Origin of the sequence: Paraburkholderia sediminicola (assembly GCF_046027825.1) — a bacterium.
Lineage (GTDB): Bacteria > Pseudomonadota > Gammaproteobacteria > Burkholderiales > Burkholderiaceae > Paraburkholderia > Paraburkholderia sediminicola_D.
Genome location: NZ_JAQQDU010000002.1, coordinates 113,514 through 170,750, shown reverse-complemented (window position 1 = coordinate 170,750; position 57,237 = coordinate 113,514). Strand labels below are relative to the sequence as shown.

The following is a 57,237-nucleotide window of genomic DNA, read 5'->3' as shown; positions in this document are numbered from 1 at the left end:
CGCGCCATGTTGTAGAGACCGGCGGCGTCGCCAGAATCTTCGCGCGACACGGCCGCCATCGAGGCCTGATTGAGCGGCATCATCGCGAGCATCTGTGCGGTGCCGCGTATCAGTTGCGACCAGACGAAATCGTGCCCGACGCTCTGCGCCGTCAGGCTGATATCGATCATGCAACTGATGGTGTACAGCACCAGCCCGGTGATCACCAGCACGCGGAAGTCGACTTTGCCAAGCAGCCTCGGCAGGATCGGCATGATCATGAAAGCGGGCAACCCGGAAAGCAGCATGATTGCGCCGGACTGTTCCGCGTTATAGCCCGCGACCACCCCGAGAAACTGCGGCACCAGATACGACACGCCGTAAAGCGCCGCGCCGACCGCGGACACAATCACGATCACACTCGCGTAATTCGGATTGCGCATCAGACTCAGACGCATGATCGGCTTCTTGGCGGTCAATTGCGAGGCGGCGATCATGAGCATGCCGAGGAGCGACACGCAGGTGAGCGTCACGATCATCGACGATTCGAACCAGCGCTCGCGCTGACCTTCCTCGAGCACTATCGTGAGCGAACTGAGACCAATCGCGAGTCCTACGATGCCGAGCCAGTCCGCCTTGAGAAACGCCTCCCAGTGCGGCCGGTCTGACGGCAGGCCGACGATCAGCAGGGTCATCAGCGCAAGGCAGATCGGCAGATTCATGAAGAAGCACCAACTCCAACTGATGTTCTCCGCGAGCCAGCCACCGACCACCGGTCCAAGCAGCGGCCCGAGTAACACGATCAGGCCGAACATGGTCATGCCGACCGGCAGTTGCGAGAGCGGCAGGCGCGTGCGGATGATGGTCTGCGCCGTCGGGATCAGCGCGCCGCCCGTGAAGCCCTGCCCGATGCGGCCGGCGATCATCATGGGTAAGGTGTGCGACCAGCCGCACATCATCGAGAACGCGATGAACAGCGCAGAATTCGCCAGCAGGAAATTGCGCAGGCCGAACACGCGCGTGAGCCATGCCGCGAGCGGAATCATCACGATTTCCGACATCAGATAGCCGGTCGAAATCCAGGTGCCTTCGGTACCGGTGGCGCCGATTTCGCCCTGGATCTGCGGCAACGCGGAGTTCGTGATGGAGATGTCGAGTGTCGCCATCAAGGCGCCGAGCGCGCCTGCGGCGACCGCGATCCAGTCGCCGACGCTGGCACGCTCCTCAGCGTGCGGTGCGGCTGGCGTCGCAGCGGGAGTCGTGGTTCCCGGTTCAGCCACGATGGTTCTCGGCATCGATGCGCGCGTCGCGATCGCGGGCGGAACGCGTGTCGACATCCACGGTCACCGACAGCCCCGGCAAGAGCACGCTACGCGTCTCCGCGCCCGTGTCGATACGAATCCGCACGGGCACCCGCTGCACGATCTTGGTGAAGTTGCCGGTGGCGTTTTCCGGCGGCAGCAGCGCGAATTGCGAGCCCGTACCGGGCGAGAAACTGTCGATCACGCCGTGCAGCATATGACCGGGCAACGCGTCGACGTGCATTTCCACCGGCTGACCGACGCGCATCCGGCCCACCTGCGTTTCCTTGAAATTGGCCAGCAGATAGGTGCTTTGCACGGGCACGACCGTCAGCATCCGCGTGCCCGGTTGCACGTACTGACCAACACGCACGGTGCGATCGCCGACCTGGCCGCCGAGGACGCTGCGCACCACGGTGTTGTCGAGATCGAGTTGCGATTGCTGTGCGCTGGCCTGAGCCGCTTCGAGTTGTGCACGCGCCTGCGCGAGCTGCGCGGTGGCTGAACCGATCTGCGAGCGTGCTGCGTCGACTGCCGCGGCGTTCGCGGTGAGCGTGGCATTTGCCTGATCACGGCTGCTGGTCAGCTCCGCCAGCCGTTCGCTGGTTTCGGCGCCGGTTGCGACGAGCGGCGCGTAGCGCCGCACTTCGTCGCTCGCATGGTGCGCGTTCACTTGCGCGACCTGCTGCTGCGCCTGGGCCTGCGCGATATTGGACTGCTGTTGTTTGATGTCGGCCTGCGCCCGTTCGATGTCGGCCTTGCGCGCATCGATCGTGGCCAGCGCCTGGTTGAGCGCGACCTGATACTGGCGAGCGTCGAGATGCACAAGCGGGTCGCCAGGCTTCACGACCTGATTGTCTGCCACGTAAACCTCCGTGACGTAACCGGCGATCTTGGGCGCGACCGTGACGCTGTCAGCCTGCAGATAGGCGTCGTCGGTGCTTTCGATGAAGCGCCCAACCGTCCACCAGCGGGCGAGCCAGACCGCGCCGACAATCAGCGCGACTATGCCGAGCGCGATCAGGACCGTTCGCCGGCTCGGACGCCGGGTGCTCGATGCAGGCGCGTCTTCGGCGGGTATCGGGTGGGAGGGAGAGCCTGCGGTCGTTGACATCTCAGTGGTCCAATTATTTCCGGTTGGCATAATTATTCCAGTCGCTACAATTGTGTCAAGTGATATATTTCGGAAGATGTTTGCTACGGGGAATTCCGGCGGGGCGCCCCCAGCAGGACTTCCTTCGGGGTGTATTAAAGAGAAACGCGGAGAGCAATGCATGAACACCGCAAAGAAGCTGCGCCGTTCACCGGAAGGCGGCTATGCTCGCGGCGACGAAACGCGTCACCGGATCATCGAGGCGGCGGTCGAACTATTCGGCGAACACGGTTTTGAGGGCGCGTCGACGCGCGATATCGCGGCTCGCGCCGGCGTGAACGCGCCCGCGCTGCAGTACTACTTCGAGAATAAGGAAGGGGTGTATCGCGCGTGCGTCGAAGCACTTGCCGACGATGCATGGAAGACCTTCGGGCCAGTCGTCGAGCATGCGCAGAAGGTGCTGCGTGACAACGCCGGCACCGCAGCGTTGATCGATGCCTTCATCCGTATTCAGGAAGCGATTGCGGACAGCGCCTTCGCGAAAACGAACAATTCCGGCCGGCGGCTTTTCTTCGCGCGCGAGCAGGCTGGGCACGAACCCGAAAGTGCGACACAGATTCTTTCCGCCAGACTCCGCGAGCCGCTAAACGATGCGAGCGCGGCGCTCGTGGCGCGAATTTCCGGGCGTGCCGCCGATGATCCGGTCACACTGATCCGCACCTTTAGCCTGCTTGGGCAGTTGGTGATTTTTCACGTCGCACATCGCTCGACGCTGACGGCGCTCGGCTGGAAAAGCATCGATGCAGAGAAAGCCGAACAGCTCAAATCGACCATACGCGAACAGACGCACATACTCCTTGAACAATGGAGCCGGGAACGTGACGAGGGGGGCACACCCGCCGTGAAAACGACGGGCAGGGGAAAGTCACGCAAGCAGCCGTGATCTTGTCAGGGCACGTACGCGTGGCGTACTACTCGTCATTGCCTGCGACTGCCGCACCGGCGATGTGATGGCGCTCCAGCGACGCCTTAACGAAGCCCGATGCCTTCATATCCTCAACGAAACTCGACAGATACGCGGCCGCTTCATCGCCCCTGGCCTTCGGCACGCCCATCGCCTGACGGATCACCATGAAGCGCTGGTCCAGTATCCGCAATCCGCCCACTTTAGCGGCGTCCTTTTCGAGCTGTTGCTTGACGCCTGCAGCCACGTCCAGGTGCTGATCCAGAAAGGCCTGCACAACCGCCGGCGAAGTTGGAATGCGGACGATAGTTGCGTGATGCAGTTCGCGCGTCAGAAATAGATCGTAGGCGCTGCCCTTGCCGACCGCGATTGTCACGCCGGGTTGATCGACATTCTCGTTGGTGGCGATCGGCGACGTATCGCGCACGAGATAAAAACCTTCTATCAGCACATACGGCCTGGTAAAAGCGATGTCCTGCCCGCGCTTCGGATCGACGGCGAAGAAACCGATGTCCGCCTTGTCCTGATTGACGTTTTCAACCGAGGCACCCGCCGACTTGACCGCGACCAGTTGCAGCGGCACGCCAAGTCGTCTGGCGAATTCGGTGGCGAGATCGACAGACACGCCAACCGGTTTGCCCGTCGCCGGATCAAGACTGGCCAGGACCGGATTGCCGAGATTGATCGATGCACGCAGCGTGCCGCTCGGCGCGAACACCCTCGCCATCGACGCGCTCGTCCCGTCCGTTTGCGCGAACGCGGGCGTCGAAACGGACCCGGACAAGACCGCACTTGACGCCAGTAGGGCGGCCAATGTTCTGAACACACGGCCATGGCGTTTCGCGACTGAAGGTTTCTTCATCTTGAGTTGCCCTTGATTGGCGTGCCGGAGCGATATTATCCGGGCATTCGTCGAACGGCGTGCGCGCACATCCTGGGGCATGGCCAAGCCTTATCGCCAACGCCAACAATTGTGCCGTCACCCCTACAATTTACTAAAAACCGGCCGATAACCCGTTGAGCAGTCATTCCTTGGTGTTTCAATTTTACATGCACAGCACATATAGCTTTTGGCTAGTTGCCCTCTCTCTTGTCGTTGCAACCCTGGCTTCGTATACGGCACTCGACCTTGCCGGACGCATTTCCCGGTTGACGCAATCGAGCGCCCGACACGCATGGCTCGCCGGCGGGGCCGCTGCGATGGGCGTGGGCATCTGGTCAATGCACTTTATCGGCATGCTGGCCGTCTCGTTGCCGATCCCGCTTGGCTACGATCTGGCCATTACCAGCTACTCGTTGGCCATTGCCATACTGGTCTCCTGGTTCGCGCTCTATATCGTCACACGCGCGAAGCTAAGTCTGCTTCGCCTCATCACGGGCGGCGTTCTAATGGGCTTCGGTATTGCCGGCATGCATTACACCGGCATGGCCGCCATGCAGATGGAACCGGGTATTCACTACGACCCAACGCTTTTCGCCGCATCGATTCTTATCGCCATTGCCGCGTCCAACGCGGCACTATGGATCGCCCGCACGCTCAGCGACACCGGTCAGGGTTACGTTATTCAAAAGCGCATTGGCGCCGCTTTCGTCATGGGGCTCGCGATCACCGGCATGCACTACACGGGCATGGCCGCCGCCGACTTTCCGCCCGGATCGATTTGTGGCGCAGCGAGGGGCGTCAATTCGCAATGGCTTGCCACGTCAGTCACCCTGTTTACGTTCGCCATTCTGATTGTGGTGCTCATGATGTCGCGCTTCGATGCGAGGACAACGTTTCTTGTCGGCTCCGTATCGCAACTCAACGGTCAGATCGTTCGCATGGCGACCTTCGATACCTTGACCGATCTGCCGAATCGAAGAACGCTGACAGAACGGATCGAAGGCGCTATTCAAGCATCCGGGCGCAGTGGGAATGCGTTTGCCATCCTGTTCATGGATCTGGACGGTTTCAAGACGATCAACGATTCGCTCGGACACTCGGTCGGCGATGAAGTCTTGAAAGCATTCGCGCAGCGCTTGCTCCATTGCGTGCGCGGCGGCGACACGGTCGCCCGGTTGGGGGGCGACGAGTTTGTCGTGCTGCTGGAGAACCTCGCGTCGCCCGCCGAGGCGGAAAAAATGGCGGAAAGCGTGCTCGATCGGATGCGCAAAGGCGCATGGACCGATGGTCAGCCTTTGCAGGTGACGCCCAGTATCGGCATTTCCCTCTTTCCGCAGGATGGCGACAGCGTCGACACACTGCTGAAACACGCTGACGCAGCGATGTACGAGGCAAAGCGGGGCGGCCGCGGGACCTATCGGTTTTTTGAAGCCGGCATGAATGAGGCGGCGACCCGCACGTTGCAGATACAGAATGCGCTTCACGAAGCCATGGACGCCGGCTATTTCGCACTGCATTTCCAGCCGAAATTCCGTGGTGACGATGGCGAACTGGCGGGTGCCGAGGCACTGCTCCGCCTCAATCATCCTGAACTGGGGATGCTTCCCCCACTGGAATTCATCCCGATCGCGGAACGCTCCGGTCAGATCGTCCAGATCGGTCACTGGGTCGTGCGTGAAACATGCCGACAGATCCGCCGTTGGGAGACAGCAGGCCTGCCGTCGATGAAAGTGGCCATCAACCTGTCGCCGCGCCAATTGGTGCAGCAGGACCTCGTCGCGACGATACTCGAGATCGTGCGTGCCGAGCAGGTTTCCAGCGAACAGATCATGTTCGAAATTACCGAGACTGTGGCGATGCAGGATGCGCCCAAAACCATCGAGATGATCCACGAGTTCCAGCGGAATGGCTTTGAGATCGCCATCGACGATTTTGGCACCGGTTATTCGAGTCTTGCCTATCTGCAACGCTTTCGTGTCAAGCAGTTGAAGATCGACCGCTTCTTCACCAACGGTCTGGATGAACACGGTCATGAAGGGGGCGCCATCGTCTCGGCGATTATCGCCCTTGCGCACTCCCTCGAAATGGACGTGGTGGCCGAAGGCGTCGAAACCGCTTCGCAACTCGCAAAACTGAAGTCGATGATGTGTGACGAGATGCAGGGCTTCCTGCTCGGGAAACCACTCACCGCCGAGGCGTTTGGTGCGCTGCTAACGGAACGGACTGTCAACTCGTGAGCGTGTGCGGCGAGTTTGTGCCGTCGTCAGACGGCACGGTTGCTTGCCAGCGGCGGTAACGTTGAACATCAGTAACTTCTTGCGTCTCGTACGGCGCGGAACACGGGCTAGCGTACTGGAGTGCAGATGAAATTCGATGTCCCGACGTTCAATTCGATCTCCTTGATGGTCTTTGCCTGTGGGGCCATCGTCACGATCACGCTGTCCCGCATATTTCCACACGTCAAGCCACTTCGATTTTGGACTGCCGGGTTTATCCTGATGTGTGGTTCGGTGATGAGCTACGCGACGCATGCCGAGTTGCATAGGGACTGGCTCCTCGTCGTTGCCGCTACGCTCAATTTGCAATATCGGATACTGACGTGGTCCGGGGTGCGAGTCTTGTTTGGCGCATCGGCGCGACTTCGTACCGGATTCGCCGTCTGCGTTGGGTTCTGCCTGCTTTATTCCATAGCGTTTGCACTCAGGTTGCCGAAAATCTACCTGGCTGGGCTCGTGGCGCTGTTCTTTGTTCCCTTCCGTGCCTTGACGGTCTATGAGGTATGTAAAAGGCAACGGCAGCATCTTGGGCTTGGACGCGCACTGGTTGCACCTGGGAGTTTTATCCTGGCACTCAACGCGGTGGCACCACTCGTGCTCGTTCTGCTAGATGGTGGCGCTTCGCCGATGCTGATCGGCACTCCACCGATTGCCACGGGGTTCTATTTCGTCGTGTTCGCGGGTGACCTGCTAGTCGTAGTCGGCCTGATCGTGCTCGCTATGCAGCAGATCATCACCGAGAAAAATATCTTCGCCAGACTGGACAATGCCACCCTGCGAATCAGTAAGAGCATGCTCGCGGTCCCTGGTGGAGAGGTTAAACGCGGGGAGACGGAAACGCTTGATCCGGCCTGATAGGGGGAACGGTCTTTTTCCTGTGAGGCGATCGAGAGCCGTCATTCCCAGGTGCATAGTTTTTGGGGGGAGTGAAATCCTCATTTAACATCCGTCATGCACGGTGTTTTTTGGCCATCCATTTCACAAGCCGGCAAGTGGAAATGCGCCGCGAAGTCTCCGTGACGATGTTACCCAAGGTGCAAAAAATGACCCGAATGCAAAGCGTTGTCGACGTGAATGTGCTGTTCCTTAACGACAAGGGCGAATGCCTTTTCCTCCAGAGAGCTAACACCGGATTCAGGGACGGTCAGTACGCGTTGGTTGCCGGCCATCTTGAGCCTCATGAATCGATAGAGGAGTGCGCGATTCGCGAGTCGAAGGAGGAGGCCGGCGTGACGATTGCACCAGGGGCGCTGGACTTCAGGCTCGTCATGCGTCGCGATTCGGACCAGAACCGCGTCAGTTTTTTTCTGTCATGCCGTTCATGGGAAGGCGTCCTGACCAACATGGAGCCACATAAATGCTCCGGTTTTGTATGGGCGCAACCGGACAATCCGCCCACGCCCATCGTCGACTATGTGGTAGACGCCCTCGCGCGTATTCGCGAGGGCGTAATGCTTGCCGATTTCAAGGCATAGGCGTTTCGTTTCTCAGGGTCGTTTGTCTGCATTCTCCGTCAGCCGCCTTTTGCACTGCCTTGCGCATTGGGCGAGAATTGGCATTTCGGATCGTTCTTCCCTTGCTCGGAACAACAGGTCAGCAGATTTCTGACCGATTCCACGCTCGCTGCGTCCCACTCCGGCTTGCTTTTGTTGTTGTCGACGGGCATCCAATGGTTCAGCGGATAGCTGCTGGCGAGTTTGTCGCTGCCCTTCGGCGGCGGCAGCATGCCCGCCGCGAGCGGGACGTAAATGTCGCAGCTATGTTGATTGCCGATGCGATGGCAGCCGATACAGGTGTTGCCGGGTGTGCTGATCGCAAGCGACGTCCACGATGCGAAGGCGTCGCCGATATTGATGTATCTGCCCCACGGGTCGGTCGGCACCTTGTCCCATACCTGGCCGAGCCACGGGCTGTACATCACCGGGCTCGCATCGTGGCACGACACGCACTTCTTGGTCGCGGTCGCGGCGGGCGGCCACCAGAAAGTCTCGGCGGACACGTGACCTGGTGGCGGGGTTTTTTCGTTGGGCGGCGGCACGCGCGACGCGTTGAACCCTGCGGCACTGCCCGGATGCTCCGCATGAAACCAGCACGTTTTGCCATTGGCCGTGTTGTGCAACACGATGTCGACTTCGTCGTAGTAAGGGCTTTGGTCCGCGCGAATCATCTTGCGGCGGCAGAACGCGGAGACCTCCGTCGTGCCGCGCGACAGGTTGACGATCTTCGAGTAGGGCGTGCAGGGGCCGGAAGTGGGCGATTCATAGGGCAGCAACGCGGGGCGGTCGCAGGTCATGTTCGCGAAGTAACGCTCGGGCACGTGGTTGTTCACCGTGATCGGTACCGTGGTGCCGGCGTTGCAGTCGAAGGCGGGAATCTCTCCGACTTCATCAGCGCACTGCTGGCCATATTGAAGGAGCGTCTGATCCGCCGCGCTGGCGGCGAAGGTGGAGCGTGCTGCGAACATCAACAGCAACACCAGTACGCGCAAACAGGTTGTCATTGTCATGCTCCGTTGCGTGTATAAGGCGCCGCGATTTTGCGGATCGCTTCGATGTATTTGACGTAGCCCGTGCAGCGGCACAGGTTGCCGCCAACCCAGGTCTCGATCGTTTCGTCGAGTTGCGTGGCATCGACGGGATTCGTCTGCAGGTGATCGAGCATCGCGGTGGCTGCCATCAGAAAACCCGGCGCGCAGTAACCGCACTGGAATGCGAACGATTCGAGGAAGCTCTGCTGAAGCGGTGAGAGCTTGCCGTCCTGCATGAGCCCTTCAACGGTATAAACATGCATGCCCTGCATGGCGCTCACCGGCGTCGAGCAGGCGAGTGTCTTTTCCATCGGCGCGTCAGGCAGATTGCGTGTTCCGACGGTGCACGCACGGCACACGCCGATTCCACAGCACAGCTTGGTGCCGGTGAGATCGCGCCGCTCATGCAGAAAGTCGATCAGGTTCATGTCGCTGTCGGCGGGTTGCGCTTCGACAGCGTGTCCGTTGATGACCATGCGAATAGTGGCGCTCATTGCAAAACCCCTCGAATCTGTTCCGGCGTCACCGGTGTTTCCCTGAAGCGATGGCCTGTCGCCATCGCGAGCGCATTGAGCAGTGCCGGCGCGATGGGGCACATCACGGCCTCGGCTATGCCGCGGGCGTTGCCGGGATCGTCGTTGGGCGGCGGCAGGGCGATCAGGGTCTGCACGGGAATATCGGTCAACCGTGAGACCTGATAGCGGTCCAGGTTCCACCGGCCGCCCCCCGGACCCTCATTGCCGAGCGGGCAGGTTTCGGTCAGCACGTTGCCGATACCCATGGCAACGGCGCCCTGCGACTGTCCTTCCACCAGTGCCGGACACAACTGCCGCCCGACGCTTACCGACGACACGACATGCTCGACCTTGACACGGCCGTTCGCCGGATCGATCGCCAGCGCGATGAGCGCAGCCGACGGAGCGTACGTGGTGCGCTGGAATTTTGCGCCGTCGATCACGGGCGGATGCAGGTCTCGGTGCAATGGCGTCAGACTGTTGGGATTCATGCCCACGGCGACGTAGTCGTACTCGATATCCGCCGAACCGGACGTGAAGGGATAGGTACCCGTCCAGAAGGAACCCGCGTAACTGGCATGCACGGCCGCGACGGTGGGCAGATTCATGCTGCGCATGCGCTCGACCAGATCGCCCCAGAGAAGCGGCTTGCTGATGCCGCGTGCGGTTAGCGCGCCATCCACCCATTTGACGTCAGCCGGTTTCACGTTCGCATGCCAGAGCGTCCATGCCGCGGGCAGCACGCTTTGCAACAGCAACGCCTGCGCCGCGCCCTTCACCGCGTGGTATTGATGAAACGCGCCGAGGCAGGCGCTCGACGAGCCCGACGTGTAACGCACGTCAGCTGGTTTCTGCGGATTCGACGTGCCATTCAAGCCCAATGCCTGGAAAGGCTCGAAGACGCTCATTGCAATAGTCTGTGCGTTCTGTCCCAGGTATTCGGAAGGGGCGAGGCCGAGCGTCGTGGCTGCGCCGTTGCCCATATCGGTGTAAGTCGTGATCACGCTAAGACTGCCGCCCGGCAGGATTTGCACCATGCCGTACATGCCGTCGCCCGACGTGCCGAACGCTTCGTTCGCCATCGCGAGGCCAATACCGTACTTCAAGCCCTGCGCCTCACGTTGCGCGCGCGTTTTGTCCCGCTCCTGCCACAGCGGATGTGCTTCGAGACGATCGAGCACATTGCTCAATTGCAGGTCGAACAGGATCGGCGCACCGGTAATGGCACGGCCTCTGCCAACCGAGGGGGCATTGCCAAGCAGATTGGTTCGGCGAATCGCGAATGGCGACATGCCGAGTTCGACGGCCGCCTCATCCATCAGCGTTTCGATCGCGATGAAAGCCTGCGGGCCGCCAAAGCCCCGCTGTGAGCCCCCGAATACTTCGGGCGTATAGAGCGATTCAGCCGTTGCATTCGCACGCGTGATCTCGTAGCAACTCATCGCGCTGAGCGCCGCAAGCTGCGCGACATAGGGCGAGAGATTTTTCTTGCCACCACCGTTCATCGTGAAATCGCATTTGAGCGCCTGGATCTTGCCCTGGCGGTCGAACCACAACGATTCGGTGAACTGTGTCTCGCAGCGCTTGAGGCCGACCTGAAACTGCTCGTAGCGCGATTGCTGCCAGCGCAGCGCGCCTTTCGCGAACGGCGCGGCGAGTGCGAGATAAAGCGGAAAGTACGAGCGATCGCGGCCACCAAAGCCACCGCCCGGGTAGCACGCGACGATGTGCACACCGTTGATGGTCACCTTGCTGTTCGCGAACAGGGACGCCGCGCTGCCTGCGTCCTCGCTGGCGGATTGCGTGCCCAGCACAAGACGCAGTTCGCCCGAGGCGGCGTCGTACCACGCGAGTCCGGCTTCCGGTTCCATGAACATCGGATCAATAGCCGGCGTCAGGAAGTCCCGGCTGTTCGATGCGCCTGCCTTGAACCATGTGCCTTGTTCTGCGTTGTGCTCGATGGTGGCGTCGATATTCACGCTGGCTTTTTCGAGCGCCTCCAGATATTCGGGCGTGGGTTTGCCGTTGCTGCCGGTCTGGTAGTCCTTGACGTAGTTGAAGTTCGTGTCGTCGTCGCGCACATACGTCGTTGTTGGCGTAAAAGCGACGGGCTTGGAGCGGCTGCTCGGATCCGTGATCGCACCATAGCGGATCGTGCGGTCATTGAATTCGAGCAGTTTGCGCGCACGACGGTACACGTCGAAATTCGCAAAGATCAGCATCGCCGCGGGCTGGCCGAAACAGTCCGGGGGATAGCCTTTGCGGGCAAGCCAGTAGATGTCCTGACTCGCGACCGGGTCGGACTCCGGCGCGAGCGCGATTTGGCGCGAGAGCAGGGCGTCGTTATCGACAATGGCGACAGGCTGTAAATCGGGTGGCAGCATGCTCAGGTCGTAGCCTTCATACACCCGGTCGACACGATTGCAGCGCAGCGCATACAGCCAGTTTTCCTGCTGCGGCCAGCCGATAAAATCGCGCGCCTTGAAGTCACGTGCGTAGATTTTCTGGCCCGTTACCTTGGGGATCCCGTCTATTCGCCAGCGTGCCTTGCCCGGCTCCGGTGCCCAGGCGGGCCCATTGTCCGGATCCGTCTGCATCGACGAATTGAGGACCGCCGCGGGCAGATTGCTGATTGAAATTGCGACGACCGCGCCGCTCCCCATGACTTTCAGGAAAGTGCGGCGTGTAACAGGTATATCGAAAGCCATTGAGGGCTCCCCGGATTGATGGTTATTCCATTCCTTATGCGAAATAGCTACGCATTCGCCTTATGGGCTAGCTATGCCTGTGCACACAGGTCGTCGTGTACCTGCCTCAGGGTTGAGTGGCTCGTAGTTGATTGGCGCATGTGTCCGCCGATGCGGCTTTTGCCGTATCGGCACACAGTCGGGCTATCAGCCCGCTCTTGCGTCGGGGCCGGCAGGACCGGTCATTTCACCGGCAGCAGACTGCTTCTGGCAACCCCGGATTGGATGTCTCTGTCTCTCATCATGGTCTGTTTCCACGTTTTCATTATTTGAGATCTGGATCGACTTTTCGTAATCCTATGCGTAGAAAACTGTGACTGCAAGAAAGTGATTGAATCTATCCACATTGAATAAATTGCCGATCTTGTTGTGGCTATTTATGACGATTCCCAGGAAGGAGCGGGATTCAGAAGAGCCGCGTGAAATGGCGAGGCGGAGGGCGCCGGGGGGCGTTGAGTGAGACCAGATTGCGCTTAAACCTTTCACTCCTGTCAGCTTTTCATGGTGGCTCTGATGTGCTCCTCCTTTTCTCGCTCTGGTCGTCTTCCATTGAGATACGGATACCTAAGTTGTGAACCGGGGGAATACTGATTGTGTCATCGGGTTACCGTCGGGAATCGCTCGCTTCGACGCCCAAATCAAGCTGGACCAACATGCCGCAGGGTAGGCTGCGGCACTGGCCGCTGCTTGCATCGCAATCGGTGTCGCCCTATGGCTTCGGAAGCGCTTCAAGGGCTCCGTTGCCTGACCTCAATCTCGCCACGTTCGAAGCCCGATGGCGAAAAATCGGTCAGTTTCTTCATTTCGAGTCAAGCGTGTGGCTGCCGACGTTGAATTGCGGTTCCCGTGATGCGTGTTCGAAGGCACCGTGTGTGTGGTTTGCCACGCTGTTATTGATTGCAGCGACCCGCCGCGTGAGCCGCGGGTGGGTCCGGAAGATTTCAGTGAGGAAACCGAAGATGGGTGGCACCATCTTTTCCTGAGCCATAAACGCGTTGGGATCCAAGGATGCATTCAGGCGTCGGCAGCCGCAACCCAGCATCTGCAATGCACCGCGTGATGCGTGGGCGTCCTTGGATAGATAGGCGCCAATGCTGTCGCATGTGTATTCCCGCGAACGCGAGTAAGCCTTGCCGAGAAATGGGACGACGTGCGCCGGCAGCTTGAGCCCGTTGATCCACGGATTCAAGTGCCCCGCCGCATGATGGCCCAGCTCGTGACCAATCACGAAGCGCACTTGGGCATCGCTACTCGCTTCGACGAGTGCGCCGGTCAGGAAGACATAGCGGCCGCCGAGCAGGCGCCGCGCAAAGGCGTTAAAAATGCCGTTTGAGTTGTAGATGAAGGTCTTCGGCGGTTCGGACAGGCCGATCTCCTGCGACGCTTCGACGACCATCGCGTGGAACTCCGGGAACTGGTCGCGGCTCACCAGCACCATGTTGCCGAATGCGGACGCGCGATAGGCCGCGGACGCCAGCCAGTAGAAGATCGCGACCGCGACGCCATATCCCACGTAGAGGTGGATGAAGTGGCCCGCCTTGGGATCATTCCAATGTTTGTAGATTGCCTGCGCAATGGCGATCCACAGAAGGACGCCAATCACGATCATGATCCATTGATAGCACTTCTCCCGTTTGTTTCTAAGTAAATCGAATGTATTCGTCATCGTGATTTCCCCCGCCCAAAGTTGTTAATTAGTTTTCTTCCGGAGCGATATATCGGGCCGCAGTACGTATATAAAGTGTTTTGAGATTGTGCGCAAGCCGTTGCAGGTCGAGCGAGCGGCGTCCGGCACCGCTACGTTTTTCAGTGGCGATCAACGGCGATCTTTGTGACCATTGATCTGCGCGGCGCAATCAGGCGGCAACCGCTAGAATTGCGGTTTTAGCCCGGAATACGCCGATGTCTTTTGCCTCGCTTGGCCTGATCGATCCCTTGCTGCGTAATTTGCAGGACCTCAATTACCAGACACCTACGCCGGTGCAGGCCAAGGCGATTCCTGCTGTGCTCAGCGGCAAGGACGTCATGGCTGCGGCACAGACCGGTACTGGCAAAACGGCCGGTTTTGCGCTGCCGCTGTTGCAACGGCTAGTGCAACACGGCCCGGCGGTGTCCAGCAACCGCGCGCGTGTCCTGGTGCTGGTGCCCACGCGTGAACTGGCCGAACAGGTGCTGCAAAGCTTTATCGATTACGGCAAAGGCCTCGACTTACGATTTCTGGCAGCCTACGGCGGGGTGAGTATCAACCCGCAGATGATGAAGTTGCGCAAAGGCGTGGATGTGCTCGTTGCCACGCCGGGCCGTTTGCTGGATCTCCATCGCCAGAACGCAGTGCAGTTTGATCAAGTGCAAACGCTGGTGCTGGATGAAGCTGACCGCATGCTGGATCTGGGCTTTGCGCGCGAACTCAACGCCGTTTTTGCTGCCTTGCCAGTTCAGCGCCAGACCCTGCTGTTCTCTGCCACGTTTACCGATGATATCCGCGCCATGGCGGCGGGCATTCTGCGCGGCCCGGTCAATATCAGCGTCAGCCCGCCCAATGCCACGGCCAGCAAGATCAAGCAGTGGGTGGTGCCGGTGGATAAAAAGAACAAGCCTGACCTCTTCATGCACCTTGTGGCTGAGAACAACTGGGAGCACGCGCTGGTGTTCGTCAAAACCCGCATTGGCGTGGATTACCTGGCGGCCATGCTGGATGAAGCGGGCTATGCGGTCGACACCATCCACGGCGACAAACCGCAACCCGCGCGCATGCGTGCGCTGGAGCGCTTCAAGACGGGCGAAGTACAAATGCTGGTCGCCACCGATGTGGCTGCGCGCGGGCTGGATATCGACGACCTGCCGCTGGTGATCAACGTTGATCTGCCGATCGTGGCGCAAGACTATGTGCACCGTATTGGCCGTACCGGCCGCGCGGGCGCCAGCGGCGTGGCGGTGTCCCTTGTGTGTGCCGATGAAGCACCGCAACTGGCCGCGATTGAAGCGCTGATCCGGCAAACGCTGCCCCGTGAAGAGGAGCCGGGTTTTGAAGCCGAACACCGCGTGCCGCAAACTAGCGCGACAGGCGAGATCATCAAGAAACCCAAAAAGCCCAAGAAGCCGAAAGTGCCGCAAGCTGCGCCGCGCGCCACGCAGGTGCTCGGCAATAAACCGCGCCCGCAAAGTGGCGAAAACAAACGCAAGCCTGCGGCGCAGCGCACTGTGGCTGAGGGCAAAGGCACAAGCTTCTCCAGCGGTAGCCCATTCAGCGTGCAAAAGCCACGCAGCAAACCCGCCAGCAAGCCGGCTGCGAGTTCACGTAAGCCGGCTGACAAACCCGCTGGTGGCCGCGGCAAACGCCAACCCTGATTCGTGGGGACGAGTAACGCCGGCTCATCCGCTCAGTTCGGCGGCAAGGCGGACGAGACGGGCAATGCGGTAGCGGTACATCGTTGCTTGCGGAGAACTTTTCAGCTGTTCGACGCGATCGCGCCAATATGTCGGCGGAAAGGGTTTTTGCGGTGTGCATGCGATGACGCGTTCAAGATGAACGAGTTCGCTTTCGAAAATGTGGTGATGCATTGTTCGAATCCCCCGGGGATGGCCAGTGTGGTCCGCTTGCGACGTCACTCACACTCTGAACGCCTGGCTGAGGATCGGTGGGTTTGTCGCGGTTGGCGCAAGCTGGTTAAAAAAGGACAAGCCGCCGCTGCCGGTTCCCCTGAGGGAGAGCAACGACGGCTGAGCCCCGCAGCGGCCCGCCTGGTGCATAGCCAGGCGGATTCCGCCATTCCGGCGTCACGCATTGCAACGATCTTCTCTACGGAAGCATTCAGTCGCTACGCGTGGACACACGACAGTCACATCTACAACAACAGCACAGCCCTCTCAATCTATCGCCAGCGACTCAATATCGTTGGCGTCGATCAGCGCGTCGTACACATGGCAGCGCGCGATCTTTTTTGGTCTCCCGGATTCCCCAGCTTGTCAGGCAGATTCGTTGGACGTTCTGGGCACGGCTACCGCCTGTGAGGGTTATTTTTCAGGCAGTGGCGAACATCCAATTTGTATAGGCAATAAATGTGCCGAACCGTGAAGCCGCATAACTGCGGAAATATCTGAACATTTCAGTTGCGACATTGGACGGTCTCGTCCATGCATTTCCATGAAATTGGACGATTTCGTCCAATTGGCCATTTCCGGCGCGTTGACGGACCATTTCGTCCACATAGGGATGAAAGCGGGTGGCAGCGGTTCCTGATCTTCCCTACGCAATTCACATGCCGTTTGCGATTCCTTTGCCGTAAAGGTCGAGAGAAACTTCGCGCTGAAGCTCGGCGAGCAAACGCATGGCGCTGGTGACGCGAGGGGTCGGGTCTGTCGATAGCGAGCGCAAACCGCGTTCAAGTATGTCGATGCCTTCGGCGATGCGGCCGGTGGCGCGCAGCAGGTCGGCGAGGTAACGCGCGGCATCCACGCGCGCAGGCACCGAACCGAACGCGAGTGCCGTGGACAGCGCGGTACGCAGACCCAGTTCCGCGGCGTTCACCTCACCGAATGCCCACTGGGCACGTGCCCGGGTGACCAGGAGTTCGCCCAGGTAGACACGTTCCTGACGCGCGAGGGTTTCGTCGATCGCGGCGGCGAGCATCGCCTCGCACGTCTTCGCGCGGCCGGCGCGCAGCAGCAGCTCGCCCTGCTGCCACGCCTTGAAGGAATAGAACAGTGCACCGCCATTGCAGACGACGTGGTTGTCGTAGCCGTCGAGCATGACGGTTTCCGCTTCGTCGGAATGACCGAGCGAACTGAGGTGGCACGCGCGGAGTATCTGACCGATGCCCCGATAGAACGCGAAGCCGTTCGCGATCGACACCGATTCGAGTTCACTCGCGAGATGCCCCAGCCGGTCCATGTCATCGAACAGGCTGGCGAGCCAGGCGGCGCCCTGCAGGTTGACGGCATGAGCGAACGCGTGCGAGCCTGGCTCGGACGCGCGCAGGATCAACATCTCCATGGCGCGCCGTGCCTGTCCGAATGCGCCGATCTGGTAGGCCGCGAGTCCTTCGAAAGTCAACGCGAGACTGGCGAGATCGATCCCTTGAGAGCCCGTACGGGAGTCGTCGCGCCCCACGCCAAGCAGGTTGCCGCGCGCGAGACAGGCAACGGCCTCCTCGCTGTCGCCAAGCCAGAAGAGGGTATTGGTCATCGCGACGTGGGCTTCGTCGAGTGACACCCGGTCGCCGCTATTCTGCGCGCGCTCCAGCATGTTCTGCGCGGTCGCGCGCGCCTGCTTGAGTTGAAGCGTCGTCAGTTGCGTGGTCCAGACGCCGAACTGAATCGCGGCGATTTCAGCGGGGGTACAGACGCCTTCGCCGATGGCCAGCGCGGCGGCGTAGCAGGCGGTGGCCTCCGCGTACAGCCAGCCGTGCACGCTGCGCAAGCTCATGCCGAGCAAGCGGTAGGCGTCGAACTGAAGGCGGCGCGCGGCTTCCTGTTCGTGAGACATTTGCAGCAGGTCAAGGCAGCGGCGCAACGGCGGAATGGCTTCGGCGAACTTCGATTCCTCGATTAGCGCGCTCGCATGCTCGAGACACTTGCGCGCTTCCCGGTGATGTTCTTCGCGCGACTTCAGACGCCGCTCGATGGTCTTGCGGCCCACCCCCAGTAATGTGGAGGCCGCACTCTTGTTGCCCGCGGTTCGTTCGAGTGCGCGGTCGATCAGGAGGTCCTCGGCGGCGGCGAGTTTGTCGCGTCCTTCGAGTTGCAACAGCATGTCTGCGAGGTTGGCGCGCGACACCGGTCCGCCGCTCTCGTTGGCGAGAAACGGTTCGAGCGAATCGACGTCGATAAGCGTGTTTTCGGCGAGCACGCTCAACTGGCTGATCAGGTTGCGCAATTGGCGGATGTGGCCGGGCCACGCGTGCTGCCCAAGCCGGCGGATGGCGGCCGGCGAAAACTCAAGACGACGCACGTGCTGCGATGCGAAATGGGTAACGAGGGCGGGAATGTCCTCGATGCGCTGCTCAAGTCCGGGCACGGCCAGCACGAAGACCGCGAGCCGGTAGAAGAGGTCCTCGCGGAATAACCCTTCGCGCGCGAGTTCGCGCAGGTCGCGGTGGGTCGAGGCGACCACGCGCCCGGCGAACTGCAGACTGGTTGACGAACCAATCGGACGGAAGGTTCGCGTTTCGAGTACGCGCAGCAGTTTCGGTTGCAGCGCGAGCGGCAGTTCGCCGATTTCATCGAGCAGCAGCGTGCCCTTGCCGACCTGCTGCAAAAGTCCCTGGCGGTTTTCGCCCGCGCCGGTGAACGCGCCTTTAACGTGCCCAAACAGTTCGGCTTCCACGAGGTTCTCTGGGATCGCGCCGCAGTTGACGTCGACGAACGGTTGATCCTGGCGCAGGCTGTGCGCGTGCACGCGGCGAGCGACCAGTTCCTTGCCCGAACCGGTCGGCCCGAAAATGAGCAACGGATGATCGGTGGGGGCGACCCGATCGATCATGCGGACCAGTTGGCGAAATGCGGGTGCGCCGCCCACGAAGGCACCGGAATCAGCCTTGTCGTGGGCGAATGGAGCGACAGGGGTGTAACTCATTACGAAATACGCTCCACATGAACCGCGCGTGGCGCTACGCGGAAATTGCCGTCAAAAACACGGGACGAACGGTCACGCATCGCTCTGGTACCTGGCCAGGTTTTCCGATTGCGTCGCCGGACCGTCCACCGCAAGAACAGACAGAGTATGACGGCTTGTCGCCGATCTTGTCGTTTCGACAATAACGCTCGCGCCAGTGCATCCGTGGATGACGTTTCAGGAACGGAAAATAACGTGCGCAAAGCAGGTGCCAGGACTCGCCATATGGGTTGTACGGCTCGTGCTCGTTCTGCAATACCGAATTGCACGTCGTTCTCTTTCTGCAGGAAGCGGAACCTGCGATAGTCCGGCCATCTCCCGAGCACCCGGTTCAGGAGACGCGGAGACCTCGGCATTTTTTGCGGACATTAATGTGAGAGTACAACTGATGACAATTGAACACGATGGCGCGACGAGACGCAGTCTCCAATACAAAATAGTGGCAAGCCTGGTGTTATTCGGTTCGGGTGTTGTGTTATCGATGTCCGCGAGCGGACAAATTCCATTGACTGCGGGTGCGCTGCCACTGTCGTTGGCAATGGATGCAGCGACAGAAACGATCCGCGTTTGTGAGGCTAAGGGGTTTAGGGTAGCTGTCGCTATCGTGGACCCGGACGGTGTGATCAAGTTGCAGGCGCGCGGTGATGGAAGCCCCATTCATTCGCAGGGATTTTCGTTTCGCAAGGCTTACACCATCATGAGCATGGGGCCCATGATCGGCGCGGACACGAATAGCGCGCTGATCAAAACGATATCCGGCTTTTCTTCCGGACTGCCGGCAACCGCAAGTAGTGGAACGTCGAATCTTCTTTTCCTGCCCGGCTCCGTTCTGGTGAAGCAGAACGGGCAAGCTATTGCCTCTATCGGAGTGAGTGGCGCGCCGAAAAGTGCCGATGATGAGGTTTGCGCGCAGGCCGGCGTCGATAAGATAAAGAGTCGTCTGGTAGACAGCACTCAGAACTAAAGCTGCTCGACTCGGCGAATACCAGATGCAATTTAGCCTACGTGTCCTCTCTGAATTTTCGGAAGCATTCAGATAGAAAGTCCAGGCAGACCGAGATTTTTGGAACGCGATTTCTTGGCGCGAGCGTCACGGCCGAAATGTCGAACTCGTTCGTGTCTTCGTATTCTTCAAGCACTTGCGTCAACATCCCGAGCGCCACGAGTTCCTTGCCGATGACCTTATTGATGCGGCCAATTCCCAGATTCGCTTGCGTGAGCGATACGATCGCGGACGTATTGTCTGCAAGAATCCTCCCCGCAACGGGCAACGTGGATAATTCGTTGTCGCCGTCAAAGGGCCATTGGTTGTGGGCGGTAACCGCCGCATTGGCGATCAGATCATGATGCACAAGGTCGCGTGGCGATCGGGGAATTCCGCGTGCGGCCAAGTATGCGGGCGAAGCATACAAGGCCCTTCGATGTGATCCAAGCTTACGCGCCACATGCGTGTCTCGTGGCGGGATGCCTGCTCTGATCGCGATGTCGATGCCTTCGGTCGACATATCCACCTGTCTGTCGGAGATATGTAAGCTCACATTGAGGTCAGCGTGGCGATCAACCAGGTCGCGCAGATTTGGAATCAGAACGTATTCCGCAAGAATGCAAGGAACGCTAATCCTGACCAATCCGGAGACCCGATTGCTGCGCGATGCCAGATCGTCGGCGAGGATGCTCGCGTTTTGCGAAATCCTTTGGGCGTGTTCAAGAAAGATGCATCCGTCATCCGTGAGTGACAAGCCATGGGTGCTGCGGTGAAACAATCGCAGACTGCATTCTGTCTCCATTCTCGACAACGCGCGTGATACCTGACTGGGATGTTCGTTGCGTTCCCTCGCCACTGCGGCGACGGACAGAGACTCGGCCAGTCGTACAAAGAGATAAAAATCCTGGAGGGAGAACTCTGTCACGGGATCGCGCCTTCTGAAAGTTTCGCATGAACTTCGCGCTGGAAGAGGGCGAGTCAACTCGCGCCTTCGACCATGCCCTCACCAGTTGTCCCGCATTGGAATCGACTCAACTGATCCAGTCGCCAAGGCAAGCGCCGCGGCGGCCGACAGTGCGCTGCTGTAACTATCCGCGTCCGCATTCTTCGCCGCCAACAATTGATTCTGCGCTAGCAGCGCGTCGGTGACCGAGCCGACACCTTGCCGATACGCGTCGAACGCGGCGTCGTACGTCGTCTGCGCCGCGGCAAGCAAGTCTTTGGCAGCAGCCTGCGCGGCAAGACTCGTCTGCAGCGTATTCTGCGCAGTAACGATTTGCCGAACCGCTTCTTCACGGCTTCGAGTAAGACGGGTCGACGCGCTGTCGGCATCGTTGCGCGCCTGCGCGAGCACCGCCGAGCGCAAGCCGCCGTCATACAGCGGAATCGTCACGCCGACAATCACGCTGCCGCCGTAACGGCCGCCGCTCAGGTTCACCGTCGGCAATTGCTGACCGATGGCCGGCACCGCCGAAATCGACGAGCTGCCGGTGTTGTACGCCCCCGTCGCCGAGACGAATACCTTCGGCATGAAGTCCGACTCGGCCGCCTTCACTTTAGCCAGATTGACCCGCTCGGCTGCATAGGCGCTCAACACGTCCGGGCGGCGGGCGATCGCGGACGAGACGATCCGGTCGATCGAGTCGCTCGTCGGCGCCGGCAGTGTGTGCGCCGGCATCTCCGCGATTCTGGGTTTCGACAGCGGAGAAATCCCCATCGCGGAGATCAGCGCGAGATAGCTGTTGCTTTCGGCACCCTGCGCCTGGACAAGCGCGAGCCTGGCCTGCGCGCGATTCTGGTTGGCTTGCGCCACTTCGATGACGGTGCCGATGCCATGCTTGTAGCGCGACTGCGCCGCGGTCAGGATCGCATCGGCGTTGCCGAGGCCTTGTTGCGTTGTGACGATGCGGGCGCGCGCGGCCTGGTACGCGTAGAACGCGACGCTGACGTCGAAAATGACCTGCTGGTGGACCGCGGTGAAGGCGATGTTCGCCATCACCGATGCCTGCGACGCGGCCTCGACGCGCGCGGCACGTCCGCCGAAATCGAACAGCAGCCATTGCAGCGCAACCACCTCAGTCGTGCCATGTCCCGTTACGCTGGCCGACGAATCGCCGAGCACGGACGTGCTCGAATCGTGGAGGCCGAGGTACTGCCCCATCGCCGCGACAGACAGTTGCGGAAGATAGGCGCTCTTCGCGACGCCGGCTGCGAGCGCCACATTGCGCGCGTCGTTCCAGGCGATACGGGTCAGCGGGTTCGCCGATTCCGCCAGATCGATCAGTTCGGGCAGGTCGTATGCATGCGCCTGTTCCAGCGCGGGCGGAGGCGGTACGGCGGCGAGCGCGGGGTTTGCGGGTAATTGGTAACTGCGTGCGGAGGCGGACGGGTTAGCCGATGCAGCGGGGTGAGCCGCCGCAACGGAGTTAGCCGTTGTAGCCGGGTTGGCCGCAGCAGCCGAAGCTGCTGGGTTAGCCAGGCTCGCTGAATTCGCTGACCCAGCCAACGCCGCCGGCCCAGGCACGATGGCGCCGGCCGCGTCCGTCTGCGGATTCCACGGACGGTCGGGGCTGTCCGGGGCCATGTCCAGGGACGACGTGGCGCATCCGGCCAAACCCGCCGCAGCCAGGATCGCCATGGCGAATGAAGGGTTAAGCCGGCGCATGAGTCGCGAGTTCCTTCGCTGCGTCGTTCGACGCAGCGTGTTCGAGTTGAGTGAGGCGTGCATCGCCAAGACGCAGCAAGGCGGTGCGTGTGTCGTCGTTGGCTGCTGCATCCGGTACTGCCGCATTGGGTGCGAGCGGTAAGGCCGTGTCCTGCGCGAGCGGCAAAGCTGGGTCTGGACCAGCTGGCAAAGCCGGATCCTGCGTGGCGGGCAAAGCCGCAGCCGCTGCGCCACCTGCGCTCTTTATGTCCACGGCACTCACAGTACTCGTAGCGCTCACCGCACTTGCAGAACCCGCAGAACCGCCTCCGCCCGCCGATAACCCCAGCCCACCCATGGCCCGCTTAAGCCAGCCGTCGATCGCAGCATCGCGCGGCCGTCGTTCGGCGAGCAGGAACATCGGTCCTTCCAGGGCGTCGAGCCTGGCCAGCGCGCTGCGGCGTTCTGCGATCCACTGCGCGTCGGGGCGAACCCACGACGGCTCGTAATGCATCAGCGCGATATCCTGCTCCAGCGCACCGCACTGAGCCATGGCGCTCGCAGCCTGCGCGCGACGCGTGACGGCATCGGGCAGCGCCGCCAGCCGCTCCCACTGCTGCCGCAACGCGGCGAGCCCGGCGTCGACGCGCGCCGCGACGGTGACCGGCCACACGCGCGTGAACACCAGATAGACGACCGCATTGCCGATCAGGATCCCGATGGTGCGATCCCGCGCGAGCGTCAGATCGTAGCCCGGCGCCGCGCCCTGCAACACGCACATGAAAAACACCAGGGCGATCTGGAAGCCGGCATAAGCAATCCGCGGCGAACCGAAAGCGACCCACGCCGACAGCCATGCGCCGATCAGCACGAGCACCATCAGCCCGACGACGGACGACAGTACCGGCACCACGAACATGATTGCGGCGGTGCCGAGGAGTGCGCCCACCAGACACCCGGTGATCCGCAGCGTCATCTTCTCGACGGTCTCGGCCGTGGTGCCGAGCGACACCATATAGACCGTGATGAAGCAGGTATGGATACCGGGCCAGTTGATCTGCGAATAAAGCAGATAACAGAACATCGCCGCCACGGTGGTTTTCAGTGCGTAGCGGACGTGCTCGGGATTCGTGAATGCATCCGGCAGGAAGAATCCACCGCGCTTGCTCGCGGGCGGCGGCGCGGCTTGGGTTTCGACTTGAGCCTGGGCGCGTGCTTCGGCTTGCGCGTCGGTTTCGACCTGGCTTTCGCCTTTGATATCGGTTTGCGCCTCGACTACGGCGAAGCGCGTGATCACATCATGCAGATTCTCGACGACGACTCGTGCGAGCGGTGTCAGTTCGGCCACGTTGGGCAGCTTGAGTTCGATGTCGACCGGATAGCCGCCTGCCTCGAACATTCGGGCCATGTTCTCCAGCGTGTCGGCAATCGGCGCGGCGAACGATGCGGGCAGTCGCCCCGATGGTTCGCTGGCCGCCAGGTCTACGGCGACCAGAATCGCCAGCGTCGACGACACGGCTTGCCGCAGCGGCCCGATATCGTCACGCACCGACGACCCGTCGACCACCGAGAGCTTGAGCCACGTGCCGAGTTCCGCGTCGCCTTCGTGCAGACATGCGCTGAGCGCCTCAGCCGTTGCCTCGGGCGCGACCAGGCTGCGGGCCGCGAGCCGCAGGCGCTTCGCCAGTTCGCGGCCGGCGAGCTTTCGTGGCGACGGCGCCATCAACAGGTTGACGCCGATCGAGATACCGACTGGAATCGCGACCATCAGCCATACGTAGAGCAGGGCGCGTGTCGCCACTTCGCCGAATGGCACCATGCCGAGTTCGTCGAGCGCAAAGCCGACGATCATCGCGATGATCGCGCCCACCGGCCGCAGCTTGCTCGCCGACGTCACGAACAGCAAGCCGAACGACAGCCCCGCGATGCACGCCACCCGCCACATGGGATCGTCGAGCGCGAACATGGCCACTACCGTGACGACCCCGATGAGCAGGGTGACCAGCACCATCAATGCCGAACCCAGCACGACGCTCAACACCCGGTCGGGCCGGTTCAGGAAGAACACGACATAGGCGGAGATCGCGGCTTCCGGCGTGCCGTACGCGCTTGTCACGAACGCCGTCAGCGCGCAGATCAGCGCGATGCGGGTCGCCATCGCCGCGCGCCCGGGATAGGGCGCAAGCAGCTTCAGGATGTCGGCGGGGCCCGGTCGGGCAAGATCACCGGCAGGCTGCGCCATGCCGGACCTCGACTATCGCACTCGCACCGATCCGCACCAGCCGGGCAGCCGGCTCGTCGAGCCGCACGCGCACGGGGAAGCGCTGGGCGACCCGCACCCAGTTCACGGACTGCTGGACGATCGGCAGGGTACGCGGCAGATTGATGCGATCGGAATCGGCCACGCCCGCGCCGATGCCGACCACTTTGCCGTGAATCGCCTGGCTGCGGTCGATCATGGAATAGACGGTAGCACAATCACCCGGCTGGATCCGCGCGAGCGCCCCTTCCCGGAAGTTGGCGACGGCGAACCATTCATCCTCATGGACGAGCGTGAAGATCGATTGATGCGGCGCGACCGTCTCGCCCGCCAGTACCGACAGCCCCGTGACGAAGCCATTCTGCGACGCGCGCACGACGGTGTCGTCGAGGCTGTGCTGCGCGAGCGCGAGCGCCGCCTCGCGCGCATGCACGACGGCGATGGCGTCCGCGTCGTCGCCGATGGTCTGCGCGGTCGCCTGTTTCTGCTCCTGTGCCTGCTTCAGCGACAACGCGGCGTCGTGCTGCGCGACTTGCGCCTGATCCAGTTGCTGGACCGGCACGTAGCCCTTCGCCACGAGCGGCGTGAGTCGCTGCACCGTGCGCGACGCCAGTTCGTAGTTGTGTGCGGCTTTGCCCGTCTGGTCACCGGCGATAGTCGCATTGGCGCGCTCGCCGACAATCGTCCGGCGCCGCGTTTCGAGTGCCGCGCGGGCCAGTTCGAGGTCGGCCTGGGTCTGCGCGACCGCGAGCCGATAAGGCACAGGATCGATCTCGAAGAGCACGTCGCCTTTTGCGACCCGCTGGTTCTCTTCCACGGGCAGCCGGATGATCCGGCCGCCGACCTGCGATGCGACGTGCACGACGTCGGCATCGATCGTTGCGTCGTCCGTTGACGGAAACCGGGTTGTCCGGTCATAGCCGTACCAGGCTGCCGCGACGCCAAGTATGACGATCACGCCCGCGATCACGCGGCCTTTGGCAGAGCCTTTGCGCATGCCGGCGATTTTCATAAGAGCTGTCCTGTTCCCGAAAGCCAGAAGAGCACGCCGACCGTCAGGCCGATAGCCACGCAGACGGAGAGCTGAAACGGGACGATCTGCGCCCACCCCGTGGAAACGAAGATCCGATGGGCAATGAGCGCGCCGACGAAGCCGACGATCGCGCTCAACAGCCAGAGCGGAAAGTAGGCGCCGAAGATTTCATACGACGGCGCACCGCGCAGCGTACATCCCTGTAAGGACAGGCTCAGGGCAAGCGCGACCGGAAGAGTCGGCGTGCGGTGCACGATCGGGGCGCAGGCACTTCCATGATTGGGCTTGAGCGGCATTGCGGCGTGGCGAGGTGGATGAATACGTTATGGGAGCAACGGAATCACGGGCACTTTACCAGTGCGGCAGTTTCGTTTCGACGTTTTCCGCTTGGCGCCTGCTTATCTATTCCAGTTCATTGATATCAATACGGATATGGGTATTTGAAAGAGGCGCGTGCTATGCGTTGTGAATATTAAGCATCGTACCTGCGCTCCTTTACATAGTCAAAAATGCCGTCTGTCAAGACTGCATGACAGAAAAATGATTCTTCAGTAAACGTTAAAGACTTTTCTGTTACTGCCGTTTACAGGGTTGCGCGATTTTGCGCGGGGTATATCGAGATCCAATCAATCACTTTGCGGCATTGAGAGTCCGCACCCAGAACTAATAAAATGAAAATGAAAACAAAATCAACTCTACTCGTTTCAATGTTGGGTTCATTGGCCCTCGCCGCGTGCGGCGGAGGCGGAGGTGGCGATAACAGCACGCCGACCGCCCAATCGGCCAGCGCACCAGCAACCGCGAGCGCACCGGCCACGGCCAGTGCACCCGCGGCTGCGTCGGCGCCAGCGCCCGCTTTGACCGGTGAACCACTGCCGAGCCTGTCGGCCCCGCAGACGGGTTCGACCGCTCTCGCGGGCAACGGCTCTGAAGGCATGTGGACGCAATCGGGTACGTCCAACATGACGGCTTTCGTGGACCCGGTCGGCAATCTCTCTTACGTGAGTGGTTTGTTCACCGTCGTCACGTCGACATTCTTCGGGACGATCTCTACCGCTCTGCCGAACTGGGCCTTGACCACCGGTTTCGAGACTTTTGGTGGCATTCGCTTCACGGCAACAGCGGGAACCGGGACGTACACCGCGAACCAGACCTTGACTGGCAGCTACCTGGCCAACGGCAGCACCGTGAACCTCACGCTGAAGTATGACCCGGCGAATGCGCTCGCAGTCACTCAGTCGAGCGTGGCAGGCACGTGGGCACAAACTTCGACGACGCTGACGGTCGACAATGCGGGCGGCGTCACCGGCGCGATACTCGGCTGCGGTGTCGCGGGCACGCTGGCGTTGACCACGCCGGGTTCGAACAAGAACCTTTATACGTTGACCTTGAGCGGTACGACAAGCACCTGCTCGTTGCGTTCAGGCGTGACCTACAGCGGCAGCGCAGCGATCAAGTTCCTGCCCGTTTCCGGCAGCACCACCTTGTACCAGCGGACGATCGTCTATCTGATCAAGGCCGCCGATAACTCGGAAATCGCCTACGGTCAACTGTCGAAGCAGTAAGCCGGTTCAGGGCCACGGCGCGCACTTGCTCGCCGTGGCCGTGTCGGACACGCTCGGTGAATTACTTTTGCAACACGGGTCGTCGAGCCTGGCGTCGCAAATAGATATTGTTGAAGATCAGCGCGGCGCCTGTCGTGCACGCCCCTGCGATTTGCCAGCGTTCCGGAACCACGCCGGTCAACGAAGATACGACGAACGTCGTGACGGGTAACACGTCCATGAACAGCACGCCGTTGAGCGGAGTGAGAATCTTGTTACCCATGTTCCAGAACAGGATCGCGATGAAGCCGGCGACCGGGCCCATATAAAGAAGGTGGGGGACGATGGCGCGCAACGCACTCGCCGACGGCACCGGTACAACGTGAAGCGCGAACAGCAACAGGTTGAGGCCGATGATCGTGGTGAGTCCGAGCCAGGTGGTCATCGTCGTGTATTTGAGCGCGGACCAGTTCTTGAAGTGGGACGCGCTAAAGGTGTATATCACCCAGCACAGTGCGCCGAGGACGATTAAGGCGTTCGCCGAATAGTGCTGCGGTTCGCGCAGAACGCCAGCGATATCCCCTTTTGTCACCACGAGCGAGACGCCGGCGAATGACATCAGGATGAACAGAAACGAATAGAGCGGCGGGCGGCGTTTGCGAACAATCGAGTTCACGAGCAGGCCCATCATGGGCTGCGTTGCCATCATGATCGATGCAGTCAGCGCGCCCTCGCGTCCCGCCAGTTGTTGCCCCAGAAAGACGAACGATCCGAATCCGCAAAAGCCAATCGACCCGAGCAGCCACGCCAAGGCAAACGATTCCCCATTCGGCTTCAGCGCGCCCTTGCCTTCCTTGATCAGCAGTAAGGCAAGAAACGCCGTGCCGGCGATCAGGTACCTCAGCGACGTAAAGGTGAACGGGTCGACATGCACGAGGGCGCTCGTCATCACCGGAAACATGATGCCCATCAATATCGTTGCCATCACGCAAAGGACAACGCCCTTCCCGTAGCTACCGCGGAGCGACTGCGCAACCAGACCGATAGACGGGTTGCCACGACCGGACCCTGGCGTGGCAGAAAATTCGATGAGCTTATTCATGAATGATCGTTCCAGAAATAGGCAAAAATTTTTAGACCAGCGCTCGCATCGTCATGTCGACGATCGACACCAGTTCGTTCTTGCTGACATTCACTTTTCCTAGCACGCGCAGGCCCTGAATCATGCAGAGCAGGAAGGTGCCGACAGACTGTTCGTCGAGCTCAGCGTTGAATTCCCCCGCTTGCTGGCCGCGGACCACGGCGGCGACGAGATGCGAGGCAATCCGTCGCAAGGTGGTCTCGATGTGAGGGCGTAAAGCCTCGTCAGTCGGCAACATCTCGATGGCTGCGTTCGTGATGAGGCATCCGTGTCGTCCCGACAGATTGCTGGCGACCTGGGTGTAATGCAGCAGAGCCTCACGAAGTGCCTCGCGCGGCGGCAGATCGACGGCGAGCCGCTCTTTCAGGCGAGCAATCGCCCCCTCTGCGTAACGGTCGAATGCGGCGACAAGCAACCCATGTTTGTCGCCAAACGTGCTGTAGAGGCTGGCACGGAAAAGGCCGGTCGACTGACATAACGATTCAATCGACGTTGCATGGTAGCCCTGCTCCCAGAAGACTTTGCCGGCAATCCCGGTGACTTCGTCAAGATCGAATTCACGCGGGCGCCCGCGCTCGGGCGGCGGGGGGGAAGGACGGGTAGAGGGCGAGCGTTGTTTCATGATGAAACAATATTAAGACTGATCGTTCTTGAATTCAAGTCTGTTCGACAACATCGTTACGGGGTGCCTACCGGCGTCAAGTCCTGGCTGCTACCCAACGACTGGAACAGTGCCGCTGTATCACTCAAACGGGCGGCCTGGGCGCGCGTCTGGTCCAGTGCGGTCTGCAGCGCCTGACGTTGCGTGTCGAGCAGGCTCGACTGGCTGACGCCCCCTGCTGCATATTGCGCATGCGCGATAGCGAGGTTGGCCTGTGCCTGCTGGGCGGCGTCGTCGCGGGCACGAAGTTCGTGGGCGTCGTTGCGCAGCGCCGTGAGTGCATCGGCGACCTGTTGCAACGCCTGCAGGACGGTTTGCTGATAGCTTGCGAACGCTGCGTCATAAGCGGCTTGCGCTGCACGCTTTTTCGCGTGTAGTTCGCCGCCGTGGAAAATCGGCTGCGTCAGATTCAGGGCGACATTCCAGATGTTCAGGCCGCTCACAATGTCCTGAATACTGGTCCGCTCCGAACCGATGCCCGCCGACAACGAAAACTGCGGATAGAGATTCGCGGTCGCGACGCCCACATTCGCGCTTGCCTGATGCAGTAACGCTTCAGAGGCGCGAATGTCAGGACGCTGGCGCGCGAGCGTGGATGGAAGCGTGATCGGGATGTCGTCGGGCAGATGAAGGGAGTCGAGCGTGAGTTCGCTGAAATCTACTTTTGACGGCGCGACGCCAACCAGAATCGCGAGTTGATGATCCGCCTGGGCGAGCTGGGTCGCGAGAGGCGGCAGTGAAGCGAGGGTTTGCGCGACCAGCGTGCGCTGGCTGTTCACGTCGAATCGGGAGACGCCACCGGCGGCAAACCTGGCTTCGAGAATCGATAGCTGCTGCGCCTGCGCATCGGCGAGACGCTGCGTCAGCAGGATCTGTTGCTGCAACGAGGCGCGCAGCACAGCCGTCGACACCACGTTGCCGGCGATCGAAAGGCGCGCCGCGTCGAGTTGGAATGCCTCGTAGTCGACCTGTGCCAGGGTGGCCTCGAGCGCGCGACGATTGCCGCCAAAAATATCGAACGCGTAGGACACGCTTACCGATGCGTTGAATAACGAAAACGGCCCCGGGTTCGCGGCAATCGGAATGCCGAAAGAGGCAAGATCGACTTGCTGCCGTGTCGCGGAAATGCTGGCGTCGACACTCGGAAACCGTGTCGCGCCGGCTTGAGCGTTGTAGTTCTCGCGCGCTTCGATCAACTTTGCACGCGCTTGCGCCAGTGTCGGGCTCCGGGTCAGCGCCTGCTCGACAAGTCGATCGAGCTGCGCCGAGCGGAACTGTTGCCACCACATCGCCATGGCGGTATTCGCGGGGGTGAAGGTCTGCACCGATCCGTCTGTGGCATCGCCTGACACGGTGCCCGACGGTTCGGCGTTGCGCGTATAGGTTTGCGTGTCAGGCGGCGCGGGCGCCTGGAAGTCCGGTCCCACCGCGCAGCCGCACAGCGCGAGCGAACACAGAAAAGCGAGCTGTTTCATGGTCGTGTTCTCCTAGTCCAGCGTGCGGCGATAGAAACGCAGCGCGATGGCCATGACGATGACCGTGAAGAGCGCCATGGGCCACACAGACGGCCAGAGATCCGCCCAGCCATTGCCCTTGAGCAAAATGCCGCGAATCAGGCGGTTGAAGTAGGTGAGTGGCAACAGGTCGCCGATAAACTGCGCCCAGCGCGGCATGCCTGCGAAAGGGAACATGAAGCCGGACAGGAGAATGTTCGGCAAAAAGTAGAAGACGGAGAGTTGCATCGCCTGCAACTGGTTTTGCGCAAGCGAGGACAGCGTGATGCCCACCGTCAGATTCGCTGCAATGAAGAGTAAAGCAGACAGATAAATGGCCACTACGCTGCCAAAAAACGGAACGTGAAAGACGAAGCGTGTGGCGACAAGAATGATCGTCGCCTGAATCAGTCCGATGGCGACGTAGGGCACGATCTTGCCGGTCATGACTTCGATCGGCAGCGCGGGCGTGGCGAGCAGGTTTTCCATCGTGCCGCGCTCGCGTTCGCGTGTCACCGCGAGACCCGTCATCATGACGAGCGTCATGGTGAGGATCACGCCCATCAGTCCCGGTACCACGTTGTACTGCGTAATGCCTTCAGGGTTGTACAGGTTATGAACCTGCACGCCGAAAGCGTTTTGCGTTCCGTTCAGATACGCGAGCGGACCCTTGAGGTCTTTGTCCGCGACTGGTTGAACGAGGCCTGGCAGCGCGCCGACGGCGGTACTCGTTGCGGTCGGATCGGTGGCGTCGGCCTCGAGCAGCAGCGACGGATGTTCGCCGCGCAGCAGTTTGCGCGAGAAATCGACCGGTACGTTGAGCACGAATTGCACCCGGCCCTGGGCGAGTGCGCGGCGGCCCGCTTCCTCGTCAGGCAACGTTTCGGTGATGTCGAAGTAGGCCGAGTTCGTCATTGCCGCGACAAAACTGCGGGAGAACTCGCTCTGGTCGTGAATGATGACGGCTGTCGGCAGATGTTTCGGATCGGTGTTGATCGCGAAACCGAACAGCGAAAGCTGGATAATCGGCACCCCGATAATCATGCCGAACGTGATGCGGTCGCGCCGCAACTGGAGAAACTCCTTGAGGACGATCGCCCACCAACGCGTCACGGAAAATGCGCTGCGCTTCTTCACGATGGTGCTCCGAAGTTGTCTTTCGAACGGCTCATCAGGTAGATGAACACGTCTTCAAGGCCGGTGCTGACCGGTTCGATGCGCAGTGCGGTGCCCGCGGTTGCGTGTCTGATCGCCGCTTCGAGCGCGGCGTGATCGTGCCCGCTTGCGTGCAGCGAAGAACCGAATACGACAGTCTGGTCGACGCCGGGCGTAGCGCGGAGTTGTTCGGACAACTTGCTTAGGTGCTCGCCGTGGATCGACCATGTCGCGAGGCCCTGCGATTCGATGATCTCACTCGACGTGCCATTGGCGAGCAACTTCCCGTAGGCGATATACGCAAGCTTGTGGCAGCGCTCCGCTTCGTCCATGTAGTGGGTGCTGACGAGTACTGAAACGCCGCGTGCGGCGAGCCGGTGCAATTCTTCCCAGAAGTCTCGCCGCGCGGTGGGGTCGACGCCGGCCGTGGGTTCATCCAGCAATAACAGTTTCGGTTCGTGCAACATGCACGCGGCGAGCGCCAGCCGCTGCTTCCAGCCGCCCGATAACGAGCCCGTCAACTGGTTCGCGCGCGTTTGCAGTCCGAGCGATTCCAGCGAGCGGTCCACGGCCTCGCGCCGGTTGCGCATCTGATAGACCCGCGCGACGAAGTCGAGATTCTCGCGAATGCTCAGGTCGTCCCAATAGGAAAAACGCTGCGTCATGTAGCCGACATTGCGCTTGATCTGTTCGCTCTCGCGCAGGATGTCGTAACCGAGGCAGGTGCCGCTGCCTGAATCGGGTGTGAGCAAACCGCACATGAGCCGGATCGACGTGGTTTTGCCACTGCCGTTCGGTCCCAGGAAGCCGAAAATTTCGCCGTGTCCGACCTGCAACGTAACGTTGTTGACGACATGCTTATCGCCGAAGTGCTTGTTCAGATCATGTACGTCGATGACGTATTGCTGTGTTTCGGTGCTCATTGCAGCACCACTGAGACGGGTTGGCCGGGATGAAGCTTCGTTGCGTCCGCACTGGACGGGTGGGCCTCGACCATGAAAACGAGCTTGGCGCGGCTTTCATTGCTGTAGATGACGGGCGGCGTGTATTCGGCCTCGCTCGACACGTAGGTGATTCTGGCGGGCACGTCGGCCGCGCAGCCGTCGCAGTGTATGGACACGCGGCGATCCGGCGTCAACTGGCCGACGATCGTTTCTGGAACGAAGAAGCGAACCTTGACGTTCTGCGGCGGCAGAAGCTGCACGATCGGGCTACCCGCCGGCACCCACTCGCCTTGGCGATAGAGCGTGTCATAGACAAGACCTTCTGCCGGAGCGCTGACGCGTTTCTGATCCAGCTTCCATTGCGTCTGCGCGACGGCCGCCTGGGCGGCTGCCACCTGGGCCTGCTGTTGGACAATCTGTTGCGAACGGGCGGGCAGGCGAGCCACGTCGACCTGATTGCTCAGTTCACGCACCTGTGCCGCGGTGGAGTCGGCGTTGGCGCGCGAATCGTCGAGTTGTGCCTTTGCAATGCCGCCCGCGCTGTACTGTGCTTCATCCCGCGTGAGTTGCAGCGATGCTTTGCGGGCGTTGGCTATGGCTTCGGCGAGTTGGGCGCGATTGACGTTGACCTCGGGTACGCGCTTGCCGGTCTGAATATCCGCGAGTTGTGCGCGGGCTGCTGTGAGTTGCTGCTCGGCCTGCACGAGCGCATGGGTTTCGTCGTCCGATTCGAGCGAAAAGAGTGGGGCGTTCGCGCTGATCGTTTGTCCGCGTGCGACTGACAATTGGCTCAGCTTGCCGGATTGCGATGAACCGAGATAGACGAACTCGCCCTCGACATAACCCTGGTAGGTGCCGGTGTCCTGGTGCGAGCAGGCCGGTAACAGGGCGGCCAGCAGCACAAGGAGCGCGGCGCTGGGAAATCGGATCATGACTGGCTCCGCAACGAATGGCGACGATCGGACCGTCCTTGCAACTGCACTGGCGCGGGGCTGGACAGAATCTGTGCTCTCCGCGAGCGTGATTCAGAGGCTTCCGCAGCGTGGTTGTTCGCCGCGGAGTCCGTTCGCGGCCCGCACCCAGATGAAGTAGAATTAATAGTATGTGAATTTGAATTCAAATTCAAACTGTTTTCGCGAGCCCACTTCTCGACCATGCCGACCCCCATGAAAAGGACAGCCGCCGCGCGCCCCAAAAGGGCCTCACGTCCCGACGGAGCGGCAACACGTCAGCATTTGCTCGACACGGCGGGCCAGTTGTTCGCCGAACGGGGTTTCGCGGATGCCACCAGCAAGGAAATTTGCGAACGCGCCGGAACGCCGATGGCGTCGGTCAACTATCACTTCGGCAGCAGGGAAGCGCTTTATGAAGCTGCGTTGATCGAGGCGCACCGGCAGGTCGTGGGCCTCGACGAACTGGCTGCGCTCGCCGCCGGCCTGAGCGATCCCAGGGAGCAGCTTCGCGCGGTGCTCTGCCGTTTCGTTGGACTTTCATCGAACGCAGGCGCGCCTTGGGGCTTCATGCTGATGCTGCGCGAAGTGCTCTCTCCATCGACCGCTATTCCAGCGCTCATCGAGAAAGCCGTGCGGCCCAAAGCTGCACTTCTGTTGAAGATCGTCGGCGACGTGCTGGGACTGAGCCCGGCAACGCCGGTGGTGCAACGGGCTTTGATGTTTAGTGTGCTGCCCTGCATCGCCATGATGATCGCGCCAAAGCAGATGCTGGGCGAACTTCTACCTGCGGTTGCGAAAGACAGGGAGGCATTGGCGGAAGACTTTGTGCGCTTCGTGCTGGCCGGCCTCGATGCGATTGCACTTGCTCATCGCTCCGACACGCAATCGAACACTTGAAGCGTCTGTTCATAATCGACAGCAAACCTGGATTGAGCGGGCTGCGCGCGTTGAAGAGTGATTTAAAAAGTCTGAAACGCTCTGCGCTGTTTTATATTCAACGCGAACGCGAAATCTGTTGATCTCCGGCGTATCCAATTGACATATAGCTGTTTTCGATTTGCTTTATGCGGTCGATGCGCCCTATTAACATTCGCGGGTTCAATGTAAACTTTCCCGACCAATTTAAAATAGGGGTTGACTGGATGACGCACACCACAAAAGCGCTGAAATGGGCTTCTCGCTGGATCGCGGCGGGTTTGATCGGAGCAAGCCTCGTTGCCTGTAGTTCGTCTGGCACAAACCCGGCGAATAACGCGGCAGCAAACGCGACGGTCCCCTCGGACGACACGATCGTGACAGCCTGGACGTACCTTTACGGACGCTATCTGGTGTTGCAACAGGAGAACTACGACATCAATGTCGAGAAGGTCGGCTACAACAAGATCAAATACAATCCGCTGGGATCGGCCCAGTTTGTCAATCCGAACCTCGACGTCGCCTATCTTGAGGCATGGCTTGCCGCAGACAATGATCATGCCGTCATTCTGAACGTGCCTCGCGTCAAGGGTCGTTACTACACGGCTCAATTGCTCGACGGGTGGGGCGAAGTCATCACCAATATCAACGAGCGAACGTACCCTGACCACCCGTACGGAAAGTTCGCGCTGGTGATCAAAGGAACCAATCCGCCGGTGCCTGCTGATGCCGTCAAGATCGAGCTGCCTTCTGCCAAGGTGAAGTTGCTGGCGCGGGTGGAACTGAAGGGATCCCCGAAAACAGCAGTGCGATTGCAACACCAGTTCACGGTGCAAGCTTCTCCTGACATCGCAATTGATCCGCCCTTTGCCGTGCCGGCCTTTACACCTGCAGCGCCAATCCGCGCCGAGATTTTCGATCACGTAGCCGAAGTACTGGCAACCTATCCGGACGCCATGCCGAAGGCACCGGAGTACCAGGCGGCGGCAATCAACGTTGCTAACTACATGAAGAGCAACGACAGTGCTCGCCAGCGGGTCGACGATGTGATCAGGACCAAGGCGATTCCTGGTTTCCTGGCAGGCGCCAAGGGCTTCGGCACACAGAAGGGCGGTTGGTCCGTCTCTTATGTGGCGGGCAAGTTTGGCAATGACCTGATGGCGCGTGACATCATCAATTACGGCGGCCTGTGGGCAAATTCCATTAGCGAGGCTATCTATTTTGTAGGTCTGACCGACAGCGACAAGCAGCCGCTCGATGGCAGCAAGACCTATGAGATCCGGTTTGCTAAAGGCGAAAAGCCGGACGCGCATGTAAACGGATTCTGGTCAGTCACGCTGTACAGCGTGCCAGACTACCGCGTGGTTCCCAACGCGATACACCGCTATAACCTGAATAACGTGTCCCATCTCAAGGCCAACGCGGACGGCAGCACCAGTATCTGGCTGGCGCCGGTACGGCCGAAGAACGTGCCCCAAAGCAATTGGCTGCCTACGCCTGAGGGCAAGGGATTCTCGCTGACTTTCCGCGCGTATGTGTCGAAGCAGGAAGTCCAGCAAGGCGAATGGTTCCCCGCGCCGATCATGGCAGTGCAATAAGCTGCCAGGCAGTCAACGTAATCGACGTTCAGCGTGGCCGGGCACTGTCCGGACAGGCTGAACGTCGTCTGCCGCCATTGACCGTTCTCAATGAGCGCTGCGGGGCGGAATACAAACGCCCCGCGCTTGCTGCCACTTGCTTTGTTGCCAAGTGCTACAGCATGCCATCTGTTTTATTTATCGGTTCCGAACGACCTGTCCCGCTTTCAGGACGTGGCCTTCTCGCCGACACCCCTCGTTGATCCGCCGGGCTCCACACCTGGATTCAATAAAATAACCATAACTATCAACGGCTTATAGTTCGTTCGGTTTCGTGTCGTGTCACGGCAGGAACGTCGAATCCGTGAAAACCCTCCCATAGAAAAACGCTGTTCAGCGCTCTCTTTTTGCCTTGTTCTGTCCGGACCGACCTGTTTCGAAAGAGGGGTAAGCCGACTATATTGACCTGGCGTAACTGCTCCACGTCGCAACTGGGCCGAGATCCGGTGCTGCCAGGGGCGACCAGACTTCGACGAGCCCGGCTTCCCGCCTGAACCTGCGGAATGCGGTCGAGCCTGCTTCATCGCGTCGAAGTGAATGTCTGGATCCATGCCTCGGATACGAAATAGCCGATAGCAACTGAGATTAGTAAAACTAACTAAAGTGTAAGGAGACTGTGTGAAGAAGAGCAAAAAAATCTCGCTGGCATTGTTAAGCGCCACATTCGCGGCAACAGGCGCTCATGCCCAGAGCAGCATGACGCTGTTTGGGTTGATAGACATGGGCATTACCTACGTAAGCAATCAGGCCGGCAATCACAACATCAAGATGGACGATGGGGTCAACGGGCCGAATCTATGGGGTTTCAGAGGCGTTGAAGATCTGGGCGGCGGCACCAAGGCTATCTTTGAGCTGGTCGACCAGTTTCAGGTGGACAACGGACAGTTCATGCCGAACTCGAGTCTTTTCAGCCGAACCTCCCTCGTTGGATTGGTGAACGACAGGGCTGGGAAGATCACCCTCGGTAACCAGTACGACTTCATGACCGATTCGCTCTACTTCGCGGGCGACGATCCGGCTGAAATCTCGGGGCATTTCTATGATTTCCGCGCGGGTCCGTTCCAGAAGCTGGCGTTGCCGCAGAATCCCACCGGCGCTTTTGACTGGGATCGCATGGCGGGTGAGCGCATCGCGAATTCGGTTAAATATCTGTCGCCTGTTTTCGGGGGCTTCAGTGCGGGGGCCATGTACGCGTTTGGGGGCGTAGCCGGATCCGTCGGCGCAGCTAACGCCCAGAGCTTCGCGCTGAACTACGCCGCCGGAACGTTCGGCGCCAATGCTGCGTACACGAATATCAAGTACTACACGGCTGGCTCGCCGCAAGTCAGCGTGTGCAACTGGGGCGTCGGCACGCACTATCGTTTCGGCGCTTGGATCACGAATGCGCTTTTCACCACGGTGCATAACTCGGCAAACGGTGCGTCGGTGTACGAAGGATCCGTAGGCGCGCATTACAACTTCACGCCGGCACTCAGCGCCGGTGCGTCCTACATGTATATGAAAGGCAACGCGACGGTCGACAACAACCACGCACACCAGATCGGGGCCAACGTCGACTACGCCTTGTCCAAGCTCACGAGCGTCTACGTACTCGGACTTTATCAGCGGGCCAATTCCGGCGCTCAGGCGCAGATCAACGGGTTGAACAGTTCGGACGGCGCGTCCAGCAGCGCCACCCAGGCGATTGCTCGCGTGGGCATCCACACCCGCTTCTAAATCAACGCGGTGGCAGACCCGCACACGATCGCCGCGTGACGCAAGACGTGCAGCGAGGAGACAGGAGAGCAGCAATGACAAGCGGAAAGGCAATTGATATCAAGGCATTTATCGACGAGCGACCCATCTCGCCTTACCAGTGGCTGCTGGTGGCGCTGTGTTTTCTCGTTGTGACTGCCGATGGGATGGACGTGGCGATCATGGGTTTCATAGCGCCCGCCGTCATCCACGACTGGGGGATATCGCGTCCCGCGTTCGGTCTGGTGATGAGTGCAGCGCCGCTCGGTCTCGTCATCGGTGCACTGGCGGCAGGGCCTGCTTCGGACCGCGTCGGCCGCAAGTGGGTGTTGATCACCTCCGTCTTCCTGTTTGGCATTTTCACTATCGCGACGGCCTTTACTCACTCGCCGGTGGCGATGGCCACCCTGCGACTGTTAACAGGTATTGGTCTGGGCGCCGCGATGCCCAACTCGACGACCTTGCTGTCGGAGTACGCGCCTCAGCGCAAGCGCTCGCTGATGATCACGATCATGTTCACCGGCTTCAACCTGGGATCGGCCCTGATCGGCTTTGCTGCAGGTTGGCTGATTCCGGCGCACGGCTGGCGTTCGGTATTGATTTTCGGTGGCGCGTTGCCGTTGGTGTTGATCCCGCTTCAAATGTGGCTGCTGCCTGAGTCGGCCCGTCTGCTGGCGGTGCGCGGCGCACCGTCGGCGCGTATCGGTGCAGTCCTCGGCCGGGTATGCGGTGCGCGCTTCTCTGGTGACGAGGTCTTCGTTTCCAACGAACCGCCGTTGCCGACGCGCAAACCGATTGGCGTGCTCTTCTCGCAGGGCTATGGCTTCATGACCGCAGCGCTTTGGGTCACCTATTTCATGGGCTTGCTCGTGATCTACCTGCTGACCGGCTGGCTGCCCACGCTGATGCGGGACGCTGGGCTGACAGTGACGTCGGCCGCCAACGTGACCGCCATGTTCCAGATCGGTGGAACCATCGGCGCGATTCTCGTCGGCTGGGTGATGGACAAGGTCCGTCCGGCACCGGTTATCAGCGCGGCCTACCTGGGAGGTGGCCTGTGTGTGCTCGCGCTGGCATGGATCGGTGCCTTGTCCTCCTCGCTGGCGTTGCTGGTGTTCGCTGCGGGTTTCTGCATGAGTGGTGCCCAAACGGGATTGAATGCGTTTGCCCCGGGCCGTTACCCGACCGTTGCGCGCGCAACCGGGGTTAGCTGGATGCTTGGCATGGGCCGGTTCGGCAGCATCTTTGGGGCCGCGATAGGTGGCGCGCTGCTCGGGCTCGGATGGGAGTTTGGCGCGATTCTCGCGATGCTGGCGGTTCCCGCTGTGCTGGCAGCACTTGCCGTCCTGGTGGCCCAGCGCGCGAGGACTGGCGAGCTTACCGCGCAACCGAACACCGCACACTAGGAAAGCCGGCGCGCGTTAGCTGTGGTATCGCGCCGGCAATTGAATTAGCTGTTTGGAGCAACGATGATCATCGACATTCACGGCCACTACACCACCGCGCCCAAGGCGCTGGAGACGTGGCGAAACCGGCAGATTGCGGGCATCAACGATCCGTCCCAGAGGCCTCATGTCTCTGAACTGCGGATCGGCGACGACGAGTTACGCGAGTCGATCGAAAGCAATCAACTGCGGCTCATGCGCGAGCGCGGCCTCGATCTCACGATTTTCAGCCCGCGCGCCAGCTTCATGGCCCATCACATTGGAGACTTGCAGGTCTCCAGCACGTGGGCGGCGATCTGCAACGAGCTGTGTTATCGCGTGAGTCAGCTCTTTCCCGATCATTTCATTCCGGCAGCGATGTTGCCGCAAAGCCCGGGTGTCGACACGGCCACGTGCATCGCCGAACTCGTCAAGTGTGTGGAGCAGTACGGCAACGTGGCGATCAATCTCAATCCGGATCCGTCGGGCGGCCACTGGGCCAGCGCGCCGTTGTCGGATCGCTACTGGTATCCGATCTACGAGAAGATGGTCGAGTACGACATTCCCGCGATGATCCATGTGAGTACGAGCTGCAACGCGTGCTTCCACACCACTGGCGCGCATTATCTGAATGCGGACACGTCCGCTTTCATGCAGTGCCTGACGTCGGATCTGTTTCGCGACTTCCCAACCCTGCGCTTTGTGATTCCGCATGGCGGCGGCGCGGTGCCGTACCACTGGGGCCGCTTTCGCGGGCTTGCCCAGGAGCTGAAAAAGCCGGTACTGACGGAACATCTGCTCAATAACGTCTTCTTCGACACCTGCGTCTATCACCAGCCGGGCATCGACCTGCTCACGCGTGTGATTCCCGTGGACAACATTCTCTTTGCGAGCGAGATGATCGGGGCTGTGCGCGGCATCGATCCGGAGACGGGCCACTTTTTCGATGACACGAAGCGCTACATCGAGGCCGCGCACATTGAGGCAGATGAACGGTACAAGATCTACGAGGGTAACGCGCGACGTGTCTATCCGCGCCTCGACGCAGCACTGAAAATGAAGGGGCATTGATCATGGTGGAACTTGGCGTTGTATATCGCAACATTCAGCGGGCAGACGGTGACGTCGCGGCAAAGCTCGGTGTTCTTGGGACGGCCACGGCGCATGAGGCAATGGGACGTACCGGGCTGATGAAGCCCTACATGCGGCCGATTCAGGTCGGCGCACAGGCGTGCGGTACGGCAGTCACGGTCCTGCTGCAACCGGGCGACAACTGGATGCTGCATGTTGCGGCGGAGCAGATCCGGCCAGGCGATATTGTCATTGCCGGAGTCACGACGGATTGCACTGACGGTTTTTTCGGCGACCTGCTGGCGACGAGCTTTCAGGCTCGCGGTGCGCGGGGGCTTGTCATCGATGGTGGCGTGCGCGACGTGCGCGTGCTGGCCGAGATGAAGTTTCCGGTGTGGAGCAAAGCGATCTCGGCCAAAGGGACGGTCAAGGCGACGCTCGGTTCCGTGAACATACCGGTGATATGCGCGGGTGCGCTGGTGAATCCCGGCGATGTTGTCGTGGCCGACGACGATGGCGTGGTCGTGGTGCCGGCAGCGTCGGCGCTCGAGGTGCTTGAAAGAGCGACTGCGCGCGAAGCCAACGAAGCGGGAAAGCGCGCGAAGCTGGCCTCCGGCGTGCTCGGCCTGGACATGTACAACATGCGCGAGCCTTTGCGACAGGCCGGGCTGCGCTACATCGACTGAAGGGGCAGTCAACATGGTCACCGATCAAACCATGAGCCAGGCGATCAACGGTATCTCCTCGATGGCGACCCGCAATGTGCTGGCCGATCTTGTCAAGCGGTACGCGCGGCATTCGCAGCAGCGGGTGTTGATCGAATCGGTCGGCGGAGTCGAGGCGGCTCGGCGTGTTGAGGATGGCGAACTATTCGATATGGTAGTGCTTGCGGCCGACGCGATCGATCGGCTGGCGGTGGCCGGTCGGATCGTTCCGGGCAGTCGCGCTGACGTGGCTCGCTCGGGCGTGGCGATTGCCGTGGCAGCCGGGGCGACGCAACCGTGGATCGGGAATGAAGCGGCTGTTCGCGACGCCGTGCTGGCCGCGCGCAGCATTGGCTACTCCACGGGGCCCAGCGGTTCGCATCTGTCGCGCCTGTTTGAGCGCTGGGGCATTGCCGGGACTGTCGCGCCGCGCATCGTGCAGGCTCCGCCCGGCGTTCCAGTGGGCTCGCTTATCGCTAACGGGGATGTCGAGCTCGGTTTCCAGCAATTGAGCGAGCTGATCCACTTGCCGGGCATTGACGTCATCGGGCCGCTGCCGGCTGATATCCAGGTTTCTACTGTTTTCTCGGCTGCGGTCTGCACGACGTCTGAGCGCGTGGGCGACGCACAGGCACTGATCGCGTTTCTGGCCTCGCCCGAGGCGTCTGCGGTCAAGCTTGCGCACGGCATGGAGCCGATCGAACGATACACGTTTTGAACTGGACCTTACCAAACAGGAGGCGTAAATCGGTCGTATAAATAAGGAATTCTAACAAATTACACCGTCATCGCGAGTGCATCGTGTGCTCACGGCGTACCGGGACGGTTCTGATATCCGACAGAAGAGACAGGTTAAGGAGGCAAGTATGAAAACTCGGCATCCCCTCGGGCTGCTTGCGCTCGCACGTGCGCACACCGGCTCGCTGCTGGCAGTGTTCGCCATCTGCGTGACCGCGGCCGTTGTTGCCGCTTGCGACGGCAGTGTCGGTTCCGCCGCCACTACCGCTACGACTGCCGCGCTAGCCGTCGTTGCCCCCGTTGTCGATTGTTCCAAACTGGCCTCGGTGGACATCACCGACATCGGCGGTGCGGGCAGTTCGATTACTTCGGCTACCGTCACCAGCGCCACCATCAATGGTGCGGCCGTCAGCTTCTGCACGGTGAAGGGCACGCTCGCTCCCTCGAACACCTTCGAGGTGGCCCTACCAGTCAGCACGTATACGCAACGTTTCGCGGCACTCGGCTGCGGTGGCCTGTGCGGGAACTTGAGCGATCCGACGCAGCAAAGCTCCTTCAGTTTCAGCTATACCTGCCCGCTCGTGCAAAAAGGCGGCTTCGTGACGGCAGCGACCGACATGGGCCACTCAGGGCAGGACGCCACCTGGACCACGGATCCGCAAAAGCAGGCTGACTTTGCCTACCGCGGCCAGCACATCACGACGCTCGCGGCGAAAAAGCTGATTCAGGCCTATTACGGGCAGGCGCAGAAGTATTCGTACTTCGTGGGGTGTTCTGACGGTGGCCGCGAAGCCCTGATGGCCGCGCAGCGCTATCCGGCCGACTACAACGGCATCGTCGCAGGCGCTCCGGCCGCACACTTCCAGATCCAGAACTCGCTGTACCACGGCTGGAGCGTGGAATCGAACAGCACCACCGGTACGAGCACGGGCAATGCCGTGCTCTATGCCGACAAGGTTGCCGTGCTGCACAAGGCTGTTGTTGCTGCCTGTGGTGGCCAGCCCAGCGTGCCTGACGGCTTGCTGACCGATCCGCGTATGTGCAATTTCGATCCGGCATCGATCCAGTGCCCTAACGGTGCGACGAACACCAGCAGTTGCCTGACTGCGGCCGAAGTCGCCACCGCCAGCAAGATCTACGGCGGCCCGCTGGATGCCACTACTGGTGAACGCATGCTGGCCGGTTCGCCGCAACTGGGTTCCGAAATCAACTGGATCGGCGTCGAAGTGCCGACCACGAACTCGACGGCCGCACCCGTGCCTGTTACGGGACTGTTCAGCTACTCGATCGTGACCGGTGCCTATAACCTGATCTTCACGGGTTCGCCGAGCATGCCGAACATCGACACCTTCGGCTATCAGGCCGCAAGCTTCTATCCGAACTTCCTGCAGGCCAACCACCCACTCATGGATGCGACTAACCCCGACCTGAGCGCTTTCCAGAAAGCGGGCGGCAAGCTGATCCTGTGGCACGGCTGGGCTGACCAGCACATCTCGCCGCTCTTCACGATCAATTACTACGAGGCGATGCAAAACACGATGGGCGCGTCGAACGTGGACGCATTCGCGCGCCTGTATCTTGTGCTTGGCGTCGGCCATTGCGGTGGCGGCGAGGGCTTCCCCAACATCGACCTCGTGACGCAGATCACCGGTTGGGTCGAGCAGGGCAGCGCGCCGAATGCCGTCATGACGTACCAGACCGATGCGTCGAACGTCGTGACCGCCTCGCGCCCGGTGTACCCGTATCCAGCGGTGCCCCAGTACACCGGTACTGGCGACTGGCACGACGGCGCCAACTATACCCAGGGCGCACCGCTGTATAACGCACCGACGCCGACCTGGGCCGGCATTAGCTTCTACTCGCCGTACACGGCGACGACGCAGGGTGTCGCGGCCCCGTAAGCGGGAGTGCCGCTACCGGGATCATTGGCCGGCCCTTCGGGGCCGGCCTGGCCCTCACGCGCAATCACCGTGAGTCTGCGGAAGCCATGAGTCTGCAGAAAGCAGCATGGAGGCGCAGCACCCTAAGCGCTCCCGTTGGGCTGCGCTAACTTGTTGTGCAACTCCACCGTCAACGCTTCGATACGTTCGCTCATCTGCTTTGTCATGGCGGTGAGCTGCGTGTTCTGTTCCAGCAGTGCAACAAGCTGCTCGGTTTGCCTCGCCGCTAGCGCCTGCCTCTGTTCGCTCGCCATCGCGAGGTCCTCGCGATGGCGAGCGTCAGCATCGGAATGAACCTTGTCGCGATCCGCCTGGCGTGTTTGCGCGAGCAGAATGAGTGGCGCTGCGTACGCCGCCTGAAGGCTGAAGGCGAGATTCAGGAGGATGAAAGGATAGACGTCGAATTTCGTGAAACCGAGCATGTTCACGGCAATCCAGACTGCAACAATCACCGTCTGCGCGATCAGGAAGGTGGGTGTTCCGAAGAAACGCGCAAAGCTTTCGGCCTTGAGCGCGAACCAGTCGTCGCCGAACACCGAATTAAGATGGACGTGCGGCACATGAAACCGATAATGATGTTCGCTGTTCGCCGTAGGTTCAGAGAGGGAGTCATGTTTGTGATTCGCGTCGCTCATGATGGTGACCTTAGCTGAAGTGGGTTCGGCGCCTTTCCTTGCCGGCGTTCTGGTCGGGACGATGCGGTGTACGCTGTGTCAGGCGGTTATTGCGGTGTCGTGGCATCGGGCAGGTCGTCTGACGCCCGCAGCGCCGCATTGGCCGTGACCAGCAACTTCGCATCGTGTTCGTGCAGCGCTGCATCGACTGCGTCGAAAGCCTTCTTCAACTCTTTCCAGTCCGACTTGGTCGCATGGCCGGTTTCTGAAATTGCCTCGGCCTCTTTCTTCAGGCGCTTGACGAGTTTCGCGGCGAACCGGCTGTCGAGCGTCCCTTCGTGTACAAACGCGTTAATCTGCGTTGCCAGCGCGGTCAGCGCTGCTGCGGTCGTGTCGTTCGACTCGCCGGCCGGGTTGGAGGCGGACTTCTTGCTCATTATGGTTCTCCAGGTGAATCCACGTGTACTGATCAGGAATGGGCCGTGCAAAGCACCGCCATTTGAAATAGCGACAAGGGCTTTGTATGACGCTGCGATGTAATGCGGCTTTCGGGAAGATATCGCGCCGCTGTGTGTGGGCGCGAGGCAGGTGCAGCTAAGCTTAGCACGGCCGGGTAACGGCTGAATGACAGCCGCTCGCACGCGAGATTGACCACTGAAATGCTGCGATGATTTGCATGGCATGCATGCCAGCACGAGACAGGCCTGATGCCCTCGACCAGGCCGAGAAAAAAGCGGGAGCAAGCTCGCCGCCTAGCGACGCCCGCTGCGGCCCCACACGTAGCGTACCCAACGTTGCCACCTGCTTCGCTGCGGAGCGATAGCGTTGCGCGATGCCTGCTCTTCGCGGTCGCGCTCGACGCTCTTCTGCACCTGTTCGTGGATCTGGCGCAGCGTCAAGCCACCGGGGCCTTTCAGTTTGTCGGGATCGGATTCGTCTGTCATGGGAATGGCCTGTTCCGGATGAGTCGCCTCGATCTTGATACAGATGGACAGTCGCTGCAAGCACGTGGAAGCGGTCCAGCGGCCCGGACAGGTGGGCGGTCCTTCAGGACGGTGCGTGGTGGACACTGAAGCACGCCGGGATCAACGCCAGGCTTTTACATGAACCGACGTCGAATCCGCAGGACTGGCACAATCGGGGTGACCTCCGATTCGCTTGGGAATCCTCATGCCAGACGCTGTTCCGCTTTCGCCGTCCTCATCGCCTTCGTCACCTTCGTCACGAGTTGGCCCGCTGTTTGCCCTGTTTCCCTTCCTGCGCCCCTATGCCGGCCGCTGGGCGCTCGCGTTCCTCGCGCTGGTGACGTCGGCGGGCGCCACGCTGGTGTTGCCGGTCGCGTTCAAATACCTGATCGATCGTGGCTTCGCGGGGGGCGACCGGGCGCACATCGATCGCTATTTCCTCGCGCTCTTCGTCGTATCGCTGGTACTGGCCGCCGCCACGGCGCTGCGCTTTTACCTCGTGTCATGGCTCGGCGAGCGGGTCACGGCTGACTTGCGGCGTGCGGTCTACGACCACGTGCTTGGGATGAGTCCGCAGTTCTTCGAAACCACGCAGACCGGCGAGGTGCTGTCGCGACTCACTGCCGACACCACCTTGATCCAGACGGTGGTGGGCACCAGCCTGTCGCTGGGATTGCGCAACTTCTTCCTGCTGACCGGTGGCGTGACGATGCTGGCGGTGACGAGCCCGGTGTTATCCGGCTACATCATCGCCACGCTGGTCGTGGTGGTGGCGCCCATCGTGATCTTCGGCCGGCGCGTACGGCGGCTTTCGCGCGCGAGCCAGGACAAGATCGCGAACACGAGCGCGCTGGCGGGCGAGGTGCTCAACGCCATGCCGACCGTGCAGTCGTATACGCAGGAGCCCTTTGAGGCGCGGCGCTTTGGCGGCGCTGTGGAGGCGGCCTTTGAGACCGCGCTCACGCGTATTCGCGCGCGCGCCTGGTTGACCGCCGTGGTGATCGTGCTGGTGTTCACCGCCATCGTGTTCGTGCTGTGGCTCGGGGCACAGGCGGTGCTGGCCGGGCGCATGACGGCGGGCCAGCTATCCCAGTTCATCCTTTACGCGGTGTTCACGGCCGGCGCCGTGGGAGCCGTTGCCGAGGTGTGGGGCGATCTGCAGCGCGCGGCCGGCGCCACCGAACGTTTGCTGCAACTGCTGGCGGCGCGCTCGCCGGTGGTGCAGGCTGAGAACACGGTCGCGCTGCCTGTGCGAGGAGAGGGCATCCGCTTCGATAACGTCAGTTTCTCGTATCCATCGCGCCCTGGCATTGCTGCGCTCTCCGCACTCTCGCTCGATGTCCATCCGGGTGAACACGTCGCATTGGTCGGCCCCTCCGGCGCGGGCAAGACTACGCTATTCCAACTGCTGCTGCGCTTTTACGATCCGCAGTCCGGCAGCATTCTGATCAACGGTGTCCCGACGCGTGACGTGCCACTTGCCGAACTGCGCAAGGAAATCGGCGTGGTGCTGCAGGAATCGGTGATCTTTTCCGGCAGCGTGCTCGACAACATTCGCTACGGCGCGCCAGAAGCCACACTTGCGCAAGTCCAGCGCGCTGCCGACATGGCTGCGGCGGCCGGTTTTATCGAAGAACTGCCGCAAGGCTACGACACCTTTCTCGGCGAGCGCGGCGTGCGACTGTCTGGCGGACAGCGCCAGCGCATTGCGATCGCGCGCGCGATCCTGAAGAATCCGCCCATTCTGCTGCTGGACGAAGCCACCAGTGCGCTCGATGCCGCCAGCGAACGGCTGGTACAACAGGCACTGGACAATGCCGCGCAGAACCGCACCACACTGGTTATCGCGCACCGCCTCGCGACCGTGCAACAGGCCGACCGTATCGTCGTGCTGGAACAGGGCCGCATCGTCGCGCAGGGTCGTCACACCGAGCTTCTGCTGAGCTCACCGCTCTATGCCCAGCTTGCTGCGTTGCAGTTCGGCGAACAGTCAGGGCAGACGACGCAGCGAGGTGCGGTGAGCGACCCTATTGGGTCAACGTGAAGAAGCGATCCTGATCGCAAGGGCAGCCTGGCGGAAGTCCAGAGCTGGCCCGGAGGCTGCCGGGCTAGCCGTAGCATTACCGACCGGCTTCGCCCTGAGGCGAAAGCGAGGTTGCCGTCATGTTCGCAGGCTCGATGACATCAGCCGCGACGTCGTCAAGCCTGATGCCGTTCGTTTCAGGCAATAGCCACGCGGCGACGATCACGAAGAGGTAACCCACACCCGCTACCAGGGGGATGGACCACCCCAGCGAGAGGTGCCCGGTACTTAACCAACCCACAGCGAACGGGAAAACCGAACCGATGACGCGTCCGACGTTATAGGCCACCCCGTAGCCGGTGGCGCGGATTTCGTTCGGATAGGTTTCCGAAATGGTTGCCGCGATTCCGGAGAAAGTCCCCTGCATCAGCACGCCCAGCAGGAATCCGAGAAACAGCATCAGCGTATTGGAGGCGGGTATCGCCATGTAGGCGACGCCCATCGTAAACGCGCCCGCCGCAAAGATCATGTACGTTATCCGCCGGCCGATACGGTCCGACGAGTAAGCACCCAGCACATAGCCGACGAAGGAGCCGAGAATCATCACGGTCAAATAGGTGCCGGTGCCGAAGATCGACAGGCCACGCTCGGACTTCAGATAGGTGGGCATCCAGGTCGCGATCGCATAATAGCCGCCCAGCATGCCGCCTGAGAGCAGACTGCAGAGAACCGTCTTCCCGAGCAGCGGACCGGCAAAAACACGGCGTAGTCCAGCCGACATCGCTGGTGCGCCGCGCTGTTCGAGGGTGCGCGAAAACGAATCCGGTTCTTGCAGATTGCGTCGCAGATAGATCACCAGCAAAGCCGGCAGCACCCCGATAAAGAAGCAACTGCGCCATGCCCATTCAGCAGGCAAGCACGAAAACGCCGCGCTGTAGACGAGTGCGGCAGCGGCCCATCCGAACGAATAGCTGCTAGCCGTGAAGCCAGAGTATTTCCCCCGATGCGCGGGATTCCTGATCATCTCCGTGACCAATACCATACAGAGTGACGACTCACCGCCGAATCCCAAGCCTTGCACCATGCGTAATACGGTGAGTTGCGCGGGTGAGTTGGCGAAGCCGCACGCAAAACACGCAATCGCGAAAAGGGCGATGGTCCAGCGCAGGATCCGCACGCGTCCAAAGCGATCGGCGAGCAGCCCCGCACCGATGGCGCCTACCAGCGAGGCAATCAGCGTGTAAGTGACGATGCCGCCTGCCATCGCCTTGTTCATGTGCCATGTCGTGACGAGGACCGGGATGAGGAACGAGTAGATCATGAAGTCATACACATCGACGGCATGGCCCATGAACGCGCCGGCAAAAGCTTTCTTTTCGTTGCTCGATAGTGATTCGAACCAGACCATGATGGGTGAACTCCGTAGCGGATGAATGCGGTGATTGCAGCCTGGGTGAGGGTCAGGCGAGCGCGATGTGCGGTGCGGGAGGCACGAATGCATAGCCTGCCTCCTCGAGCAGCGCCGCGACGCGTAGCGAACGCAGGTCGTGATAGAGCGGGGCGACGATCTGAACGCCGATGGGCAGGCCGCTAGCGGTGGTCCCGGCCGGCACGACGGTCGACGGCAATCCGCACAGGCCCGAATGCCCAGCCCAGAACAGTTGCGTCGTCATGGGCTGAGCCTGGCCGTTGACGTTCAACGTGCGCTGCCAGGGCGCACCCGTCTCGTCGAGAGGAAATGCGGCGGTTGCGGCAACGGGGCAAAGCAGGACGTCGATATCGGCGAACAACTCGCGCCACGCTTCACAGAACGTCTCGCGCAGTGTTTGCAGACTCAACCATTCGCGGTGACGCAGCGCGGTGCCGACATACTGCAGCCCCGCATAACGCGGGTCGTCGGCTGCGACCGTGTCGCTTGCCGTGAGCGCAGCGGCGAACGCGCCGTCGTCCAGGTAATGCGACGTCGAGGCGCGCAGAAGCAGGATATAGGTCCGCAGCAACTGGGCCGCATCGAGCGCCGGGCGCGCATCCCAGACCACGGCGGCGCCGGCCTTCTCCAGTTGCTTACCCAACTCGACGATGCAGTGCTCGACCGCCCCGTCGACTTCGGCGAGCGGGTGATTGGCCAGCACGCCAATGCGGAATGCGCGCAAGTCGGTCTGCTCGCAGACGGGCAGCGCGAGTCGAATGGCGCTGGCCGCTTCACCCGCTGGACCTGCGATCGCGTTCAGCACGAGTTCGAGATCCCGCGCCGAACGCGCAAGGGGGCCGGCCACGTTGATGTCGGGCACCGCCATGCCGCCGCCAAGGCCATGGCCTTTTAGCGAGACGATGCCGTGCGTGCTTTTGTGGGAGAAGATCCCGCAGAAATGGGCCGGATTCCTGATCGACGATCCGACGTCGGAGCCGACATCGAAGAACGACATGCCGGAACACACGGCTGCTGCGCTGCCGCCGGATGACCCGCCTGGCGTCCTGGAAGGATCGCGCGGATTGCGCGTTGTTCCATACACGTCGTTATAGGTTTGCCAGTCGCGCAGATAAATCGGCACGTTGGTTTTGCCCAGCAGCACCGCGCCGGCGTGGTGCAAGCGCTTGACCACGTCGGCATGGACGCTGGCGACGTTGTCGCTGTGGGCGGGATCGCCCATCGTGGTGGGCCATCCGCTGACGTCGAACGATTCCTTGATCGTGAAGGGGATGCCGTGCAGCGGACCGCGCAATTGCCCGGCGCGGCGTTCCTGATCACGAGCACGGGCCGCGGCATAGGCGGCGCTGAAGTCGGAGACGACGATTGCGTTCAGGCGTGCATTGTCGGCACGGAAGGCTGCTTCACACGAGGCGACCAGCGTTACTGCATCCACCTCGTCGTTGCGCATCGCGTCGGCCGCCTGGCAAAGCGTCGCGTAGCGGAAGGGGGCGGTGTTGCCTTGCGATGCTGAATCTGACGCAGGCGGCAGCGAACAGGCTGAGGCGGAGCCGATGGGACGATCCGGTGGCGATGAAATGGGTGTCATGGGCACTTGCTGACAAAAAGTTTGGCATTGGTATTCTGTATACCGTCAATCGCCAAATTTAGTCTGTCAAGTACCTGTCAGCTAGAAATGAAAGCGTGCGCGGCGCCGGTCGCCGCGCGCGCTAATGTCAGGAGGGTGTTTAGCTCGCGTTCTTGTCGACGTTTTTGTCGAGATAGTGCTGGGCGGCGCGCATGACATGCCGTTCCGCGAGCAACGCCGACAGTGTGGCGTCGCCCGACTGAACCGCGCGCAGGATCGCGGCATGCTCATCCCATGTCAGCCGGACCTCGTCGTCGCTTGGCTTGATGAACAGGACGCGGGTGCGGTCACGCAGCGAACGCATCAGGTCGCCCAGAATCGTATTCGCCCCCGCTGCGTAGAGCAGGTCGTGAAAGCGTGCGTTCAATTCCAGCAGGCCGGCAGTTTCACCGGCGTCCGCGCGGGCCTTGCCCTCGGCGAGCACCTCTTCGATCTTCTGGACCAGTTCCGGCGTACGGTGTTCGGCCGCAAGCCGGGCATTGAGTCCCTCGAGGGTGGCGCGGATCTGGATCATCTCGCGCGCGTCGGACGGTTTGAGCGACGCCACGACCGCACCGTGCCGCGGCCGAACCTCGACGAGCCCTTCGGATGCCAGCGCGCGCAGCGCTTCGCGCACGGGTACGCGCGACACGTCGAGCTCTTCGGCGATGCGTCCTTCGACCAGACGCTCGCCAGGCGCATAGGTGCCCGACAGGATCGCTTCGCGCAACCGTGCCACGACGAGTTGCGACAACTGCTTGTGCATGATGGGCGCGCTGGAAGGCTCGCGCGCGCCAGCCAGGGCGGACATCTCCGCTTCGGTCTTCATAGAGGTCTCCAACGGTCTTGCTGGTGGCGGTTCATGCCGCAAATTCTACCTTAGCGCCGACCGGGGAATACTGTAGACCTTATACCTCCTTGATCCTGCGCGCCTTGTCGCACGGGGGATTGACCTATCCGAGTGCACTAAGACGACGTAAGAAAAAGCTCGACATTTATGTATACATTGTACTAACCGTATTGACTGGATACGGCTCATCCGGGTAAACGCCCTTATATTCGCTGTTGATCTTAGGCAATGCAGTACATAGTATACCAACGGCCGCCTCGAACCTTTCAATAATCTGCTCGCGCGCCAGCCGCTCGCGCTATCAGGAGAAGTAATGGAATCTCACGTCGTCCTGACCTCGGCGCATTGGGTCTATCTTTGCGGGGTTGTCGCCATCATTGCGACCCTCGTGTTCCGCGCCAATGTCGTCGCGCCCGCCATCCTCGCCACCTTTGCCACGGTGTTCGCCTTTTCCGGGCATGTATCCACCGCAATAGAAGCGGTGTTCTTCGCGCCGCTGACCGCAGCCCGGGAGCTCTTCAATATCTTTCTCGTCATCTCGCTGATGACCGCGTTGCTCAATGCGCTCAAGCGGATCAACGCCGACATCAGAATGGTTCAGCCGTTCCGGGCGGTGATGGTCAATGGGCACGTTGGCTTCTTCGTGCTGGGTTTCGTCAGCTATATCCTGTCGCTGTTCTTCTGGCCCACGCCCGCCGTGCCGCTGATCGCAGGCATCCTGCTGCCGGCGGCTATCTACGCGGGCGTGCCGCCGCTTGGCGCTGCCCTGTGCATTGGTATCGCGGGGCTGGGCACGGCACTGTCTTCGGACTATGTGATCAAGGTCGCTCCGGGCATCAGTGCGAAGGCCGCTGCGGTGGCGATACCGGCGGTCGCCGATAAGGCGTTGGTGCTTTCGCTGATTACCGGCGGCGTTGCGTTTCTGATCGCCTACCTCAAGCTCCGCAAACAGATTCAGGCGCCTGACGCGCAGCACCTGGAGCGTTGGGAAGCAACCCAGGTCACGGCCAATTCGGTGGTTGTAACGACCGCGCCGAGCCGCGCGCGCATTCGGCGCGGCAAGTTACAACATGCCTCCGTGGGCGAGGGTGGTCAGTCAGGAATCCAGACGACAGCCCGCATGGGCATGGCGGCGCGCGATTTGCTCACGCCAACCCAGGAGCTGTGGTCGAAGTGCTTTGCGATCGTCATTCCGGTCGCCTTTCTGGCGATCGTGGCCTATATGGTGTTGCCGCATGTCATACCCGGCTTCAAGGGCGCAAGCGGAGCGGCCGCGGCGGCGCTGGTCGGTGGCGTGTCGGCGTTGCTGATGGTGGCCGTTGCCGCTGCACGCGACTATCGCTCGATCTGCCGCAGTACGGCCGAACACATCACTGAGGGCTTTGTTTTCTCGTTTCGTGCGATGAGTTCGGTGTTGCCGATCGCGGGGTTCTTTTTCATCGGTGTAGCGGGGACGGCCGCGCCGATTCTCGGCTTGCCGGCTGGCACGGCGGCGCCTGGCCTGCTCGCGGATCTGGTGAAGGCAGGCGAGGTCTACATTCCGCACAACGCATTTTTCGTCTCGTACGGGATTCTCTTAGCTGGAATGGTCACGGGTATCGACGGGTCGGGGTTCGCGGGCTTGCCACTGACTGGTGCGCTGGCCGGGGCGCTGGGCCGTACGGTGGGTTTCGATGTGTCGACGCTGGCGGCGATCGGCCAGATGGGTTCGGTGTGGACAGGCAAGACACTCACGGCCTGGTCCGCGCTTGCCGCGGTGGCGAGCTTTGCGCGGGTGCCTGTGTTGCAGGCCGTGCGTCATCTGCTGCTGCCGGTGATGGCCGGACTGTTGATCTCGACGCTGGTCGCGATCCTGATCTGGTAGCAGTGCGGAAAGGCCTTCGCGTCGGCATGCCGACGCGAAGGCCAATTCGTTAGGGAGGTTGGCATGACCCATGCCATGTGCAAATCAATTTAAGGAAGCTTTTGCCGCTGCGGTTCGGGGGAGCCTGGTGGCTCCCTGGCCGCAAGCGGCGGGCTCACCATGACACGCTGATATCGCCATTGACGAACGTCTGGCAGGCCATCCGGTAGCCGTCCTTGATTTCCGCTTCGCTGAGGTGACGTTTTTCTTTGTCCTTGAGGCTGTCGGTGTGCGCGATGCCGCTTTCGATCTTGCATTTGCACGTGCCGCACAGGCCGCCGCCGCATTTGAACGGAATACCGCCTTTTTCGCGTAACGACACGCGCAGCAGATTGCTATTGGGCGGCGCGTTGACTGACTTGTTGTCGTTGCTGAGGAAAGTGATCTGGATCATTCGGAGACCTGTGTTTCGTTTGCTGTACGGAACCGGTGCGGCGCCACTGTTACCGCCGAATCAGCTGCGCTTCAGCGTTGCCGTGGCCCGCGAGATGCTGTAGCGCTTTGAGTGCGGCATCGCACGTCGCGAATTTTTCGAGGAATTTGGTTGGGACAAGATTGACGACAGGCGGCTCGGCTTCGTCGATCACCTTGATCTTCGTCTCCGCGCTCAGCTTCGCGATCACATGGGTCGCAATATGCCGTCCGCAGTACACATAGTCATAGGTGTCGAGCGTCACGATGCCTTCTGCCGCTTCGGTCCGGTATTGCCCCGGTTTGCTTGTCAGGATGATGTACATATCGGATCACACCGCCTGTTGGTTCATGCTGCTTCGAGATCGCTCTGCACGAGTTCAATGTCGTGCTCGATCCAGAGTTGGCATGCAAGGCGATAGCCCTGTGCTAGCCGTTCGCCCAACTGTTTCTTCTCTTTCCAGTTGGGTGGAGGCAGATGTTCAGCGCCGCCGAGCACGAGACAGGCGCACTTCGAACACTTGCCCATTCCGCATTCGTAGCGCAGGTGCGGATAAGGGAACTGCTTGATGCCGGCGCGGACGACGAGGTTGGTGTTTTCCTTGACTTCGTCCCGATGGACCTCGCCGTTTCTGTGAAATACGACTGTTGGCATGACGCTCTCTCCATGAATCACTGGCTGGCGATGCGGTTGGCGCATCGAAAACACGCGCGTGCAGCACCTCGCCTGTACGTTGCATTGTAGTTGAATTTATAGAATACAGTATACCAAAATCGTCGGGCGGTGCACTTCGGATGAATACGGGCAGACAGGTCATTTCTCTTTGACGGGCGATCAGAACTGCGGGCAAGGCATGACTAGCATGGATTTGCCCTATTGGCAGACACCCGAAAGAGTTGGGTAGTGTTATTTGGACAAAACAAACGGTATACAGTATTCTTAAGAGGCGATACACTGCGTCTACAGATTTCCCGTGCCCGACGGCATCCGGGCCGTCGTCCCCACCTTCGTTTCCTACCTGTCAGGAGCTTGAAATGGCTGAATTGATGAATCGTGATGAATTCCGCACCGCACTCGAGGAGGCCATCAAGGGCAAGAGTGCAAACAAGGCGCCGTTCAGCGTCGCGTGGGCGAGCGGCAAGCTGAGCCGCGCCCATCTCGCGAAATGGGCCGAAAACCACTATCACTACGTTGGCCCGTTCGCCGACTACCTGGCTTACATCTACGCGCGCACGCCGGACCACCTCACCGAGGCGAAGGATTTCCTGCTGGCCAACATGTACGAAGAGGAAATTGGCGGTGACCGCCATACCGATCTGTTGATCCGCTTTGCCGAGGCGTGCGGCACGACACGCGAACGCGTGGTCAACCCGGACAACATGTCGCCGACCACGCGCGGTTTGCAGGCATGGTGCTATACCGTGGCGATGCGCGAAGACCCGATCGTCGCGGTGGCCGGTCTGGTGGTCGGGCTCGAATCGCAGGTGCCGTCGATCTATCGCAAGCAGACGCCCACGCTGCGCGAGAAGTACCAGTTCACCGACGAAGAGGTGGAGTTTTTCGATCTGCACATTGTGTCGGACGAGATTCACGGCGAGCGCGGCTACCAGATCGTGCTCGAACAGGCGGATACGCCCGAACTGCAGCAACGCTGCCTGAAGATCTGCGAGATCGGTGCACAGATGCGTTTGCTCTACACGACCGCGCTCTATTACGACTATGTCGAACAGGACGTGGCGCTGCCGGAACTCGCACTGGCGAGCTGAGCGCGCCGCGGCATGGGCGCCATGCGCCCGTGATCGCCTTTCGTTGGCACCCGCTGCCGCGGCGTGATCGCCGCCGCAGCATCAGCACAGGTATCCGTCATGAGCAATCCGGCAACACCAGAGTTCAAGAACCGTATCGCGGGCGAATGGACCGCGAGCGTCAGTGGCCGCACGTTCGCCAACGTCAATCCCGCCGACACGCGCGACATCGTCGGCCGCTTCCAGGCGTCGACGCTTGACGATGCTAGCGCAGCGCTCGCTGCGGCTTCAGGCGCCTTTGCAGCCTGGCGGCGCACGCCGGTCGCGCAGCGCGCAAAAGTCCTGACCGGCGCAGCCGCATGGCTGGAACAGCATGCAGACGCGTTCGCCGAAGAGCTCACACGCGAGGAGGGCAAGCCGCTTGCGCAGAGCAAGGACGAGATTCTTCGCTCCGCGCAGGTGCTGCGCTTCTATGCAGTGGAGGGGCAGTCGTTTTCCGGCGAGACCTTCCCGAGCGATGACCCCGACATGACCGTCCATACGCAACGTGAGCCACTTGGTGTGGTTACGGTCATTACACCGTGGAATTTCCCGATCTCGATTCCGGCACGCAAGATCGCACCGGCGCTGATTGCTGGCAACACGGTGATCTTCAAGCCTTCGTCCGATGCGCCGTTGATTGGCTACCGGCTCACCGAGGCATTCGTGCATGCCGGCCTTCCGGCTGGCGTGCTCAACTTCATCACCGGGCGTGCCTCGGAAATCGGCGCGGCACTGACCGAAGCGCCGGTTGTACGGGCGGTGTCGTTCACCGGCTCCACCGCAGCGGGCGAGCAGATTCACCGTGCGGTGCCGTTCACCACGCGCACGCAGATGGAACTGGGCGGCAAGAACCCGCTCATCGTGATGGACGACGCCGATCTGGACCGCGCGGTCGATCTGACGATCAAGGGCGGTTTCTCGCTGACGGGCCAGGCGTGCACCGGCACGAGTCGCGTCCTTGTGATGCAGAACGTGCGCGAGGCGTTCACGGAGAAGTTGCTGGGCAAGGTGAAGCAACTCAAGATCGGCAGCGGCCGCACGCCGGGCATGGACATCGGCCCGCTGGCGACGCAGAAGCAGCTCGACACCGTGCTGGACTACATCGCGTCAGGCAAGACAGAAGCGACGCATCTGTACGGCGGCGAGCGCCTCACCGGGCCGGAGTATGACCATGGCTATTACCTGACGCCCGCGATCTTCACGGACGTCACGCAGCAGATGCGGATCTGCCGCGAGGAAATCTTCGGGCCGGTCATCGCGATCGTGACGGTGACCGGCTACGAAGATGCGATTGCCAAGGCTAATGACACCGAGTACGGCTTGTCGGCGGCCATTGCCACAGCCAATCCGCGCTATATGCACCGTTTCGCCGAAGACATCGAAGCGGGCACCGTGAAAATCAACCGCACGACGACGGGCAATGCTATCAACGCGCCGTTCGGCGGCCTGAAGCGTTCGAGCACGTCGACCTTTCGCGAATCGGGACGTGGCGGACTCGAGTTTTACACGCAGATCAAGACGGTGTATCGGGGCATCTGACCGATACCGTTTCGTTATACAGAGGAGACCACAATGAAACAGGTATTTCGACTGGAGCTGGCCGAAGCGCGCGAGATGATTCGCGCCGCGATCGGGCGGGCGCAGCAGATCAACGTGCTCGAATCGATCTGCGTCGTCGACGACGGCGGTTATCCACTTGCGCTCGAGCGGATGGATTGCGCCCGCATCACCGGGCCGCAGATCGCCTGGAACAAGGCGTTCACGGCCGCTGGTC

General features: G+C 61.0%; 49 protein-coding genes (2 of these 49 running past the window's edge). 20 read left to right on the top strand and 29 right to left on the bottom strand.

Annotated elements, in window-relative coordinates; all coding sequences use genetic code 11:
- Both PQQ96_RS01930 and PQQ96_RS01925 read right to left on the bottom strand, forming a co-directional pair.
- Positions 1-1,274: the 5' portion of an MDR family MFS transporter gene (locus tag PQQ96_RS01930; RefSeq protein WP_408287996.1), read on the bottom strand. 349 nt of this gene lie to the left of the window's left edge; 1,274 of the gene's 1,623 nt are visible here — the first part of the coding sequence; its start codon is at positions 1,272-1,274; its stop codon lies off the left edge, out of view.
- Positions 1,252-2,394 carry an HlyD family secretion protein gene (locus PQQ96_RS01925; protein WP_408287994.1) on the bottom strand — a complete coding sequence of 381 codons (1,143 nt, stop codon included), beginning with the start codon at positions 2,392-2,394 and terminating at the stop codon, positions 1,252-1,254. Before PQQ96_RS01925 ends, PQQ96_RS01930 begins: the two co-directional genes overlap by 23 nt.
- 160 nt (positions 2,395-2,554) lie before the next feature.
- On the opposite strand from PQQ96_RS01925, the gene PQQ96_RS01920 reads away from it, so the two are divergent.
- On the top strand, positions 2,555-3,316 hold the full coding sequence (locus PQQ96_RS01920; RefSeq protein ID WP_408287992.1) for a CerR family C-terminal domain-containing protein: 762 nt from the start codon (positions 2,555-2,557) through the stop codon (positions 3,314-3,316).
- Between the two features lie 28 nt (positions 3,317-3,344).
- Here PQQ96_RS01920 and PQQ96_RS01915 read toward each other — a convergent pair whose 3' ends face one another.
- On the bottom strand, positions 3,345-4,064 hold the full coding sequence (locus PQQ96_RS01915) for an ABC transporter substrate-binding protein (protein WP_408288165.1): 720 nt from the start codon (positions 4,062-4,064) through the stop codon (positions 3,345-3,347).
- Between the two features lie 323 nt (positions 4,065-4,387).
- On the opposite strand from PQQ96_RS01915, the gene PQQ96_RS01910 reads away from it, so the two are divergent.
- From PQQ96_RS01910 to PQQ96_RS01900, 3 genes are all read left to right on the top strand, one after another.
- The gene (locus PQQ96_RS01910; protein ID WP_408287989.1) at positions 4,388-6,457 is read left to right on the top strand and encodes a putative bifunctional diguanylate cyclase/phosphodiesterase; all 2,070 of its coding nucleotides are present in this window, start codon (positions 4,388-4,390) and stop codon (positions 6,455-6,457) included.
- Positions 6,458-6,583: 126 nt separating this feature from the next.
- Complete coding sequence (locus PQQ96_RS01905; RefSeq protein WP_408287987.1) at positions 6,584-7,351, top strand: hypothetical protein; 768 nt, start codon at positions 6,584-6,586, stop codon at positions 7,349-7,351.
- 143 nt (positions 7,352-7,494) lie between these two features.
- Positions 7,495-7,971 (top strand): NUDIX hydrolase, encoded by a 477-nt coding sequence (locus tag PQQ96_RS01900; protein WP_408287984.1) that lies wholly within the window; start codon positions 7,495-7,497, stop codon positions 7,969-7,971.
- 38 nt (positions 7,972-8,009) lie between these two features.
- Here the strand turns inward: PQQ96_RS01900 and PQQ96_RS01895 are convergent, their stop codons facing one another.
- The 4 genes from PQQ96_RS01895 to PQQ96_RS01880 form a co-directional block, all read right to left on the bottom strand.
- Positions 8,010-8,996, bottom strand: a complete 987-nt coding sequence (locus PQQ96_RS01895) for a hypothetical protein (RefSeq protein WP_408287982.1) — start codon at positions 8,994-8,996, stop codon at positions 8,010-8,012.
- 2 nt (positions 8,997-8,998) lie between these two features.
- Positions 8,999-9,517: a (2Fe-2S)-binding protein gene (locus PQQ96_RS01890; RefSeq protein ID WP_408287979.1), complete on the bottom strand. Its 519-nt coding sequence runs from the start codon at positions 9,515-9,517 to the stop codon at positions 8,999-9,001.
- Entirely contained in the window at positions 9,514-12,246 is a 2,733-nt protein-coding gene (locus PQQ96_RS01885) for a xanthine dehydrogenase family protein molybdopterin-binding subunit (RefSeq protein WP_408287977.1), read from the bottom strand. The genes PQQ96_RS01890 and PQQ96_RS01885 overlap by 4 nt, the downstream gene beginning before the upstream one ends.
- An 838-nt stretch (positions 12,247-13,084) precedes the next feature.
- Positions 13,085-13,951 carry a M48 family metallopeptidase gene (locus tag PQQ96_RS01880; RefSeq protein WP_408287975.1) on the bottom strand — a complete coding sequence of 289 codons (867 nt, stop codon included), beginning with the start codon at positions 13,949-13,951 and terminating at the stop codon, positions 13,085-13,087.
- Between the two features lie 236 nt (positions 13,952-14,187).
- Between PQQ96_RS01880 and PQQ96_RS01875 the strand changes: the two genes are divergently transcribed.
- Complete coding sequence (locus PQQ96_RS01875; protein WP_408287973.1) at positions 14,188-15,633, top strand: DEAD/DEAH box helicase; 1,446 nt, start codon at positions 14,188-14,190, stop codon at positions 15,631-15,633.
- A gap of 24 nt (positions 15,634-15,657) precedes the next feature.
- Here PQQ96_RS01875 and PQQ96_RS01870 read toward each other — a convergent pair whose 3' ends face one another.
- Both PQQ96_RS01870 and PQQ96_RS01865 read right to left on the bottom strand, forming a co-directional pair.
- Positions 15,658-15,846: a hypothetical protein gene (locus PQQ96_RS01870; protein WP_408287970.1), complete on the bottom strand. Its 189-nt coding sequence runs from the start codon at positions 15,844-15,846 to the stop codon at positions 15,658-15,660.
- Positions 15,847-16,540: 694 nt separating this feature from the next.
- The gene (locus PQQ96_RS01865) at positions 16,541-18,859 is read right to left on the bottom strand and encodes a sigma 54-interacting transcriptional regulator (protein ID WP_408287968.1); all 2,319 of its coding nucleotides are present in this window, start codon (positions 18,857-18,859) and stop codon (positions 16,541-16,543) included.
- 427 nt (positions 18,860-19,286) lie between these two features.
- Between PQQ96_RS01865 and PQQ96_RS01860 the strand changes: the two genes are divergently transcribed.
- Complete coding sequence (locus PQQ96_RS01860; protein WP_408287966.1) at positions 19,287-19,862, top strand: GlcG/HbpS family heme-binding protein; 576 nt, start codon at positions 19,287-19,289, stop codon at positions 19,860-19,862.
- A gap of 37 nt (positions 19,863-19,899) precedes the next feature.
- Here the strand turns inward: PQQ96_RS01860 and PQQ96_RS01855 are convergent, their stop codons facing one another.
- From PQQ96_RS01855 to PQQ96_RS01835, 5 genes are all read right to left on the bottom strand, one after another.
- Positions 19,900-20,808 carry a LysR family transcriptional regulator gene (locus tag PQQ96_RS01855; RefSeq protein WP_408287963.1) on the bottom strand — a complete coding sequence of 303 codons (909 nt, stop codon included), beginning with the start codon at positions 20,806-20,808 and terminating at the stop codon, positions 19,900-19,902.
- Between the two features lie 78 nt (positions 20,809-20,886).
- The gene (locus PQQ96_RS01850; RefSeq protein WP_408287960.1) at positions 20,887-22,548 is read right to left on the bottom strand and encodes a TolC family protein; all 1,662 of its coding nucleotides are present in this window, start codon (positions 22,546-22,548) and stop codon (positions 20,887-20,889) included.
- Complete coding sequence (locus PQQ96_RS01845) at positions 22,535-24,769, bottom strand: FUSC family protein (RefSeq protein ID WP_408287958.1); 2,235 nt, start codon at positions 24,767-24,769, stop codon at positions 22,535-22,537. Before PQQ96_RS01845 ends, PQQ96_RS01850 begins: the two co-directional genes overlap by 14 nt.
- Positions 24,750-25,799, bottom strand: a complete 1,050-nt coding sequence (gene mdtN / locus PQQ96_RS01840) for a multidrug transporter subunit MdtN (protein ID WP_408287956.1) — start codon at positions 25,797-25,799, stop codon at positions 24,750-24,752. The genes PQQ96_RS01845 and mdtN overlap by 20 nt, the downstream gene beginning before the upstream one ends.
- On the bottom strand, positions 25,796-26,116 hold the full coding sequence (locus PQQ96_RS01835; protein WP_408287953.1) for a hypothetical protein: 321 nt from the start codon (positions 26,114-26,116) through the stop codon (positions 25,796-25,798). Before PQQ96_RS01835 ends, mdtN begins: the two co-directional genes overlap by 4 nt.
- A 381-nt stretch (positions 26,117-26,497) precedes the next feature.
- Between PQQ96_RS01835 and PQQ96_RS01830 the strand changes: the two genes are divergently transcribed.
- A complete protein-coding gene (locus PQQ96_RS01830; RefSeq protein WP_408287950.1) occupies positions 26,498-27,385 on the top strand; it encodes a hypothetical protein in 888 nt (295 codons plus the stop codon).
- A 61-nt stretch (positions 27,386-27,446) separates the two neighbouring features.
- On the opposite strand, the gene PQQ96_RS01825 is transcribed toward PQQ96_RS01830, so the two are convergent.
- The 6 genes from PQQ96_RS01825 to PQQ96_RS01800 are packed head-to-tail and all read right to left on the bottom strand — an operon-like array spanning position 27,447 to position 33,690.
- A complete protein-coding gene (locus PQQ96_RS01825; RefSeq protein ID WP_408287947.1) occupies positions 27,447-28,466 on the bottom strand; it encodes a DMT family transporter in 1,020 nt (339 codons plus the stop codon).
- A gap of 31 nt (positions 28,467-28,497) precedes the next feature.
- On the bottom strand, positions 28,498-29,127 hold the full coding sequence (locus PQQ96_RS01820) for a TetR/AcrR family transcriptional regulator (protein ID WP_408287945.1): 630 nt from the start codon (positions 29,125-29,127) through the stop codon (positions 28,498-28,500).
- Positions 29,128-29,183: 56 nt separating this feature from the next.
- The gene (locus PQQ96_RS01815; protein WP_408287942.1) at positions 29,184-30,641 is read right to left on the bottom strand and encodes an efflux transporter outer membrane subunit; all 1,458 of its coding nucleotides are present in this window, start codon (positions 30,639-30,641) and stop codon (positions 29,184-29,186) included.
- A gap of 12 nt (positions 30,642-30,653) precedes the next feature.
- A complete protein-coding gene (locus PQQ96_RS01810; protein ID WP_408287940.1) occupies positions 30,654-31,796 on the bottom strand; it encodes an ABC transporter permease in 1,143 nt (380 codons plus the stop codon).
- Positions 31,793-32,737: an ABC transporter ATP-binding protein gene (locus PQQ96_RS01805; RefSeq protein ID WP_408287937.1), complete on the bottom strand. Its 945-nt coding sequence runs from the start codon at positions 32,735-32,737 to the stop codon at positions 31,793-31,795. Before PQQ96_RS01805 ends, PQQ96_RS01810 begins: the two co-directional genes overlap by 4 nt.
- Positions 32,734-33,690: an HlyD family secretion protein gene (locus PQQ96_RS01800; RefSeq protein WP_408287935.1), complete on the bottom strand. Its 957-nt coding sequence runs from the start codon at positions 33,688-33,690 to the stop codon at positions 32,734-32,736. Before PQQ96_RS01800 ends, PQQ96_RS01805 begins: the two co-directional genes overlap by 4 nt.
- A 222-nt stretch (positions 33,691-33,912) precedes the next feature.
- Between PQQ96_RS01800 and PQQ96_RS01795 the strand changes: the two genes are divergently transcribed.
- The 8 genes from PQQ96_RS01795 to PQQ96_RS01760 all read left to right on the top strand — a co-directional run bounded on the left by PQQ96_RS01795 (position 33,913) and on the right by PQQ96_RS01760 (position 43,835).
- Positions 33,913-34,608 (top strand): TetR/AcrR family transcriptional regulator, encoded by a 696-nt coding sequence (locus tag PQQ96_RS01795; RefSeq protein ID WP_408288162.1) that lies wholly within the window; start codon positions 33,913-33,915, stop codon positions 34,606-34,608.
- 245 nt (positions 34,609-34,853) lie between these two features.
- The gene (locus PQQ96_RS01790; protein ID WP_408287933.1) at positions 34,854-36,224 is read left to right on the top strand and encodes a DUF1214 domain-containing protein; all 1,371 of its coding nucleotides are present in this window, start codon (positions 34,854-34,856) and stop codon (positions 36,222-36,224) included.
- A gap of 657 nt (positions 36,225-36,881) precedes the next feature.
- A complete protein-coding gene (locus tag PQQ96_RS01785) occupies positions 36,882-37,979 on the top strand; it encodes a porin (RefSeq protein ID WP_408287930.1) in 1,098 nt (365 codons plus the stop codon).
- A 74-nt stretch (positions 37,980-38,053) separates the two neighbouring features.
- Complete coding sequence (locus tag PQQ96_RS01780; RefSeq protein WP_408287928.1) at positions 38,054-39,403, top strand: MFS transporter; 1,350 nt, start codon at positions 38,054-38,056, stop codon at positions 39,401-39,403.
- A gap of 63 nt (positions 39,404-39,466) precedes the next feature.
- The gene (locus PQQ96_RS01775) at positions 39,467-40,492 is read left to right on the top strand and encodes an amidohydrolase family protein (RefSeq protein WP_408287926.1); all 1,026 of its coding nucleotides are present in this window, start codon (positions 39,467-39,469) and stop codon (positions 40,490-40,492) included.
- 2 nt (positions 40,493-40,494) lie between these two features.
- A complete protein-coding gene (ligK, locus tag PQQ96_RS01770; protein WP_408287924.1) occupies positions 40,495-41,178 on the top strand; it encodes a 4-carboxy-4-hydroxy-2-oxoadipate aldolase/oxaloacetate decarboxylase in 684 nt (227 codons plus the stop codon).
- A 13-nt stretch (positions 41,179-41,191) separates the two neighbouring features.
- On the top strand, positions 41,192-41,914 hold the full coding sequence (locus PQQ96_RS01765; RefSeq protein ID WP_408287921.1) for a substrate-binding domain-containing protein: 723 nt from the start codon (positions 41,192-41,194) through the stop codon (positions 41,912-41,914).
- Between the two features lie 148 nt (positions 41,915-42,062).
- Positions 42,063-43,835 carry a tannase/feruloyl esterase family alpha/beta hydrolase gene (locus PQQ96_RS01760; protein WP_408287919.1) on the top strand — a complete coding sequence of 591 codons (1,773 nt, stop codon included), beginning with the start codon at positions 42,063-42,065 and terminating at the stop codon, positions 43,833-43,835.
- Between the two features lie 122 nt (positions 43,836-43,957).
- Here the strand turns inward: PQQ96_RS01760 and PQQ96_RS01755 are convergent, their stop codons facing one another.
- The 3 genes from PQQ96_RS01755 to PQQ96_RS01745 all read right to left on the bottom strand — a co-directional run bounded on the left by PQQ96_RS01755 (position 43,958) and on the right by PQQ96_RS01745 (position 45,432).
- On the bottom strand, positions 43,958-44,509 hold the full coding sequence (locus PQQ96_RS01755; protein ID WP_408287916.1) for a DUF1003 domain-containing protein: 552 nt from the start codon (positions 44,507-44,509) through the stop codon (positions 43,958-43,960).
- An 86-nt stretch (positions 44,510-44,595) separates the two neighbouring features.
- Positions 44,596-44,925: a hypothetical protein gene (locus PQQ96_RS01750; RefSeq protein WP_408287913.1), complete on the bottom strand. Its 330-nt coding sequence runs from the start codon at positions 44,923-44,925 to the stop codon at positions 44,596-44,598.
- Positions 44,926-45,240: 315 nt separating this feature from the next.
- Positions 45,241-45,432 carry a hypothetical protein gene (locus PQQ96_RS01745; RefSeq protein ID WP_408287911.1) on the bottom strand — a complete coding sequence of 64 codons (192 nt, stop codon included), beginning with the start codon at positions 45,430-45,432 and terminating at the stop codon, positions 45,241-45,243.
- Between the two features lie 226 nt (positions 45,433-45,658).
- On the opposite strand from PQQ96_RS01745, the gene PQQ96_RS01740 reads away from it, so the two are divergent.
- Positions 45,659-47,497: an ABC transporter transmembrane domain-containing protein gene (locus PQQ96_RS01740; protein ID WP_408287908.1), complete on the top strand. Its 1,839-nt coding sequence runs from the start codon at positions 45,659-45,661 to the stop codon at positions 47,495-47,497.
- Between the two features lie 76 nt (positions 47,498-47,573).
- Here PQQ96_RS01740 and PQQ96_RS01735 read toward each other — a convergent pair whose 3' ends face one another.
- The 3 genes from PQQ96_RS01735 to PQQ96_RS01725 all read right to left on the bottom strand — a co-directional run bounded on the left by PQQ96_RS01735 (position 47,574) and on the right by PQQ96_RS01725 (position 51,340).
- Positions 47,574-48,884 (bottom strand): MFS transporter, encoded by a 1,311-nt coding sequence (locus PQQ96_RS01735; protein WP_408287906.1) that lies wholly within the window; start codon positions 48,882-48,884, stop codon positions 47,574-47,576.
- A gap of 52 nt (positions 48,885-48,936) precedes the next feature.
- Complete coding sequence (locus PQQ96_RS01730) at positions 48,937-50,493, bottom strand: amidase (protein WP_408287903.1); 1,557 nt, start codon at positions 50,491-50,493, stop codon at positions 48,937-48,939.
- A gap of 139 nt (positions 50,494-50,632) precedes the next feature.
- On the bottom strand, positions 50,633-51,340 hold the full coding sequence (locus tag PQQ96_RS01725) for a GntR family transcriptional regulator (RefSeq protein ID WP_408287901.1): 708 nt from the start codon (positions 51,338-51,340) through the stop codon (positions 50,633-50,635).
- 334 nt (positions 51,341-51,674) lie between these two features.
- Between PQQ96_RS01725 and PQQ96_RS01720 the strand changes: the two genes are divergently transcribed.
- Positions 51,675-53,225, top strand: a complete 1,551-nt coding sequence (locus tag PQQ96_RS01720) for a hypothetical protein (RefSeq protein ID WP_408287898.1) — start codon at positions 51,675-51,677, stop codon at positions 53,223-53,225.
- 154 nt (positions 53,226-53,379) lie between these two features.
- On the opposite strand, the gene PQQ96_RS01715 is transcribed toward PQQ96_RS01720, so the two are convergent.
- Genes PQQ96_RS01715 through PQQ96_RS01705 form a run of 3 tightly spaced genes read right to left on the bottom strand, consistent with a single transcriptional unit; the run spans position 53,380 to position 54,330 of the window.
- On the bottom strand, positions 53,380-53,658 hold the full coding sequence (locus PQQ96_RS01715) for a 2Fe-2S iron-sulfur cluster-binding protein (RefSeq protein ID WP_408287896.1): 279 nt from the start codon (positions 53,656-53,658) through the stop codon (positions 53,380-53,382).
- Positions 53,659-53,707: 49 nt separating this feature from the next.
- On the bottom strand, positions 53,708-54,001 hold the full coding sequence (locus PQQ96_RS01710) for a hypothetical protein (RefSeq protein WP_408287894.1): 294 nt from the start codon (positions 53,999-54,001) through the stop codon (positions 53,708-53,710).
- Between the two features lie 23 nt (positions 54,002-54,024).
- Positions 54,025-54,330 carry a 2Fe-2S iron-sulfur cluster-binding protein gene (locus tag PQQ96_RS01705; RefSeq protein ID WP_408287892.1) on the bottom strand — a complete coding sequence of 102 codons (306 nt, stop codon included), beginning with the start codon at positions 54,328-54,330 and terminating at the stop codon, positions 54,025-54,027.
- A 380-nt stretch (positions 54,331-54,710) separates the two neighbouring features.
- On the opposite strand from PQQ96_RS01705, the gene PQQ96_RS01700 reads away from it, so the two are divergent.
- From PQQ96_RS01700 to PQQ96_RS01690, 3 genes are all read left to right on the top strand, one after another.
- Complete coding sequence (locus tag PQQ96_RS01700) at positions 54,711-55,442, top strand: iron-containing redox enzyme family protein (protein WP_408287889.1); 732 nt, start codon at positions 54,711-54,713, stop codon at positions 55,440-55,442.
- 99 nt (positions 55,443-55,541) lie between these two features.
- Positions 55,542-57,002 carry an aldehyde dehydrogenase family protein gene (locus PQQ96_RS01695; RefSeq protein WP_408287887.1) on the top strand — a complete coding sequence of 487 codons (1,461 nt, stop codon included), beginning with the start codon at positions 55,542-55,544 and terminating at the stop codon, positions 57,000-57,002.
- A 33-nt stretch (positions 57,003-57,035) separates the two neighbouring features.
- Positions 57,036-57,237, top strand: partial view of a GlcG/HbpS family heme-binding protein gene (locus tag PQQ96_RS01690; protein ID WP_408287885.1) — the start only. It continues 278 nt past the right edge of the window; only the first 202 of its 480 coding nucleotides appear in the window; the start codon lies at positions 57,036-57,038; its stop codon lies beyond the right edge, outside the window.

What these genes read in the sequence shown, in the direction of transcription:
- PQQ96_RS01830 (WP_408287950.1), top strand. Translation starts at nt 26,498, where the DNA reads ATGAAAACAAAATCAACTCTACTCGTTTCAATGTTGGGTTCATTGGCC.
- PQQ96_RS01805 (WP_408287937.1), bottom strand. Translation starts at nt 32,737, where the DNA reads ATGAGCACCGAAACACAGCAATACGTCATCGACGTACATGATCTGAAC.
- PQQ96_RS01875 (WP_408287973.1), top strand. Translation starts at nt 14,188, where the DNA reads ATGTCTTTTGCCTCGCTTGGCCTGATCGATCCCTTGCTGCGTAATTTG.
- mdtN (WP_408287956.1), bottom strand. Translation starts at nt 25,799, where the DNA reads ATGAAAATCGCCGGCATGCGCAAAGGCTCTGCCAAAGGCCGCGTGATC.
- PQQ96_RS01750 (WP_408287913.1), bottom strand. Translation starts at nt 44,925, where the DNA reads ATGAGCAAGAAGTCCGCCTCCAACCCGGCCGGCGAGTCGAACGACACG.
- ligK (WP_408287924.1), top strand. Translation starts at nt 40,495, where the DNA reads ATGGTGGAACTTGGCGTTGTATATCGCAACATTCAGCGGGCAGACGGT.
- PQQ96_RS01905 (WP_408287987.1), top strand. Translation starts at nt 6,584, where the DNA reads ATGAAATTCGATGTCCCGACGTTCAATTCGATCTCCTTGATGGTCTTT.
- PQQ96_RS01880 (WP_408287975.1), bottom strand. Translation starts at nt 13,951, where the DNA reads ATGACGAATACATTCGATTTACTTAGAAACAAACGGGAGAAGTGCTAT.
- PQQ96_RS01850 (WP_408287960.1), bottom strand. Translation starts at nt 22,548, where the DNA reads ATGCGCCGGCTTAACCCTTCATTCGCCATGGCGATCCTGGCTGCGGCG.
- PQQ96_RS01760 (WP_408287919.1), top strand. Translation starts at nt 42,063, where the DNA reads ATGAAAACTCGGCATCCCCTCGGGCTGCTTGCGCTCGCACGTGCGCAC.
- PQQ96_RS01800 (WP_408287935.1), bottom strand. Translation starts at nt 33,690, where the DNA reads ATGATCCGATTTCCCAGCGCCGCGCTCCTTGTGCTGCTGGCCGCCCTG.
- PQQ96_RS01695 (WP_408287887.1), top strand. Translation starts at nt 55,542, where the DNA reads ATGAGCAATCCGGCAACACCAGAGTTCAAGAACCGTATCGCGGGCGAA.
- PQQ96_RS01790 (WP_408287933.1), top strand. Translation starts at nt 34,854, where the DNA reads ATGACGCACACCACAAAAGCGCTGAAATGGGCTTCTCGCTGGATCGCG.
- PQQ96_RS01740 (WP_408287908.1), top strand. Translation starts at nt 45,659, where the DNA reads ATGCCAGACGCTGTTCCGCTTTCGCCGTCCTCATCGCCTTCGTCACCT.
- PQQ96_RS01725 (WP_408287901.1), bottom strand. Translation starts at nt 51,340, where the DNA reads ATGAAGACCGAAGCGGAGATGTCCGCCCTGGCTGGCGCGCGCGAGCCT.
- PQQ96_RS01895 (WP_408287982.1), bottom strand. Translation starts at nt 8,996, where the DNA reads ATGACAACCTGTTTGCGCGTACTGGTGTTGCTGTTGATGTTCGCAGCA.
- PQQ96_RS01730 (WP_408287903.1), bottom strand. Translation starts at nt 50,493, where the DNA reads ATGACACCCATTTCATCGCCACCGGATCGTCCCATCGGCTCCGCCTCA.
- PQQ96_RS01775 (WP_408287926.1), top strand. Translation starts at nt 39,467, where the DNA reads ATGATCATCGACATTCACGGCCACTACACCACCGCGCCCAAGGCGCTG.
- PQQ96_RS01755 (WP_408287916.1), bottom strand. Translation starts at nt 44,509, where the DNA reads ATGAGCGACGCGAATCACAAACATGACTCCCTCTCTGAACCTACGGCG.
- PQQ96_RS01780 (WP_408287928.1), top strand. Translation starts at nt 38,054, where the DNA reads ATGACAAGCGGAAAGGCAATTGATATCAAGGCATTTATCGACGAGCGA.
- PQQ96_RS01870 (WP_408287970.1), bottom strand. Translation starts at nt 15,846, where the DNA reads ATGCATCACCACATTTTCGAAAGCGAACTCGTTCATCTTGAACGCGTC.
- PQQ96_RS01825 (WP_408287947.1), bottom strand. Translation starts at nt 28,466, where the DNA reads ATGAATAAGCTCATCGAATTTTCTGCCACGCCAGGGTCCGGTCGTGGC.
- PQQ96_RS01795 (WP_408288162.1), top strand. Translation starts at nt 33,913, where the DNA reads ATGCCGACCCCCATGAAAAGGACAGCCGCCGCGCGCCCCAAAAGGGCC.
- PQQ96_RS01700 (WP_408287889.1), top strand. Translation starts at nt 54,711, where the DNA reads ATGGCTGAATTGATGAATCGTGATGAATTCCGCACCGCACTCGAGGAG.
- PQQ96_RS01900 (WP_408287984.1), top strand. Translation starts at nt 7,495, where the DNA reads ATGCGCCGCGAAGTCTCCGTGACGATGTTACCCAAGGTGCAAAAAATG.
- PQQ96_RS01915 (WP_408288165.1), bottom strand. Translation starts at nt 4,064, where the DNA reads ATGGCGAGGGTGTTCGCGCCGAGCGGCACGCTGCGTGCATCGATCAAT.
- PQQ96_RS01735 (WP_408287906.1), bottom strand. Translation starts at nt 48,884, where the DNA reads ATGGTCTGGTTCGAATCACTATCGAGCAACGAAAAGAAAGCTTTTGCC.
- PQQ96_RS01710 (WP_408287894.1), bottom strand. Translation starts at nt 54,001, where the DNA reads ATGTACATCATCCTGACAAGCAAACCGGGGCAATACCGGACCGAAGCG.
- PQQ96_RS01705 (WP_408287892.1), bottom strand. Translation starts at nt 54,330, where the DNA reads ATGCCAACAGTCGTATTTCACAGAAACGGCGAGGTCCATCGGGACGAA.
- PQQ96_RS01820 (WP_408287945.1), bottom strand. Translation starts at nt 29,127, where the DNA reads ATGAAACAACGCTCGCCCTCTACCCGTCCTTCCCCCCCGCCGCCCGAG.
- PQQ96_RS01925 (WP_408287994.1), bottom strand. Translation starts at nt 2,394, where the DNA reads ATGTCAACGACCGCAGGCTCTCCCTCCCACCCGATACCCGCCGAAGAC.
- PQQ96_RS01720 (WP_408287898.1), top strand. Translation starts at nt 51,675, where the DNA reads ATGGAATCTCACGTCGTCCTGACCTCGGCGCATTGGGTCTATCTTTGC.
- PQQ96_RS01865 (WP_408287968.1), bottom strand. Translation starts at nt 18,859, where the DNA reads ATGAGTTACACCCCTGTCGCTCCATTCGCCCACGACAAGGCTGATTCC.
- PQQ96_RS01845 (WP_408287958.1), bottom strand. Translation starts at nt 24,769, where the DNA reads ATGGCGCAGCCTGCCGGTGATCTTGCCCGACCGGGCCCCGCCGACATC.
- PQQ96_RS01885 (WP_408287977.1), bottom strand. Translation starts at nt 12,246, where the DNA reads ATGGCTTTCGATATACCTGTTACACGCCGCACTTTCCTGAAAGTCATG.
- PQQ96_RS01860 (WP_408287966.1), top strand. Translation starts at nt 19,287, where the DNA reads ATGACAATTGAACACGATGGCGCGACGAGACGCAGTCTCCAATACAAA.
- PQQ96_RS01745 (WP_408287911.1), bottom strand. Translation starts at nt 45,432, where the DNA reads ATGACAGACGAATCCGATCCCGACAAACTGAAAGGCCCCGGTGGCTTG.
- PQQ96_RS01815 (WP_408287942.1), bottom strand. Translation starts at nt 30,641, where the DNA reads ATGAAACAGCTCGCTTTTCTGTGTTCGCTCGCGCTGTGCGGCTGCGCG.
- PQQ96_RS01835 (WP_408287953.1), bottom strand. Translation starts at nt 26,116, where the DNA reads ATGCCGCTCAAGCCCAATCATGGAAGTGCCTGCGCCCCGATCGTGCAC.
- PQQ96_RS01765 (WP_408287921.1), top strand. Translation starts at nt 41,192, where the DNA reads ATGGTCACCGATCAAACCATGAGCCAGGCGATCAACGGTATCTCCTCG.
- PQQ96_RS01890 (WP_408287979.1), bottom strand. Translation starts at nt 9,517, where the DNA reads ATGAGCGCCACTATTCGCATGGTCATCAACGGACACGCTGTCGAAGCG.
- PQQ96_RS01715 (WP_408287896.1), bottom strand. Translation starts at nt 53,658, where the DNA reads ATGATCCAGATCACTTTCCTCAGCAACGACAACAAGTCAGTCAACGCG.
- PQQ96_RS01910 (WP_408287989.1), top strand. Translation starts at nt 4,388, where the DNA reads ATGCACAGCACATATAGCTTTTGGCTAGTTGCCCTCTCTCTTGTCGTT.
- PQQ96_RS01920 (WP_408287992.1), top strand. Translation starts at nt 2,555, where the DNA reads ATGAACACCGCAAAGAAGCTGCGCCGTTCACCGGAAGGCGGCTATGCT.